The organism is Paenibacillus brasilensis (genome assembly GCF_009363115.1).
Classification (GTDB): Bacteria; Bacillota; Bacilli; order Paenibacillales; family Paenibacillaceae; genus Paenibacillus; species Paenibacillus brasilensis.
On sequence record NZ_CP045298.1, the window covers coordinates 5,173,674 to 5,231,344 of the forward strand.

The 57,671-nt window shown below is 45.2% G+C and carries 51 protein-coding genes, 4 pseudogenes and 1 riboswitch (2 of these 56 cut by a window edge); of the genes and pseudogenes, 12 read left to right on the plus strand and 43 right to left on the minus strand.

The features are described 5' to 3' along the window. The 3 genes from GCU48_RS24470 to GCU48_RS24480 all read right to left on the minus strand — a co-directional run. Nucleotides 1-410, minus strand: the beginning of a protein-coding gene (locus GCU48_RS24470; protein WP_152381755.1) for an aldose 1-epimerase. The gene continues 610 nt to the left of window position 1, outside the view; 410 of the gene's 1,020 nt are visible here — the first part of the coding sequence; the start codon lies at nt 408-410; its stop codon lies beyond the left edge, outside the window. Between the two features lie 137 nt (nt 411-547). Then, nucleotides 548-1,351, minus strand: coding sequence for an MBL fold metallo-hydrolase (locus tag GCU48_RS24475; protein ID WP_152381756.1), 804 nt, complete (start codon nt 1,349-1,351; stop codon nt 548-550). Between the two features lie 125 nt (nt 1,352-1,476). Continuing rightward, nucleotides 1,477-1,773, minus strand: coding sequence for a hypothetical protein (locus tag GCU48_RS24480; RefSeq protein ID WP_152381757.1), 297 nt, complete (start codon nt 1,771-1,773; stop codon nt 1,477-1,479). A gap of 161 nt (nt 1,774-1,934) precedes the next feature. Here GCU48_RS24480 and GCU48_RS24485 point away from each other — a divergent pair, with 161 nt between their 5' ends. Next, nucleotides 1,935-3,167, plus strand: a complete 1,233-nt coding sequence (locus GCU48_RS24485) for an aminopeptidase (protein ID WP_152381758.1) — start codon at nt 1,935-1,937, stop codon at nt 3,165-3,167. Between the two features lie 100 nt (nt 3,168-3,267). Here the strand turns inward: GCU48_RS24485 and GCU48_RS24490 are convergent, their stop codons facing one another. From GCU48_RS24490 to bcaP, 10 genes and pseudogenes are all read right to left on the minus strand, one after another. Next, entirely contained in the window at nt 3,268-4,386 is a 1,119-nt protein-coding gene (locus GCU48_RS24490) for a glycerol dehydrogenase (protein ID WP_152381759.1), read from the minus strand. Nucleotides 4,387-4,420: 34 nt separating this feature from the next. Continuing rightward, the gene (bioB, locus tag GCU48_RS24495; RefSeq protein WP_152381760.1) at nt 4,421-5,428 is read right to left on the minus strand and encodes a biotin synthase BioB; all 1,008 of its coding nucleotides are present in this window, start codon (nt 5,426-5,428) and stop codon (nt 4,421-4,423) included. Nucleotides 5,429-5,631: 203 nt separating this feature from the next. Then, nucleotides 5,632-6,933 (minus strand): hemolysin family protein, encoded by a 1,302-nt coding sequence (locus GCU48_RS24500; protein ID WP_208812044.1) that lies wholly within the window; start codon nt 6,931-6,933, stop codon nt 5,632-5,634. Nucleotides 6,934-7,322: 389 nt separating this feature from the next. Beyond that, entirely contained in the window at nt 7,323-7,778 is a 456-nt protein-coding gene (gene gerQ, locus GCU48_RS24505; RefSeq protein WP_152381762.1) for a spore coat protein GerQ, read from the minus strand. A 52-nt stretch (nt 7,779-7,830) separates the two neighbouring features. Then, on the minus strand, nt 7,831-8,253 hold the full coding sequence (locus GCU48_RS24510) for a cell wall hydrolase (protein ID WP_025716613.1): 423 nt from the start codon (nt 8,251-8,253) through the stop codon (nt 7,831-7,833). 130 nt (nt 8,254-8,383) lie between these two features. Further along, nucleotides 8,384-9,135 (minus strand): annotated as a pseudogene (locus tag GCU48_RS24515) (SDR family NAD(P)-dependent oxidoreductase). A 121-nt stretch (nt 9,136-9,256) separates the two neighbouring features. Then, the gene (locus GCU48_RS24520; RefSeq protein WP_152381763.1) at nt 9,257-9,652 is read right to left on the minus strand and encodes a DUF2500 domain-containing protein; all 396 of its coding nucleotides are present in this window, start codon (nt 9,650-9,652) and stop codon (nt 9,257-9,259) included. Nucleotides 9,653-9,840: 188 nt separating this feature from the next. Beyond that, entirely contained in the window at nt 9,841-10,023 is a 183-nt protein-coding gene (locus tag GCU48_RS24525) for a hypothetical protein (protein WP_081752094.1), read from the minus strand. A 197-nt stretch (nt 10,024-10,220) separates the two neighbouring features. Then, nucleotides 10,221-11,471: a YCF48-related protein gene (locus tag GCU48_RS24530; RefSeq protein ID WP_152381764.1), complete on the minus strand. Its 1,251-nt coding sequence runs from the start codon at nt 11,469-11,471 to the stop codon at nt 10,221-10,223. Between the two features lie 165 nt (nt 11,472-11,636). Then, on the minus strand, nt 11,637-13,028 hold the full coding sequence (gene bcaP, locus GCU48_RS24535; RefSeq protein WP_025716618.1) for a branched-chain amino acid transporter BcaP: 1,392 nt from the start codon (nt 13,026-13,028) through the stop codon (nt 11,637-11,639). Between the two features lie 232 nt (nt 13,029-13,260). Here bcaP and GCU48_RS24540 point away from each other — a divergent pair, with 232 nt between their 5' ends. Beyond that, a complete protein-coding gene (locus GCU48_RS24540) occupies nt 13,261-14,190 on the plus strand; it encodes an L-lactate dehydrogenase (RefSeq protein ID WP_025716619.1) in 930 nt (309 codons plus the stop codon). 120 nt (nt 14,191-14,310) lie between these two features. On the opposite strand, the gene GCU48_RS24545 is transcribed toward GCU48_RS24540, so the two are convergent. Further along, on the minus strand, nt 14,311-15,414 hold the full coding sequence (locus GCU48_RS24545) for a DUF3900 domain-containing protein (protein WP_152381765.1): 1,104 nt from the start codon (nt 15,412-15,414) through the stop codon (nt 14,311-14,313). A 307-nt stretch (nt 15,415-15,721) separates the two neighbouring features. Here GCU48_RS24545 and GCU48_RS24550 point away from each other — a divergent pair, with 307 nt between their 5' ends. Further along, the gene (locus GCU48_RS24550; protein WP_152381766.1) at nt 15,722-16,939 is read left to right on the plus strand and encodes an MFS transporter; all 1,218 of its coding nucleotides are present in this window, start codon (nt 15,722-15,724) and stop codon (nt 16,937-16,939) included. 270 nt (nt 16,940-17,209) lie between these two features. On the opposite strand, the pseudogene GCU48_RS28950 reads toward GCU48_RS24550, so the two are convergent. After that, nucleotides 17,210-17,324: pseudogene (locus GCU48_RS28950) on the minus strand (amidohydrolase family protein); the annotation flags it as partial. 36 nt (nt 17,325-17,360) lie between these two features. Next, on the minus strand, nt 17,361-18,515 hold the full coding sequence (locus tag GCU48_RS24555) for an epoxide hydrolase family protein (protein ID WP_152381767.1): 1,155 nt from the start codon (nt 18,513-18,515) through the stop codon (nt 17,361-17,363). Nucleotides 18,516-18,622: 107 nt separating this feature from the next. Between GCU48_RS24555 and GCU48_RS24560 the strand changes: the two genes are divergently transcribed. Continuing rightward, nucleotides 18,623-19,477, plus strand: a complete 855-nt coding sequence (locus GCU48_RS24560; RefSeq protein ID WP_152381768.1) for a helix-turn-helix domain-containing protein — start codon at nt 18,623-18,625, stop codon at nt 19,475-19,477. A 708-nt stretch (nt 19,478-20,185) separates the two neighbouring features. Next, a complete protein-coding gene (locus GCU48_RS24565) occupies nt 20,186-22,111 on the plus strand; it encodes an endonuclease MutS2 (RefSeq protein WP_152381769.1) in 1,926 nt (641 codons plus the stop codon). Nucleotides 22,112-22,281: 170 nt separating this feature from the next. On the opposite strand, the gene GCU48_RS24570 is transcribed toward GCU48_RS24565, so the two are convergent. The 4 genes from GCU48_RS24570 to GCU48_RS24580 form a co-directional block, all read right to left on the minus strand. Continuing rightward, nucleotides 22,282-22,923 (minus strand): ROK family protein, encoded by a 642-nt coding sequence (locus tag GCU48_RS24570; protein ID WP_244315939.1) that lies wholly within the window; start codon nt 22,921-22,923, stop codon nt 22,282-22,284. A gap of 2 nt (nt 22,924-22,925) precedes the next feature. Then, nucleotides 22,926-23,174, minus strand: coding sequence for a hypothetical protein (locus GCU48_RS28475; RefSeq protein ID WP_244315941.1), 249 nt, complete (start codon nt 23,172-23,174; stop codon nt 22,926-22,928). 753 nt (nt 23,175-23,927) lie between these two features. Continuing rightward, nucleotides 23,928-26,522 carry a phosphoenolpyruvate synthase gene (gene ppsA, locus GCU48_RS24575; protein ID WP_152381770.1) on the minus strand — a complete coding sequence of 865 codons (2,595 nt, stop codon included), beginning with the start codon at nt 26,520-26,522 and terminating at the stop codon, nt 23,928-23,930. Nucleotides 26,523-26,782: 260 nt separating this feature from the next. After that, nucleotides 26,783-27,733: a tyrosine-type recombinase/integrase gene (locus GCU48_RS24580; protein ID WP_152381771.1), complete on the minus strand. Its 951-nt coding sequence runs from the start codon at nt 27,731-27,733 to the stop codon at nt 26,783-26,785. Between the two features lie 297 nt (nt 27,734-28,030). Here GCU48_RS24580 and GCU48_RS24585 point away from each other — a divergent pair, with 297 nt between their 5' ends. Beyond that, a complete protein-coding gene (locus GCU48_RS24585) occupies nt 28,031-28,375 on the plus strand; it encodes a hypothetical protein (RefSeq protein WP_152381772.1) in 345 nt (114 codons plus the stop codon). An 85-nt stretch (nt 28,376-28,460) separates the two neighbouring features. Here GCU48_RS24585 and GCU48_RS29435 read toward each other — a convergent pair whose 3' ends face one another. From GCU48_RS29435 to GCU48_RS24625, 8 genes are all read right to left on the minus strand, one after another. Beyond that, nucleotides 28,461-29,084 (minus strand): iron chelate uptake ABC transporter family permease subunit, encoded by a 624-nt coding sequence (locus GCU48_RS29435; protein WP_370881001.1) that lies wholly within the window; start codon nt 29,082-29,084, stop codon nt 28,461-28,463. A gap of 23 nt (nt 29,085-29,107) precedes the next feature. Then, nucleotides 29,108-29,443, minus strand: a complete 336-nt coding sequence (locus tag GCU48_RS29440; RefSeq protein ID WP_152381773.1) for an ABC transporter substrate-binding protein — start codon at nt 29,441-29,443, stop codon at nt 29,108-29,110. Between the two features lie 231 nt (nt 29,444-29,674). Then, complete coding sequence (rbsB, locus tag GCU48_RS24600) at nt 29,675-30,595, minus strand: ribose ABC transporter substrate-binding protein RbsB (RefSeq protein ID WP_152381774.1); 921 nt, start codon at nt 30,593-30,595, stop codon at nt 29,675-29,677. A 33-nt stretch (nt 30,596-30,628) separates the two neighbouring features. Beyond that, nucleotides 30,629-31,597 carry a ribose ABC transporter permease RbsC gene (rbsC, locus tag GCU48_RS24605; RefSeq protein ID WP_152381775.1) on the minus strand — a complete coding sequence of 323 codons (969 nt, stop codon included), beginning with the start codon at nt 31,595-31,597 and terminating at the stop codon, nt 30,629-30,631. 1 nt (nt 31,598) lies between these two features. Continuing rightward, the gene (locus tag GCU48_RS24610) at nt 31,599-33,080 is read right to left on the minus strand and encodes a sugar ABC transporter ATP-binding protein (RefSeq protein ID WP_152381776.1); all 1,482 of its coding nucleotides are present in this window, start codon (nt 33,078-33,080) and stop codon (nt 31,599-31,601) included. 38 nt (nt 33,081-33,118) lie between these two features. Then, nucleotides 33,119-33,550 (minus strand): D-ribose pyranase, encoded by a 432-nt coding sequence (gene rbsD / locus GCU48_RS24615; protein ID WP_152381777.1) that lies wholly within the window; start codon nt 33,548-33,550, stop codon nt 33,119-33,121. 1 nt (nt 33,551) lies between these two features. Next, complete coding sequence (rbsK, locus tag GCU48_RS24620; RefSeq protein ID WP_152381778.1) at nt 33,552-34,430, minus strand: ribokinase; 879 nt, start codon at nt 34,428-34,430, stop codon at nt 33,552-33,554. Continuing rightward, nucleotides 34,423-35,451 carry a LacI family DNA-binding transcriptional regulator gene (locus GCU48_RS24625; RefSeq protein WP_152381779.1) on the minus strand — a complete coding sequence of 343 codons (1,029 nt, stop codon included), beginning with the start codon at nt 35,449-35,451 and terminating at the stop codon, nt 34,423-34,425. The genes rbsK and GCU48_RS24625 overlap by 8 nt, the downstream gene beginning before the upstream one ends. A 205-nt stretch (nt 35,452-35,656) precedes the next feature. Here GCU48_RS24625 and GCU48_RS24630 point away from each other — a divergent pair, with 205 nt between their 5' ends. Continuing rightward, complete coding sequence (locus tag GCU48_RS24630; RefSeq protein ID WP_152381780.1) at nt 35,657-36,382, plus strand: DsbA family oxidoreductase; 726 nt, start codon at nt 35,657-35,659, stop codon at nt 36,380-36,382. Nucleotides 36,383-36,441: 59 nt separating this feature from the next. Here GCU48_RS24630 and GCU48_RS24635 read toward each other — a convergent pair whose 3' ends face one another. Both GCU48_RS24635 and GCU48_RS24640 read right to left on the minus strand, forming a co-directional pair. Further along, nucleotides 36,442-37,230 carry an SDR family oxidoreductase gene (locus tag GCU48_RS24635; RefSeq protein WP_152381781.1) on the minus strand — a complete coding sequence of 263 codons (789 nt, stop codon included), beginning with the start codon at nt 37,228-37,230 and terminating at the stop codon, nt 36,442-36,444. Between the two features lie 226 nt (nt 37,231-37,456). After that, complete coding sequence (locus tag GCU48_RS24640; protein WP_152381782.1) at nt 37,457-38,395, minus strand: copper amine oxidase N-terminal domain-containing protein; 939 nt, start codon at nt 38,393-38,395, stop codon at nt 37,457-37,459. 251 nt (nt 38,396-38,646) lie between these two features. Between GCU48_RS24640 and GCU48_RS24645 the strand changes: the two genes are divergently transcribed. After that, nucleotides 38,647-39,564 carry an AEC family transporter gene (locus GCU48_RS24645; RefSeq protein WP_152381783.1) on the plus strand — a complete coding sequence of 306 codons (918 nt, stop codon included), beginning with the start codon at nt 38,647-38,649 and terminating at the stop codon, nt 39,562-39,564. A gap of 359 nt (nt 39,565-39,923) precedes the next feature. Here GCU48_RS24645 and GCU48_RS24650 read toward each other — a convergent pair. The 3 genes and pseudogenes from GCU48_RS24650 to GCU48_RS24660 form a co-directional block, all read right to left on the minus strand. Next, a pseudogene (locus tag GCU48_RS24650) lies at nt 39,924-42,994 on the minus strand (X2-like carbohydrate binding domain-containing protein). Between the two features lie 356 nt (nt 42,995-43,350). Further along, nucleotides 43,351-43,530: pseudogene (locus tag GCU48_RS24655) on the minus strand (M20/M25/M40 family metallo-hydrolase); the annotation flags it as partial. A gap of 349 nt (nt 43,531-43,879) precedes the next feature. Next, a complete protein-coding gene (locus GCU48_RS24660; RefSeq protein WP_025719325.1) occupies nt 43,880-44,389 on the minus strand; it encodes a GNAT family N-acetyltransferase in 510 nt (169 codons plus the stop codon). Between the two features lie 114 nt (nt 44,390-44,503). Here GCU48_RS24660 and xerS point away from each other — a divergent pair, with 114 nt between their 5' ends. Then, on the plus strand, nt 44,504-45,604 hold the full coding sequence (xerS, locus tag GCU48_RS24665; RefSeq protein ID WP_025719326.1) for a tyrosine recombinase XerS: 1,101 nt from the start codon (nt 44,504-44,506) through the stop codon (nt 45,602-45,604). A gap of 34 nt (nt 45,605-45,638) precedes the next feature. On the opposite strand, the gene mobB is transcribed toward xerS, so the two are convergent. The 7 genes from mobB to GCU48_RS24700 all read right to left on the minus strand — a co-directional run bounded on the left by mobB (nt 45,639) and on the right by GCU48_RS24700 (nt 51,194). Next, nucleotides 45,639-46,157 carry a molybdopterin-guanine dinucleotide biosynthesis protein B gene (gene mobB / locus GCU48_RS24670; protein ID WP_152381784.1) on the minus strand — a complete coding sequence of 173 codons (519 nt, stop codon included), beginning with the start codon at nt 46,155-46,157 and terminating at the stop codon, nt 45,639-45,641. Beyond that, complete coding sequence (locus GCU48_RS24675) at nt 46,154-47,431, minus strand: molybdopterin molybdotransferase MoeA (RefSeq protein ID WP_152381785.1); 1,278 nt, start codon at nt 47,429-47,431, stop codon at nt 46,154-46,156. The genes mobB and GCU48_RS24675 overlap by 4 nt, the downstream gene beginning before the upstream one ends. Nucleotides 47,432-47,566: 135 nt before the next feature. Further along, a complete protein-coding gene (locus GCU48_RS24680) occupies nt 47,567-48,322 on the minus strand; it encodes a DUF4247 domain-containing protein (RefSeq protein WP_152381786.1) in 756 nt (251 codons plus the stop codon). Between the two features lie 13 nt (nt 48,323-48,335). Further along, entirely contained in the window at nt 48,336-48,842 is a 507-nt protein-coding gene (locus GCU48_RS24685; RefSeq protein WP_152381787.1) for a DUF4178 domain-containing protein, read from the minus strand. Nucleotides 48,843-48,867: 25 nt separating this feature from the next. After that, nucleotides 48,868-49,275 (minus strand): DUF350 domain-containing protein, encoded by a 408-nt coding sequence (locus tag GCU48_RS24690; protein WP_025719331.1) that lies wholly within the window; start codon nt 49,273-49,275, stop codon nt 48,868-48,870. Between the two features lie 140 nt (nt 49,276-49,415). Next, nucleotides 49,416-50,084: a PspA/IM30 family protein gene (locus tag GCU48_RS24695; RefSeq protein WP_010348252.1), complete on the minus strand. Its 669-nt coding sequence runs from the start codon at nt 50,082-50,084 to the stop codon at nt 49,416-49,418. An 87-nt stretch (nt 50,085-50,171) separates the two neighbouring features. Continuing rightward, on the minus strand, nt 50,172-51,194 hold the full coding sequence (locus tag GCU48_RS24700; RefSeq protein WP_152381788.1) for an NADH:flavin oxidoreductase/NADH oxidase: 1,023 nt from the start codon (nt 51,192-51,194) through the stop codon (nt 50,172-50,174). A 311-nt stretch (nt 51,195-51,505) separates the two neighbouring features. Between GCU48_RS24700 and GCU48_RS24705 the strand changes: the two genes are divergently transcribed. Continuing rightward, nucleotides 51,506-52,312, plus strand: coding sequence for a polysaccharide deacetylase family protein (locus tag GCU48_RS24705; RefSeq protein ID WP_152381789.1), 807 nt, complete (start codon nt 51,506-51,508; stop codon nt 52,310-52,312). Nucleotides 52,313-52,484: 172 nt separating this feature from the next. Here GCU48_RS24705 and GCU48_RS24710 read toward each other — a convergent pair whose 3' ends face one another. The 3 genes from GCU48_RS24710 to GCU48_RS24720 form a co-directional block, all read right to left on the minus strand. After that, on the minus strand, nt 52,485-53,153 hold the full coding sequence (locus tag GCU48_RS24710) for a 3D domain-containing protein (RefSeq protein WP_152381790.1): 669 nt from the start codon (nt 53,151-53,153) through the stop codon (nt 52,485-52,487). Nucleotides 53,154-53,160: 7 nt separating this feature from the next. Beyond that, nucleotides 53,161-53,332: riboswitch (cyclic di-AMP (ydaO/yuaA leader) on the minus strand. 267 nt (nt 53,333-53,599) lie between these two features. Continuing rightward, a complete protein-coding gene (locus GCU48_RS24715; protein WP_152381791.1) occupies nt 53,600-54,322 on the minus strand; it encodes an amino acid ABC transporter ATP-binding protein in 723 nt (240 codons plus the stop codon). Further along, a complete protein-coding gene (locus GCU48_RS24720) occupies nt 54,309-55,772 on the minus strand; it encodes an ABC transporter substrate-binding protein/permease (RefSeq protein WP_152381792.1) in 1,464 nt (487 codons plus the stop codon). The genes GCU48_RS24715 and GCU48_RS24720 overlap by 14 nt, the downstream gene beginning before the upstream one ends. Nucleotides 55,773-55,920: 148 nt before the next feature. Here GCU48_RS24720 and GCU48_RS24725 point away from each other — a divergent pair, with 148 nt between their 5' ends. Further along, the gene (locus GCU48_RS24725; RefSeq protein WP_152381793.1) at nt 55,921-57,102 is read left to right on the plus strand and encodes a M20 family metallopeptidase; all 1,182 of its coding nucleotides are present in this window, start codon (nt 55,921-55,923) and stop codon (nt 57,100-57,102) included. Between the two features lie 35 nt (nt 57,103-57,137). Next, nucleotides 57,138-57,671, plus strand: partial view of a glycine-rich domain-containing protein gene (locus GCU48_RS24730; RefSeq protein ID WP_152381794.1) — the 5' portion only. The gene runs 531 nt beyond the window's last position; 534 of the gene's 1,065 nt are visible here — the first part of the coding sequence; it begins with the start codon at nt 57,138-57,140; the stop codon falls past the right edge of the window.

Genomic DNA, 57,671 nt, shown 5'->3' on the forward strand with positions numbered 1-57,671 from the left:
TGCCCTTCCCTTACGCGCTGATTCATTACCACATAGCTGCCCTGCTCACCGGAACCGTAATCCTCTACCTCCCACCGAACGGTGTGTAAAAAGCCGTGCAAATGGTTGTGAGTCGCCTCTTCGTTAATCGGCAACTCATATGTAACACCATTCCATAGGAATTTTCCATCCTCATACCGATTCGGAGGGTATAGGAAAGGAATGCCATAAACAGACGGGCTTTGCTTAAAAGCCTCTATGCTGTCTGCATCCGGCTCACGCAAAAAAGAATATCCCAATTCATTGTCACGAAAAGAAATCAGATTCGCACCGTTTCCCGGCAGGGCTACCGCTTCATATCGCCCAAATTTAAGACGAATCGCGGGTATTCCATAATAAAGATCACCAATTGCAGCATGCTGTTGTGTCATCAATAATCCTCCTTGATGAAATGACGATGGTTAATGAAAGCGTTTTTCTTTTGGCTTGACTATACCATGCTCAGCAAAAAAATTCCACGTCGACACAAAAAAACGACGCCTGACAAGGCATCGTCCTTCTCACACCACTAAACATAGCGCCCCTGTTTGGGGACAGCCATGCGCTCAAAATCTCCAGCCAGTCGATCCAGCTGATCTCTCAGCTCCGTTCCATGCATGTAATGACCGTGCCCTGTAACTGCAATCTTGGGCTTTAATCCGGCCAGCATTTCCACCGACTGCTGAGCAGCCTGCCAATCTGTCGTAAAATATGCAGGCGGCCCGTGTATTTCTTTTTCCTGTAAAATAACGGCCAGCGCCGATTCCTGCTTCACCGTAATAAAAGCGTCACCAGCAACCAGCAACCGTCTATGCTCATGAAAAAGCGATACATGTCCCGGCGTATGTCCAGGCGTGTGCAGCCACTTCCAGCCGGGAGCACCTGGTACACTGCCGTCCTGAGGCAAGGGAGCAATACGATCATCAAGATCTATAGCATCATTGGGGTATAGAAAAGAAATACCCGACAACAAACCTCCACCCACACCGGGATCAGGTTTCTGATAATCCTGCATTCCCGTCAAAAAAGGCAATTCCAGCGGATGTGCATAAACAGGAGCTCCCCAATGCTGTACCAGCTCAATAACGGAGCCTACATGATCAAAATGACCGTGAGTAAGCACAATAGCAACCGGAGGACCAGTAAACCGTTCCTCAGCCTGACGAATAATCGAGTCTGTAAATCCTGTCATCCCCGTATCCACCAGCACCCAGGATCGGCTTCCCGGCTCCCCGATAAAAAATACATTTACAAACAGTGTCCGTAAGCTCAAGAGATCGGGAGCAGCCTCTTCATTTGCCGTCATTCCTTCGGTGAACAGATGATTTGCCAAAGCGTCACCCTCCCATTCACATGGAATTTCCTGTCATTCACAACCTATAGGCTTCCCCCATGTCAGCAGATTATGCGGACACTGCTAAATATAATCCGCTTGTCACGAAAATAGACCTGTTTACATTACTCGGGTAATTTGCTCCAGGCCGCATCCAGCAAATGATCGAACAAATCATCATTTTCTTCAATCCAGCTATCCATCTCCAGCATTTCTTCCTCTACCCGCGACTCCCCCGCAAAATGGAGACTGTAGTCCCATTCCTTGCCCCTTTTACTGTGGAATGTAATTTCATATACGGACTGATGTCCATTTACTCCAAATACAACTTGGCCTAAATAAACACCGTTTTCATCTCGCGTCATTTGTGCCTGTTGAATATGTACTTCCTTTACTTCCCCAGGTGAATTTTGCTCTGTCATTTATTGATCCGCCCTTTCATTTTTTACCAAAATGTGCCAAAACTGATTTGTGAACCTTTTCGTTACATTGTACAATATATAAGCTAAGTGTAGAATTTGCAAAAAAATGTGCAAGCAACCTAAGCCTTTTAAGGCTTTTTCGTGAAATGGAGGAAAGTAACATGTCAGATTTTCAACAAAAATTGCAAAAATATGCCGAATTAGCCGTTCGAGTGGGCGTCAATGTCCAGCCTGGGCAGACCCTGATCGTTCATGCTCCCATTTTGTCCGCCGAACTCGTGCGACTGATTGTTAAGTCAGCCTATACGGTCGGAGCAAAGCTGGTTAAAGTAAAATGGAGCGATGAGACTATTACCCGGTTACAGTATGAACTGGCTCCAGATGAAACTTTTAATATCGCTCCCAAATGGTACGCAGCCGAAATGACAGAAGAGGTCGAAAATGGTGCGGCGGTACTCCATATTATTGCCGAAAATCCAGATTTGCTTCAAGGCATCCTGTCCACTCGAATCACTGCTGCTCAGCGGGTCCGGTCACATGAATTACGTCAATACCGTGAATATCAAATGGCCGACAAATTCAGCTGGTCTCTGGTCGCTTATCCTTCTGTAGAGTGGGCTGCCAAAGTATTCCCGAATCTGCCTGCTTCCGAACAAATAGATAAGCTGTGGGAAGCCATTTTCAGCACTGTGCGTGTGGATTTGGACAATCCGGTAGAAGCGTGGAAAGAGCATTTGAAAACCCTTTCCAGCAAATCCGATATTTTAAACGCCAAACGCTATAAAAAGCTTCATTATTTGGCTCCGGGAACCGATCTTACCATCGAATTGGCCAAGGATCACCTCTGGGTAGCTGCTGAAAGCGTGAACCAACAGGGACATAGCTTTGTAGCCAACATGCCTACCGAAGAAGTATTTACAGCTCCACTCAAAACAGGTGTGAACGGCAAAGTCAGCAGTACCAAGCCACTTAGCTACAGTGGCAATATTATCGACAACTTTACGTTGACCTTTGAAAATGGACGCATTGTCGATGTACAGGCCGAAACAGGCTTGGAGACTCTTCAGCACCTCGTAGAAATGGATGAAGGTTCCCACTACTTGGGCGAGGTTGCTCTCGTGCCTCACAAGTCACCGATCTCTGACAAAAACATTTTGTTCTATAATACGTTGTTTGATGAAAATGCATCCAACCATTTGGCCATTGGTAATGCCTATGCATTTAACCTTAAGGGTGGCAAGGATATGACTGCAGAAGAACTGGTGGCGAACGGTCTGAATTCCAGTCTGACACACGTCGACTTTATGATCGGTTCAGGTGAAATGGACATTAACGGTGTTACAGAGGACGGTACGGAGGAGCCCATCTTCCGCAAAGGAAATTGGGCGATCTAAAATGACAAAAAAGGCTCTCGCCGCTTTACGCGTGGGAGCCTTCTTACTTCCAAAAGACCGCTTGTCAGCGGTCTTTTCATTTACTTTATATCATATAAGGTTAATTCTTATACCCCATTTTGGCCTTATAGGCTTGTGAATATTGATCAGCCGCTAAAATTGCATCAAGCACATCATCGGCTGTGACGGCAAACGGCAGATTGTGAGCCGTTTCGCCTTCTTTCGTAGCTGCCTGAGCTACTCGGTACAAATCCTCACGGGAAGCTTCCTGGAGCTTAACGTCTTCCAGCGTTACGGGTAGATCCAGCTTGAGATAAAAGTCGATATATCGCTCCACCTCGATCAGAGGTCTTTTTTCCAGAGCAAGCTGAACCAAGGTGCCAAAAGCTACCTTCTGACCATGCGTCAGGTGATGAATGTCCCCTTCCAGCACGGTAAAGCCATTGTGAATCGCATGTGCACCCGCCAAGCCGCCGCTTTCAAAACCTAAACCGCTTAATAACGTATTGGCTTCCACCACCGCTTCCAGCGCAGGTGTGACAACTTTGCGTTTTACAGATTCATAAGCCTGCAGTCCATAATCAAAGAGAACCTCCTCGCACTTGGACGCAATGGCTTCGGCTGCCAAGGTTGGCAGACCGCCAGCCATCGTCGTTGCACGAGCCTCGATGACCGCACGGGCTTCAATCCAAGTCGCCATGGCATCCGCAATACCTGAGGAGAGAAAGAGTGGCGGTGCTTGGGAAATGACTTTCGTATCGACCAGGATCAAGCTCGGATTTTTACTAAAAAAGGAATACGTATCAAACGCACCTTCATCCGTGTACAAGACAGATAGCGCACTGGTCGGTGCATCTGTGGAAGCAGTCGTAGGAATAATCACAACCGAAGCACCGAGCAGCTCATTAACGGCTTTGGCAGTATCCAGCGTTTTACCACCACCAACACCGATGACAATGTCAACATCACCGCTTCGTCCCTGATCAGCAATACGGTTCACTTCATTTTTGGACGCTTCTCCTTGAAACTCAACCTTTACCGCAGTTATCCCGACCTGCTCCAGACTTTTTACGACCCGTTCGGCTGCAATGCCCCAAACCAGCTTATCTGCAATAACCAGGGCAGAATGACCTAATGGCTTAACATACTCCCCCGTTTTATTAATCACATTTTTCCCTTGCACATATTTACCTGGACTAATAAATACTTTTTCGCTCATCGTTCATCTCTCCTTCCAAGTTGTACAACTTTTATTATACGGCTGGAAGGGCACACATCTCAATTTCAAACCCGAGATCTTCAATCATTTGATGATCAACTGTGACTTCTTCCCCTTCTGTCGTCAAATAATCCCCTACAAAAATCGAATTAGCTGCATATAAAGAAAGAGGTTGTAGCGAACGCAGATTTAGCTCCCGACCGCCAGCGACACGTATTTCTTTGGATGGGCAGATAAATCTGAACAATGCCAGTACCTTTAGCGCTCTGATCGGAGTTACTCGCTTTGCTCCTTCCAGCGGGGTTCCGGGAATCGGAATCAGAAAGTTAACCGGAATAGAATCAGCAGCAAGTTCCCGCAAGGCATAGGCCATTTCGACGATTTCCTCATTCGTTTCCCCCATACCTATAATAACGCCAGAGCATGGAGACATTCCGTGAGATTGAGCTATTTTAACAGTTTCGATCCGTTGATCATACGTATGTGTGGTGGTAATGGACGGATAATTGTCCTTGCTCGTATTTAAATTGTGGTTATAACGATGTACCCCAGCCTCTGCCAGTCTTTGGGCCTGATCTCCCTTGAGAATTCCCAGGCAAGCGCAAATTTTGAGCGGCATCGTACGGGTAATTTCCTGGACTGCCTCAATCACCTGATCCAGTTCTCGATTCGTTGGGCCTTTGCCGGAAGCGACAATACAATACGTTCCCGCTTTTCGTGCCAACGCTTCACGCGCCCCAGCCAGCAGAGACTCCTTGTCCAGCATACTATACTTGCTGACAGGAGCCGTGGATACAATAGATTGTGAGCAATAACCACAATCCTCCGGGCACAGGCCGCTTTTAGCGTTCATGATCATATTAAGCTTAACCTTTTTGCCGTAAAAGTGATGCCGTATCCGAAAAGCAGCTTGCATAATCGACAATATGTCCCCATCGTCCGCTTCCAATATCGCGGTGCCTTCCTTTAGTGTCAGCCTGCTGCCTTGGATCGCTTTATCTGCCAACGAGTACCAATCTAAACCCTCATTAAATAATTTCACACTTCATACCTCCATCATTTTGATCATGAAAAATAATAAAATACTCAGGATCATTTAATTTCATTCTTTAATTGTCAACTTAATATATTTCATTTAGGTTGACAATAATACGAACATCATATCAATTCATATCCTTTCTGTAAAGAAGACAAAATAAAAAGCGACCCTAAATCATTAAAGGTCGCTTGCAAGGTATTATTCCATTAGGAGACTCCTGCTTCCTCCACGATGATGGGCTGCTTTATGAGCCGAATACGTGAAATTCGCTTGTTTTCAACCTCTTCTACAACGAACATACACTCTTCAAACACGACAGACTGACCTGGCTGTGGAGGAATAACCTCAACATGTGAGTATAGCCAGCCCCCTACCGTATCATAATCCTCATGATCAAGTTCCAGTCCGAAGCGATCGTTCACTTCATCAATTAATAACATACCGTCAATGGAAAATTCCTCGTCATTAATCTGCTCACATCCAGGACGTTCCTGATCAAATTCATCCTGAATTTCACCTACGATTTCTTCCATAATGTCTTCCAGCGTCACCATGCCCGATGTCCCGCCATATTCATCAATCAGAATCGCAATTTGCGTCTTGCTACGCTGCATGCGCTTAAGCAGGTCACTAATTTGCGTAGATTCAGGAACAGCCAGAATCGGTCGAATCATCGTACGGGTATCCAGTGTGTTCGCCCGCAGAAGATCCTTAATGTGGATAAAGCCAATAATATGGTCCTTATCTTCGGCGCAGATTGGATAACGGGTTCTCATGCTTTCCGTCGCAATCGCGAGATTTTCTTCTCTGGACTCATTGCTGTACAAACAGATCATCTCGGTACGCGGAATCATAATTTCCCTGGCGGTCGTATCAGTAAAATCAAATATATTATCAACAAGCGCCAATTCCGTATTGTCAATTAGTCCGCTCTTATTGCTTTCTTTCATCAGAATGCGTATTTCATCTCCCGTATGCGCGGAATCGTCATATTCCGATACCGGTTCCATACGGAATAAACGCAACAGGCTGTTCGCCATGCCATTCAACACCCAGATGAATGGATACATCAGCTTGTAAAACCAAGTCATCAGCATGGCTGAATACAGCGTAATGGTTTCAGATTTACGAATGGCTATCGTTTTGGGCGCCAATTCACCCAACACAATATGCAAAATCGTAATGACAATAAATGCAATGACCACGGCAGTTCCGTGCACATATGCCGCTCCCAATCCAACGGCCGTAAATACAGGTTCGATCAAATGTGCGATGGCCGGCTCTCCGATCCACCCCAGTCCCAACGATGCTAGTGTAATACCCAACTGGCAGGCTGACAGATAAGCATCCAAATTGTGTAGCATATTCGCAGCGTACACGGCCTTTTTATTGCCCGCCTCCACCAATGTTTCAATACGGCTGCCTCTGACCTTGACAATGGCAAATTCCGCGGATACAAAAAAACCATTTAATAATACTAATGCAAAAACAATAATTATGTTAAACATACTCGGTAAAGGGTCACTCAATATGCTCCCCATCAGCCGTCGTTACGGCAGACAGGCGCACCTCCTTCGGATAATTTCATCATAGACAGAACGATAACACATCATAAGCAGCGTCAACTTCCCAACACGTTCACTCCTTTCTGCTTCCAAAAGCATGATTCCGCATGATTGATTAGATCTTTATCAGCTTATATTCAATTATATAACTATACTCTATACAGTCAAACCACGAGCAATGTCAGAAAAATTAGTTTCCCCTGTCATTTAGATCAAAAAGCTTCATTTTTCGCCTCTTACCACAAGGGAAGCAACTATATTTGAGAAAGAATATAAATAAAAGACATCCCCTGCCTTCAGGCAGAGGATGTAGACCAATATATATGAAGGCATCAGCGAACCGGGGATACGCCCGGATTCCCGACGACGCCGGGATATTGATACAGCAAAGGCTCATCAAAAGTAGCATAGTCCAGATTCACCATCAGCAAGACCGTCCGCTTGCCCGTTGCCGGATCACTGATAATAATGTGGTCACGGCCTGCTGCTTCCAGAATGCCTTTGAATATTTTCGCGTTCCATTCGCGGTTATTTTCATACGTCATATAAAAGGTTCCTGTTTTACCCAAGTTCAAGCGTAAAATATTTTCAATGTATGATTGCTCGTATTGCGGAGTCTGGACCTGCATCACTGTACCAGTCGGTGTCATGGCGCCGCCGCTACTTACTTGTGGCGGAAAGCCAGTCATAGGCTGCATGGTTCCAACTGGAGTCATCCCTCTTGGCCATTCGGGATAACCGCTACCTGAAGAATAAGCTGCGGGACGGTATGCTTGCTGTGAAATCATGTAAATTCCTCCTAAAATGGTTTTAATTATTTAAATTCATGTTGAAACACTGCTAATAGACGGCCGGGCAATCCTGTGCAGTCGGGCTAAAGAAGCAATGCGCCTTGTAGCGCCCAGTGTTAGTCTGGTTATACCAGGTATCCGGACATTCCCCGGAAGGTCTGAAAAACCACAATGCATTCGAAGCCGGGCGTATTTTTTCACCATTAATGACACGCCGGGCAAGACGAATGTCACGGTCACGGGCTCTTTGGTAAAAGTACCCCTTTTGCGTAGCTTCAAATCCGCCAGGACTTTGAAAGACCATGTCATTCATGAGGCGAATTCCCTGAAAATCCAGACAGTTGGCCAAAATCCGATTTACTCCAACATTGCCGACCATGAGCATCCCGAGCTCTCCTTCTCCTTCGGCTTCCGCCCGCATAAGCCGGGCGAGTGTCCTTACATCCGCCGAGTTGACGTTAATAACAGCCAATGTATTCCCTCCTTGCTGCTGCTCAATCATATACCTTATCGTATGGTACAAATGCCCAATGGGTGACAGCTCCAATAAAATCAAATAAAGAAAATAGTCTCGATATTGGGGACTACTTTTTCGAACAGTCTTATGGCTCGTAAATCATTTTGCGCGTCATGCCACCGTCTACCACCAGATTCGTACCTGTTACAAAATCATTGCCAGGTTGGGTCAAATACAGACAGGCCCGTGCAAAATCTTGAGGGTTTCCCACACGTTCGAACGGATGCTGCTGATGGTCTTTTGTGCGCAATTGCTTGTAATTCCCAGTTTCAATCCACCCTGGACTGATGCAATTGACCTGAATCCCATCCTTTCCTAGCGATATGGCCATCGCGTGTGTTAGGGAAGCAATGGCACCTTTTGACGCCGCGTAGGCTTCTGTATCCGGCTCCGATATAAAAGCCCGTGTAGAGGTCATATTGACCACCGAACCACCCTCCGGGTTTCGTTTCATCACCTTGGCCGCTTCCCGTGTCGCAATAAAACAACTGCGTACGTTGGTATTCAAAATGTCATCCCATTCTGCTACCGTTAACTCATACGGGGACTTCCATTTGGACACACCTGCGTTGTTGATCAGTGTATGAATAGTACCGTACTCTTCCTCCGTGGTACGAATTAGCGTTACAATATCTTCTTCCTTTCGCACATCACAAGGAATAAAAATGGCCTGATATCCTTCATTACGTGCCGCTGCAGCGGCTGCGGCGCGCCCTCTTCTTCATTATGGTCTGCAAATACGACTCGGGCACCCTCAGCAGCGTAGGTGAAAGCGACCTCTCTCCCGATTCCATGCGCTGCTCCTGTTACAATAACAACTTGTCCTTCAAATGACACGATTCATTCCTCCCTCCAAACTTCTTATATGTACCAAAATGTGTCGTACAAGAAACACTCACAGCCCCCTACACTGTTGCATCGCAGAAGGCCGTAAATGATCAAATGATGTAGGCTGTGGTTACATTTTAACCCGTTCCAAGCTATAGCGATTTAGACGTTGAAATCCGATATATCGTGTCCCCTGAAAGGTAAGCCGTCCTTCATCTCCTTCGGAACATTGACCATACTCTTCTCCGGTTACCTTAAACTCCATCCGGTCGCCGCTCTCCACCTCAAAGGTTACGTAATAGAAAGTATAGGTACGAGTCCCTTGCTCCTCCTGCCGCCTCTGCTGGAGATGTGTCCTTCTGGCCGTAATTCGGGAACCGACTGTCAATACAGGCTGCCTTTTATTTCGGCTCCATTCCATGACTTCCTTGCCCGCAGACAACACGACAATACCTAACACGACTACGAAAAATACGGGCAGTACCGTACCCAGCCAATCGAACATCCATAATGACTCAAATCCCATGCACCGCACTCCTCTCCGCCAAGCATTCCACAGGGAAATCGCCGGGCATCCTCATATGACCTAAGCTTTCCGTAATAGTATATGTAGGTTCCTGCCCAAATTTGATAGCAACCCTTAAGAACGCCAAGAGCCTCCACGGAATAATCCGGGAGGCTCAAAATATGGCGATATCAGAATGGTACATTGATTTACACATGTACAAGCTGGAGATAACGTTGCGTCTCATCCAGAACTTCATAATCTTCGGCTTCAGCGTAACGCTCTGCACACTGCTTGCAGTCCTCTTCAGTCGTACAACCATAGGCATCTTGGCAAGTGTAACAGAATTGAAGGTAGTATTGGGTTAACATATGATCCTGATTCGCTCTCATGATTATCACTCCTATCGTTGTTTACAGGGTTAGTATAACAGCGCTGCAGTTGTTACCTTGTGATTTTTTTCACATATTGTCATATAAAATTTAAATTTTTTAAAAGTAAAACGCCCCACGCATTTTTCCTGAGTCTGCATGTCTATGAGAACCTGCAAAGTTAGAAAAAATGCCTAGGGCAATCACCTTTGGAAAAGTTATAGAATTCTCCAGTTTGCACCGCCGTCAGTCGTTTTCAGCAACAGTGATTTCTTATCATCCAGACGCTCCAAAAGTAGCCAGCCTACCGAAGATGAAGCAAAACGGAGCTTGACCGATCGAGGGTAATCTTTTAGTTTCGAAGGCAGTACCTTGTTGCCTGTAAGACTTGCCCACGTCTTTCCCCCATCCAACGTGCGGCTCATTCCAGTTTGGCTTATAATCCAGCCTTCCTTTTTGTTTAGAAAAGTACGCCCTGGGATAATAGATTTACTTTTGCTGCTCAGACCCAACGACACAGCGTTCCATTGTGTACCTGCATCAGCAGTAAACAGCCCGCTATATTGGGTACCGTTACCCACATAGCAATTGACTGGAATCCAATATGAGGAGCTGCTTCCTTGAAGAGACTGCTGAGCTTCTGCTTGGGCCTGCGGGCAACCCTGCATCCTGTTAACTGCTGGAGTCCAGGTTCTCCCTTGATTCGAGGTTCTATACAGCTTAACACGGCTATCCAGATTGATTGCAACAAAACCTTGATTGCCAGAAGAAAAGCCCATCCCCACGACACTGCCCTGGTCGGGTAGCCCCGAGCCTGATTCACTGGACGTCATGCCGGAACTCTGCGCAACCTTTTTCCAGGTGGCTCCCCCATCCGTAGTGTGATACAGCAACTTTTGCTGATCCTGCTTATTCAGGTTTACATATGCCATAATCCAGCCTGTAGACGGATTCACATATTGAATAGAACTGACATAGTCACCGTTTGGCAGTGCTGACACATCCCAGCTCTGTCCTCCATCGGCCGTTCGGAGAATAACGGTTGCTGTTTTGTCCAAATTCTGACGGACAACCCAACCGTGGCGGGAATCAGTGAAGCTAATGTCTTTACCATATTCAAGCTTATCTTGAAATTGAACATTTTCAGAAGGAGAAATATTATTCCAGGTCTTTCCACCATCATGCGTATAGTAAAGGCGAAGCTCATTACGGGTAACTCCCCAAACCAGGCCTTTATTGTTATCAATCAAATGAAAATCTGCTATTCGTGTCTGTACTACATATTTGGCGTTTGGATCGCCCACCTTTGGAGTTAATGGTGGATTAATCGTGATTGTCTGTCCCTGGTCATCTGGTTCCTCTACCGGGGGGTTGTTCACAGTTTTTGGGGGCTCGGACGAACAGGAAGTCAACAGGATACCAGTCAACAGCATCACTCCCCCCAGAAGCGCACGCCAGCGCAGTTTCATAAATAAATATCCTCCCTCGATGGCATGCGGTAATCCCGTGCCAACAGCTTATCTGAAACAGAATTATAACATAAACGACCTTATGTGACACTTTTCGCGCTTATGACAAAAAAAACCGGATCTGCACATAAGTGCAGAATGCCGGCTTTTTCCATACGAATTCGATCAAGATTTACGATTCAACAAACTTTTGTGATAACCATAAAAGAAATAAATCAACAGCCCGAGCAGGAGCCACACGAGGAATCCGATCCACGTGCTAATATGAAGCTGAAGCATCAGACCGATGCACACGAGAGCACTCAAAATTGGAATCAACGGAACCCATGGCACGACAAATCCTCTTTTTAAATCCGGCCGTTTCTTACGCAGAACGATGACTCCAAGTGATACCACCGCAAAAGCGAACAGAGTTCCAATACTTGTCAGATTAGTCAATGCATGTAACGGAAACAAACCACTGGCCAAAGCGATAATGCTGCCGACCAGCCAGGTGCTTCGGATCGGTGTTTGAGTTTTGGTATTTACTTTGGACAAAAATAGCGGTAAAAGCCCATCACGTGACATAGAGAAAATTAACCGTGTCTGACCATACAGCAGCACCAATAGAACGGTAGTCATCCCTGCAATCGCGCCGACTGAAATCAATCCAGCGACAAAATCCTGGTGAATAAAGCGTAAGGCAAATGCAACAGGATCACTTATTCCGAGTTGCGTGTAAGGCACCATTCCTGTTAATACGATGGAAACCGCTATATATAGCACCGTACAAATCGCTAACGAAGAAATAATGCCGATTGGCATAGTACGCTGCGGATTGCGTACCTCTTCGGCTGCGGTTGAGATGGCATCGAAGCCCAGATACGCAAAAAATACGATGGCTGCTGCACTTAGAACACCGGAAAATCCATAAGGCAAAAATGGCGTCCAGTTGGCAGGTTTAACATAAAAGATGCCGATCCCGATAAATAGGAGTACAACTCCGACTTTGACACAAACCATTATAAAATTAAATCGAACGGTCTCCCTCGCCCCGAGACTCAGCAATAGCGTAATTAACATAATAATGCACACGGCAGGCAGATCAATAATGGTCCCCTTGGTCGAATCGTAGGCTGCGGTTAGAGCTAGAGGCAGATGTATATCGAACCCTGCTAATAGACCTTGAAAATACGCAGACCAGCCACTGCTCACAGAGGCGGCCGCCACTCCGTATTCCAGAATCAAGTCCCAGCCTAGCACCCAGGCCAGAATCTCTCCAAATACAATATAACTATATGCATAAGCACTGCCCGCTGCGGGAACTGTAGATGAAAGCTCCGCATAGCACAAGGCTGCCAGCACACAGGCAATCCCTGCAATTACAAATGAAAGCATCAATCCGGGACCTGCATTTTCTGCTGCTGCTTTGCCAGTAATAACAAATATCCCGGTACCGATGATACAACCTACACCTAGCATCGTAAGGTCAAAGGCGCTCATCGTTCTCTTTAAGCGTCCTGTCGATCCGCTTTCCTCATGCGGGAGTAGTCCTGTTTTTTTTCGAAATAAGTCCATATCATAATCCTCTTTCCCTAATTTCATACGTCAATATCGTTGCTGCAACGCTTTAGTGCATGTTCCCAGCATTCGATTAATTATTAGCGAGTCCAGCTTTGAAGTCAAGGAGAAATGTCATATTTTTTTGCAGTGAGGTACACATATGCGTTACACTAAGTTGGAAAGCTAAATTTTAAATGATTATTCTAAAATGAAAAGGTATACAACCCGAGAAGGAGATGAGGATTTTATGAGCTTAAAACCTTACAAACGAAGCAGAGTAGCCATTGTCGGCATGGGAGCGGTCGGTACAACGACCGGTTATACTCTACTACTGCGCCAACGCATGTCAGAACTTGTCTTTATTGATGTTAACGTCAAAAAGGCGAAGGGGGAAATGCTCGATATGAATCATGGGCTTCCTTTTCTCGGTGGTGTCAAAGTGTGGGCCGGTGATTATGAAGATTGCCGTGATGCGGACATCATTATTGTTACAGCGGGTGCTTCACAAAAGCCGGGAGAAACGCGTATTGATCTGCTCAAGCGTAATGCTGAAATTTTTGAGAGCATTATTGATAATATCGTTAAGGTGAACACACACGGTATATTGCTGATTGCAACCAATCCGGTAGACATTCTCTCCTATATCTCCTGGAAACGCAGCGGTTGGCCTTCAAGCAGGGTCATCGGCTCAGGTACGCTATTGGACAGTGCGCGCTTCCGTTATTTAATCGGTAAGCAAAAAGGCATAGATCCACGCAGTATCCACGCTCATATTATTGGTGAACATGGTGACTCTGAGCTGCCTGTATGGAGTACAGCCAATGTTGCGGGAACTCCACTGGAGCTGGAAGAAGACACGAAAAATGAAATTTTCGAAAGTACCAAAAATGCAGCCTATGAAATTATAGATGCCAAAGGCGCAACGTCTTACGCGATCGGGCTGGCTCTGGATCGCATCGTAGCTGCCATCCTCGGCGACGAAGGTTCTGTACTTAATGTGTCCACCTTGCTGGAAGATTATAACGGAGTATCCGACGTATATTTGGGTGTCCCAAGTATCGTAGATCACAACGGGGTACGCGAAATTTTGGATCTTCCACTTAATGATGAGGAACGTGCAAAACTGCTCCAATCGGCGGACAAGTTAAAAGATCAAATCAGTAAAGTGCACTTGTAAATCAGGCAAAATAAAAGCTAAACAAAAACTGGCCTCCGCAGCGGAAATATCCGTTTTGAGAGGCCCGTTTTTTGATCATTTTATATAAGAGTTCAATTGGTATCACACACGGTAATCGAATTACCAAGGCGGAGTATCACCATCTGCTGCCTCAGCTTCTTGGCGGCGTTTGTCTTTCAATCGCTCAGCCACCGTTTCAAATGATTCAGGTTGAAGCAGCTCTATCGGTGAAAACCCCTTTTCAAACGTAAATGCATCACCTTCAATAATCAGCGCATATCTGTCATGCAGCTTCGTGATATGCAGCTTGGCCCCAAAGTCGGACAGCAGTCCGCGCACAACCGTATCATCCAGCTTAAAGCGAACTTCAATTTCTGGTTTCAGCTCAACAATGTGCTGTGCAGCCTCTGCGACCTGCAGAGGTTCCCATTTTCCTTGCAAATCCCGCTTTTCACTGGCCGCCCAAAGCTCCAGTTCACGTTCTTCCTGCTGTCTTTCCTCATTAGAAGCATCTGGCCATTTGGTTTCCACATAGTTCTGAACGAAGCCCATGACATGCTCATTGACGATTTCCGGCATGGATTGCTCATAGGTCACAAATTTCAGAAAATCCTCAAAATAGCGGGCATGTGAGGACTGGTGAATTTTAAGCTCCCATTCATCGTGCATGCCCTCCTCCAGCATGTAAGGATACATGATGGATTTCATATTACGCGCTGAAATGGCCATTTCGACTTCACTAACCAGGCTGCTTTCCGTGATCCGGGCAATTTTGGGTTCAAAGTCGCATTTGAGCACAAAAATAAACGGATCATCCGAGTGTGTATTTAAGGTAGCCTGTACAACGATCAACGCTCCACCGCGTACCGCGCTTGTATCCAGATACATTCGCACCAGATCGTCGCAGGCATTTTTAAAATCATCCTTATTCTCTGCCGCCCGCAGCCGAGCGAACATATTGAAATTCGGATTACTGCTCAGATCATGCTCTGGCTCAACGATAAAGCGACCGATTTTGGTTGGAGCCTGCTCAGTGCTTGGGTTTTTCTCGACCTTCCGTTTACTGATACGGGCAAATTCCCCATCGAGAAATTTTTTAACATCGCTTTCGTCATAATCATAGTCATCCATCGTAGCGTAATGCTTGTAGGACTTACCGCCTTGTCCTTCCTTTCCATCTACCTGGATTACAAAAAAAGATAAAAAGTCCACTTGAAAGTTCATTTACGTTCCATACGCTCCTTTTCAGGCATGTACGCGTAATTATATCACTATGGATTTAAAAGGTACATCCGATTCACATCCTGATCGTTAAGATACACGTAAGTTTACATAATATTTATTATGTATTTTATTGAAAATAATTTCTGTATCATACTGATCTTCTTAATTCAAAAAAAAACAGTTGACTAAATAGTAGCTAATTCATTATATTATCTATTGTTGCATAGACAAAAATACATTTTGTTTATATAAACAAAAAAATAAGTCTGGGTGAATTACGCCTAAATCAGAAAGGGAGAGTTTATTGTTGTTAAAAAATCCATATATAAGGACCATTATCGCCTCCAATGCGCTGCTCAATTTGGGCATCTGGGTGCGGAACTTTGCCATATTGTTGTATGTAACAGATCTGACTCATAATGATCCCATATACGTGTCACTCATCTCGGTTGCTGAATTTGCGCCTATCTTTCTGTTTGCCATCATTGGAGGTACGTTTGCGGACCGTTGGCGGCCTAAACGGACCATGGTTAGTTGCGATCTGCTGTCGGCTGCGTCTATTTTTATCGTGTTGCTGGCAATGTGGCACGGATCATGGCAGGTGCTTTTGCTGTCTACATTCTTTTCGGCCATTCTATCTCAATTTTCTCAGCCGTCTGCGATGAAGATATTTAAGCAGCATGTAGCACCAGAACAGCTTCAGGGAGTGATGGCCCTTTTTCAGTCTCTTATGGCGTTATTTATGGTTATCGGCCCCGTTATCGGTACATTTATTTATCAACACTTTGGAATTTTCGTTTCATTGTCTATAACAGGAATATTGTTTCTCATCTCGGCGCTTGTTCTAACTCGTATTCCACAAGATGAACAAGCGCTTGGGATAGATGATCAACCAACTCATTTCATTCAAGAGCTTAAAGAAGGGATACGTTATGTATGGAATAACCGTACACTTCGCACGCTTGGGGGAACATTTACTGTAATTGGGCTGGCGGTCGGGCTTATTCAACCATTAATGGTTTTTGTCGCCATCGAGAACCTTGGACAAAACAAGGAATTTCTGCAATGGCCGTTAATGGCGAACGGAGCGGCTATGCTGGTGGGAGGCGGCCTGATTATGGGGGTTGCCAAAAAAGTACAGCCACAATTACTGCTGGTAACCGGACTTTTGGTAAGCACACTGGCAACCTTTGGAGTCGGATGGTCGCACAATATTATGCTGACAATGGCATTACAAGTATTCAGTGGCCTATTTTATCCTTGCATCCATATCGGTATCAACACGATGATGATGAAAAATGCCGAAGCTGCTTTTATCGGCCGCGTCGGTGGCGCCCTCTCTCCCTTGTTCTCCGGGATGATGGTCGTCGGTATGAGTATCGGCGGAACACTCAAACGCGAATCCTCCCTGAACACCGTATATACCGTGAGCGCCGGCTTGTTTTTAGTCGGAGCGATGCTGTTGTTACCATTGCTTCGTAACAGGCAGCCTGTACAAACTGTCATAGCCGATGATTCTGAATAACAGCACAAGAAAGCGCCTCTGGAGATATGATCTGCCATTGAAGTGCACCCCTTAGAATAGACATTGGAATAAACCCCTGGTTTGCACTGATCCCCGACCTCGAACAGTCTCACTACTTCAACAATTGATTGGAATGGCTCCCGTAAATCCTAGCCAAAGGTACGGGAGCATTTTTCTTTTTTTAAAATAGCCTCCCTCCCATTATTGTACAGAAATAATAAGGCTATACTATAGTTCTTCGTTAGCTATCAGTGTGCATATTAAAATTATTTAAAAATGCCATTTAATAGCATTCAAAAAAAAAGATTTTATCCGTAGCTTTTTCATCAAACAAACGCTGAATCCATTCGATGTTCGCGTACTCAAAAGGTCTCTTCGCTTTTGAATAATTATTCTAAGGTATCTGCTCCATCAGAAACACTCACTTTTCCACTCTATAAGGCTTGTAGAAGGCACGAATTTCTTGGGCTAAAAGCTCTGGCTCTTCCATGGCCGTAAAATGCCCACCGCGAGCCATGTTAGTCCAGCGAGTTATATTTAAATTGCGTACTGCCCAGTCTTTTGGTGGTAATACTATATCTGCTGGGAATAATGCAACCCCAGTTGGTACTTTTATATAGCCTAATGGCGGCAGAGAATGTGAATTTTCGTAATACATCCGTGTTGACGACCCAATTGTGTTAGTAAGCCAATAAACCATGATATGCGTAATGAGTTCATCTTCGCTAAATCTTTGACAAAGGTCACCTCCACAATCACTCCAAGCTCGGAATTTCTCAATAATCCAACCGGCTAAGCCTACTGGTGAATCAGAAAGTCCATACGCAAGAGTCTGTGGACGTGTCGATTGTATCGACATATACCCTCCTTCTAGAGAAATCCATTCTAATGCTCTTTTCTTGTATTGAAGTTCTTCCTCTGAAAGTTTTACCTGCTCATGGGACGTAAGGAGATCTCTTATGATACCAATATCTGTTAGGTGAATCCCGAATAAAAGTTCAGGATGATTTGATGCCAGATATCTTGTAACTCCGGAACCTATATCCCCACCTGCTGCAGCAAACTTACCGTATCCTAATTCTTTTGTCATTAATTTAGCCCACATCTCGGAAACCTGATAATTGTTGACACCAGGATGGTCAGGAGAGCTAGAGAACCCGAAACCAGGTAATGAAGGGACAATGACATCGAAAGAATCCTTAGGATCACCTCCATAGCTAGCTGGATCTGTAAGAAGAGGAATAATTTTCTGATATCTAAGGTAACTATCTGGCCATCCGTGGGTTAGAATAATGGGTATGGGATTGGGACCCTTGCCGCACTCATGAACAAAGTGCACATCAATTCCATTGATGTTGCAGCAAAACTGGGAAAAACGGTTTAACTGAGATTCATGTTCGCGCCAATCATACTGTTCCCGCCAATACGAAACAAGGGATTTTAAATAAGTTAAATCAGCACCTCGATCCCAGCCTGAGTTTTCCAATTGATCCGGCCAGCGGATGTGCTGTAATCTTCTCTTTAAATCAACAAGGACTTCATCTGCAATGTGAATATGAAAACGTTCAACAGACATTATATTTCTCCTCCTTTTTTGTGCACATCTTAATGATATCCCTTGAACTTCTGTGGTACTATGCTAAAAACGAAGCATCTAACTATACTATTTGATAGGTGACCATTATGCCGCAGACCGACCGTTACAAAAAACGTTCAGTGAACATTGAATTTTTCGCCGTGGAGGACTTTAGTAACCTTCCTTATCCTCAACGTTTTACAATTATCTTAATTACTTCAGGAACCTTGAAAGGGATATTCAACGAGTTTCCCATAACTATTGTCGCTCCGGGTGTCCTTTGCTTGACTGAATATGATGTTATCCAAGTCAACGAGAAGGTTAGCGTAGCGGCGCAATCCTTTTGTTATGATTCCCAATTTCTCAACACCATAGCACTGTCCGAAACGCAAGGTTATTTTCCAACTAGTCCGAGAATACAAACAGGTCTTTCGCTGTTTCAACGTGATCCTCTCTTTTTAAGCGTCCCCCATGTAACCGAAAAAGCATATCCGAGTTTATTTGAATGGTTTTTTATACTTGGTATGGAAGTTCAGGCGCAAAGCGATTCAAACTGGGTATGCAGAATAAAAAAGTATCTTATACAAATTTTGGGGTTACTTGAGGATTTATGCCTGACCAGTGAACGGTCTCCTGTGGATTTAGCAATAGAATATATACAAACGAACTACTCAAGGAAGATTTCTTTGGAGGATTTGACGAATTGTGTCCATTTGAACCGTGTAACTCTCAATAAATTATTTAAAGAGAGATGCGGAAATACGGCAATAGGTTACATGCTTGAATATCGTTTGAAAGTTGCATGTGATCTTCTTACGCATACAGGTATGAAGCTGAATGAAATAGCGCACGCTACGGGATTCGAGTACGACACATACTTTATCAAGCAGTTTAAAGCTAAAAAAGGGATATCACCTACAAAATATAGGAATATCTCTCGTAAGTTTTCTAATGCTCAATAAAGGACTGAACAGATTAATATCTACGATGGATTCGCAGTATATACGAGTTCCATTCATCATTACAATTTTAATGATTATTATTCTCAATTAAAAGATAATAACTGCCCAGTTTTCATTAAGTTAACGTAATATATATTACGTATATTTTATTTCTTTGTTCTCATGATCACTTTTGTATCGAATTGAAGAAGTCGGCCTTGACTTCAATACCTGTCTGATCGTATAGTATGGATATATCTTCAATTAAGGGAGAGATTTTAATGTCGGTGAACGTTCTTAACTAAGCAATTGCATATTCAGGGAAGACCATCAGGCACCTTGTACCCTTCGGGGATAGGTTTGTTTGCTGCTGTTTTTTTACCCTGGTATTAGTTAAGAACATGCGGATATCATAAATCGCCTTAGGGATTATTTACATTTAGGCCTTATTCCGTGCTGTGTTCAGCGCGGTTTTTTGTTTTCAGGTTTTGTAACTTTCCTTTTATCCTTCCTTTATTCATAAGACGAATAGCTTACAAATGGGCTAATGCGTGAATAAATCGGAGGCTTGAATTTGGAATTACAACAGCTGAATTCCAGGCTTATTTGTCGATAATTTCCCTCTTTCCTTATGGGCGGAGAATGAACGATTTGTTCATTCTCCGCCCTTTTTTCTTTTGCAGCAAGGTTCCAAAAATCCTGAACAAACAACCAAAGGAGAGATTTCTCATGAATGAAACCACGATGCAGCGTTTGGAATACGACCGAATCAAAACAAGAGTCTCCGAATGCGCCTTTTCTTACCTTGGTAAGCAGCATGCCGCTTCCATGCTTCCCATTACAGATATTCGTACAATCAGGACTCGCCTAAATGAAACAAACGAAGCCTTGCAGTTAATACGCCACGGAGCAAGCGTCCCCATCCCATCGCTGGTAGGGATGGAATACATCCTCCACTTGTTGGGAACCGGCTATTTGTTCAGCGAGCGCGATTTTTCTCACATGGCTCAGTTTATAAGAAGTTGCAGCCAACTCATAAAATACATGAATTCCAAGGCAGATGTCGCTCCAACTGTCAGTGCCTATGCTTCCTCCATGTATGGTATGGAACCTCTTCTGTCCGAAATCGACAAATGTATTTATTCGGGACGAGTGACGGATATGGCCAGTAAAGAGCTGGCAAAAATCCGCAAAAAAATAACGGTTACTGAAGAACGCATAAAGAGGAAACTTGATTCTCTTATCAGCCGCCATCAATCCATCATGCAGGAAAATATGGTTAGTCAGCGCGGCGGCCGTTATGTGCTTCCAATCAAAAAAGAATTCCGTAAACAAGTAAAGGGCAGCGTCCTTGATGAATCAGGAAGCGGTCAAACGGTTTATGTTGAACCTGCTGAAATTGTTAGCCTGCAATTTGATCAGAGCGCGAACATGGCGGAAGAATCAAAAGAAGAAATGAAAGTGCTGGGAGAACTTACAGCCCTCGCCGAATCATACACTCGGGAGTTTAATATCAACACAGAAACGGTAGGTGTCCTGGATTTTTTATTGGCCAAGGCTAAATATGCCATGACTCTGGATGCTGTGCCTGTCGAGCTTAACCATGACGGGATAATAGATATCCATGGTGCTCGTCACCCGTTGATGGCGAATACCATGGTTCCGCTTGATTTTTCCATCGGCCAAGGCTATTCCTCGCTCATTATTACCGGTCCGAATACAGGCGGAAAAACGATGGCTCTCAAAAGCGTCGGCCTGTTAACACTAATGGTACAATCCGGATTGCTCGTACCTGTTTTGGAAGGCAGCCGAATGGCTGTATTTGAGGAAATTGAGGTAGACATCGGGGACGGTCAAAGCATTGAACATGCGTTGAGCACCTTTTCAGCACATATTCGCAACATGATCGGCATTTTGGAAACGGCGGGCAGCTCCACTCTGATTCTGATCGATGAAATGGCATCCGGTACCGATCCGGGAGAAGGCGTAGGACTCTCTATCGCGCTATTGGAGGAATTCCACCGTCGCCAGGCAACAGTTATAGCTACAACACACTTTAGCGAAATCAAGCATTTTGCCGAAAATACACCGGGATTCCAAAATGCTCGTATGGAGTTTGATACTGAAACACTGCAGCCCTTGTACCGCCTTCGAATCGGCGAGGCTGGAGAAAGCTACGCATACGCAATTGCCTTGAAGCTGGGGATGTGGAATCGTATTATCGAGCGCTCTCAAGCCATTTCTGAAGGCAGAACGTCCCAGAATACACAGGAACCGTTTATTATGCCCCCTGCTCTTGATAAGGAAAAGCCAGTTGCTGCAAGTAAACCTTTCCCTAAAAAAGAGACTTTAAACCCTTCAGCCGCGCCATTTGCCCTTGGTGATAGTGTGTATGTAGGCTACCTGAATCGCACTGGAATTGTCTATAAAACAGAGGATGAACGGGGGAATGTAGGGATTTTGATCCAAGGACAAAAGCTGACCATAAATAAAAAAAGGCTCGTCCTTCACATCGCTGCTACTGAATTGTATCCTGCTGACTACGATCTGGACATTGTTTTAGAGACCAAAGAAAACCGCAAAAAACGGAAGCTTCTGGGACGCAAGCATGTTCAAGGATTGATTATTGAATCTCCTCCGGAAAATGAAATGTAAATACACTTGCAACTTTAATCAGCAAGCGGACACTTCGATAAGAGTAATCCACTTGCTGATTTTACTTGTTGTCATTTGCTTCCATTATGAGGACTCATAAATCCAAAACATTTAAATAACGTAATATTTATTATGTAAACTACTTGATGTCAAACAAGCTTAGATGCCAATCATTCAAGATGAAACGATTGCTTATAGTTATATACAGCACCCAGCAAATTTGCTTCATTGCCTAATTTGCTTCGTTCAATATTTGCATCCACAACATTTAAGAACGAACGCATATATAGTTTCTCTAGCTCTTTCCTTATGGTAATGACTAGCAAAGGATTTGCAGATATGCCTCCCCCAATGACAAACTTTTCAGGGTCAAGAATCGCCTGCAAATTAATGATTTGTGTTGCAATGTTCCTACAGTATTCTTGAAAAATCTTTTGGAACGTGTGATCACCTTCTTCAATGAACTGGAATACCTTTTCACCTGTCATAGAATCTGCAGGAAGTCCTTTGGCTTTCGCAACAGTTTTAGTTAAAACAAAACTACTCCCTTGCATACCAAGCAGATAATCAACATTGTCTGCATGTTCGTTATTAGTTCTAATGAAAGAAAACTCCCCGGCCGATAAATGATGGCCTTTCAGCAATTTCCCTTGAGAGATGATTCCACCGCCCATCCCTGTTCCAACTACCAGAACAACACCATCGGTGACCCCTTGTAATGAACCACGCCATACTTCTCCGAGAGCAGCGCACTTTCCATCATTTTCAATCGCTACGGGTAAATGAAGCGTTTTCTCAAAAACTGCGATCATATTTATATCATTAAAGAGCCTCCATGCACCATATGATCGCTGGCCGAATTCACAATACCTGGCATACTGACGGCTACACCTTCACATTCATCTATAAACTCATTATGAATTTGCTTCAAAGCTACAAGCAGGTCCTCAAGTGAGTCTAAGGGTGTCGCAACTTTACCTTTATTCATAAATTCACCTTGAAAATACAAACTGGATTTTATAAAAGAGCCACCAATATCAAAAACCAGTATTTTATTTTTCATGCTACGTATATTCCTTTCATAGTGGAGTTTGGAGTGCTTCTTTCAATAACACTAATTAATTTTAATTGTTTTGTAACTCCATCATTTTCTTTATCGTTAATAAGACATCGAAAGTGTTACTTATTCAAAAAAGTACCACCCCAAATCACTGAGCATAATAAAATCAGTGAGATCATAAGAGTGCCCCTCGCTTTCTCTTTTAAGTTATACATTAACTTTAATTGATGAAACGCGTTCCAAGTCAAGGTGTTATTTATCATTTATTTAAAGACAACAATGGGACGTTCTGACTCTTATGAAAAAGAACTCTTTTCAATCTCAGAACATGAATTTAATGCCAAGCCTCTCCCGGAGAAATGGTCTAAAAAGGAAATACTTGGGCATCTGTGTGACTCCGCCTCGAATAACCATCTAAGATTTATAATCATTAAGCATTCAACGTCCCCAGTAAAAATTGAATCATGTGCACAAAATGATTGGGTTGCTGCCAATCAGTATCAGGACGCGTTCTCTCACATGGATGTCATACATCTTTGGAAGCTTTTGAATAAGCAAATCATACATGTGTTGAACTCCTGTACTTCATGACTAAGCGTTAGATAAAGGATAAACGTTCACGATATATATTAATAATCCAAAATCAATGTACCAATTGCAGCCCGTTTGTTAAAGGGTAACCGTCCTTTTATCCATGACAGATTTCATTTAGTGCCGTCCATTATGACAGAGGTTCTTACTTGACGTATTCAGCCATTACAATATTTCAATATACCCTTCTGTTCCATTCACGCGAATTCGTTGCCCGTCTTTGATCAGTCTGGTGGCATTTTCCACTCCGACAACTGCCGGCAAGCCATATTCACGCGCGATAACCGCTCCATGGGTCATCAGTCCGCCAACCTCGGTGACTAGACCTTTAATGGATACAAATAATGGTGTCCAGCCAGGGTCAGTAAAGGAGGTGACTAATATATCTCCATCTTCCAGATCGGCATTTTCCATGTTTAAGATGACACGTGCCCGTCCCTCTATAACTCCAGAAGAAACAGGCAGACCTACAATAGCTTCGGCTGGGAGATTTTCTCGTTTGTACTCACCTGTAATGATTTCACCATCAGACGTGATAACGCGTGGTGGAGTTAGTTTTTCAAAAAAATTGTAATCGTCTTTTCGTTTGCTAATGATCTGGTAATCCAGTTTATTTGTGCGTACGACTTCGTGAAATTCCTCAAAAGTGAGATAGTACACGTCTTCTTTGTCATGGATAACGCCCGCTTGTGCAAGTTGTTCGGCTTCTTTCAGTAGAGCCTGCCTATACACGAAGTAGCGATTAATATAGCCGTATTTTGGATATTCCCGATAACCGATGAAATTCCGGATGAGGTCGATCATTCGTTTGGCTTCTTTGGCTTTTTGTTCACCGTCCGGCAATTGCTTCAATCGATCTAATAACTCTTGTTCTTTTGCCAAAGCTTCCTGTCGCCCTTGCTCAAATTTCCGATTGCTTGCATTAGGCTCAAGGTTTTTGACGTTACCCAGAATCAACGGGACAAGTGTAATCGGTTTTTCGCTCCAACGAGTTCGAGTAATATCGATTTCTCCGGCACATCGCATTCCGTACTTGTTGAGATAAACATTGATCGCGTCCCTGGTTTCCTGTCCGCCATCAAACTTAAGCAGTTCATCCAGAAAGTTATCTTCTTTTGCATGCTGCAAATAATCAATTACTTCCGGATAAGGGCGAATCACATCTGCGACATCCAATAGCCCCAGACCCATTTCCGAAGTAATATTGTGGGGTACAGATTGAGAAAGCGTATCTGCTGCGTTCTTTTCACCCAACCACTCGTTCATTTTCTCATTGATCCATGATGAAGCATTCATAGCAGCCATAAACACAGCCGTACTTTGTGGTTCAAATAAAATCTTCTTTAATTCCTGGATATCTTCCAGAATAAAATCAAACAAATCCGATCCTGATTTCGTTTGGATATTTTGTTTTAACTCTTCTATCGATGTTTGACTACGCTTAATCAAATCAGAAACGATTGTCGGATCGTTTTCGAATTGTGCCGGCGTATCTGTATTACTTCTGCTGGGAACCGGTGCTGTTTGATCATTTGGTAAAAATTTTATAAAATCTCGCTCTGTTATGGTCATGAGTGCGCCTTGCGTGAGCGGATCGGATCCCAGGGTACTTAAAAAAGTTTCCCTTCTGACAGGTGAAGCCAGTATAGGTGCAACATCAACAAACAACCTCCCACCGGCTTTACGCATAGGTGCAGGAGTAATTAACAGGTAAAAAGACAACCCCAATGGTTTTATGGGATCTGTCATCATTTGTTGATGACCAACAGATAGATAGACGTGATTTTCTTGATCATTCGCTTCGGGGATCGGGTATAAAGTAGTAATTGGCCGACTCTGGACAATATAAAATTTATCATGGGCCAAACACCATTCGATATCTTGTGGGCAACCAAAATATGCTTCGATCTGTCTTCCGATGCGTGCCAGTTGTAAAATTTGTTGATCCGTAAGTGTTTGAGTCTTTTGCTGATTAGGATCGATCTGCCGAGTCTCTGTTCCGCCTTCTTTTAGTCCATAGATAGCCAATTTCTTAGTTGCTATCCTCTTATCGACGATCTCCCCTTCCTGTACTTTATAACTATCAGCAGATACCAAGCCAGAGACCAGCGCTTCTCCAAGTCCAAAACTGGCATCAATTGATAGCAGCTTTCGGTTGGAAGTAATCGGATCAGCGGTAAATAAAATCCCTGAAGCCTGTGGGAAAACCATCCTTTGAACGATAACAGACAAATAAACTTGACTGTGGTCAAATCCATTTTGCATACGGTAGATTACCGCGCGATCCGTAAATAGGGAAGCCCAACATTTGCTGATATGTTGCAAGATTGCTTCTTTGCCGATAATATTTAAATAGGTGTCTTGCTGACCAGCAAAAGAGGCATGTGGTAAATCTTCAGCAGTCGCACTAGAACGCACTGCATAAGCATGTTCTTCACCAAACTGGGAAAGATAGTGAGTAACTGCTTTTACAACATCGGAAGGAATTTCTACTTCCATAATGATTTGTCGAATCTTCCTGCTGATTTCACCAATTTGATCTCGATCTTCTGCTTTTAGCATGGTTAGTCGGTCCAACAAAGCATGAACCGTTTCGTTTTGTTCGATGGCTTTTTGATATCCCACTGTTGTAACACAAAATCCTTCTGGTACTTCTATTCCTTGAATTTTTGATAATCTCCCTAAATTTAACCCTTTTCCGCCAACGAGCAAAAGCTGCGTTTTTTCAATTTCCTGAAAACCGAGAACCAAAGAACTCATTCAATATCTCTCCTAACCATTAAATTGAGAAAAAACATTTGACAAGAGTTTACTGGCATGATACAATCAAAATGTAAGATGTGTTACTTATGAAATTTTAAATTGATGCAGTAGTAAACCGATTATATCATTGTGTCTGTTCATGTGCAATATAAAAGAACCTGGTAAAACTGTCCAGGTTCTTTTTTTGATCTTCCACTACCTCGAATGGCTATGTCAGTATGTGCTTCATCACATGCACTCATGGTATATACTTACAACTATGCTGTTGGTATCTGAATATCCAGCTTATCCATCGCCTTTTCCTTCTCCCGATCCGTGACATGCGTATATACAGTCGTCGTCTGAATGGATGAGTGCCCTAACAACTCCTGCACCGTACGTAGATCGGCCCCCTTACGCAAAAGCATTGTCGCAAACGTATGCCGCAGTTTATGGCTGGAGTAGGCTACCCGACCCTGTGCACCTTTATCCTGTTGGAATCGCTCGAACGTTTCTGTTGCGATCTGCTGGATAGAGCGCACTGCCAGTCGGCGGCCTTTTTGCGATACGAACATAGCATCCTCCTTCCCTCTCCACGGCGTTAATCTTTCCTCCAATGCACGGTCTAAAATATCACATACAGCCTCCGGCACTGGAAGCGTACGCCACTTCCGTCCTTTTCCGAACACATCCAAAGTACGTCGTTCCCGGCTATAATCAGAGATATTCAATGAGTGAACCTCCCCTACCCGCAATCCCATATATACCATGAGCAGAAAAATAGCCATATTCCGATTAGCATATTTTCCTTCCACTGCAAGTAAAAATGGCCTGATTTCATTTTCATCCAGGTATACGGGCATTCGATTTTTTACTGTCTTTGCTTTTTTAATTCCCGATGCCGGATTTGTACTGCATAATTCAAACTCCTGCAGTGCTTTGAAAAAGCTGCTCACCGCTGCATGCTTGCGATTCCGGGTACTATCCCCAGCTCCTCCCTCCCGAGCTTTGGACAGATAGGACATAACGTGAATCTTTTTCACCTGATCGAGTGGTTTATCCCGCAACGTGCGTAAAAACTGCTTTACATCCCCCATATAATTTTTTTGCGTATGTATTGTATATCCCGCATCCTTCATCCAAATCAAAAAGGCTTCCAACTCCTCAGCATAAACTTCATCCGTTTCATCTACCGTGACCGACTCCATATGACGCAGCTCTTTTCTCACACCAGTGGCCTCCTTTTCCATTCATATTCTGAAATATGCTGTAAAACGTTCAATTTTGTCTGCTTTTTATCGACAATTCAATCGACATCTTATGCAACTAGGAGATGTAAAGTCGTTTTAAACCTAAACTGCGTATAATTTATATTATACGCAGTTATTTTGGGCACTTTTTAAGTATAAATAAAACCCTATAGCCTTGTCTAGCGCTCCATTCAAAACTCTTTTTCATCAAATAAAAAAAATAACCTAAGCGTCTGTTATCACCAGCATTAGGAAGCATATCTAAGAACCCATGGGGTGAGTAGCCGTTGGCACGACAAGGGTGATGAGATAAAGCATTTTGCTGTCTTGCTCCGTTTTCCCTTGATCATCCAGCACGATATACTTAAAGAAGTCGAAAGCCAAGCTTATTTACAGCCTATGCTCATTCCAATGATATGGGTTTATCATGACAAAGGGAGTGTTCATCTATTTATGAGTACCGAAATGCTGGAACGTCGAAGTGAAATTCTAAAACGTAACATCCATCAGTTGCTGGTTCAGGAAAATCAACACGGCGTGACACGTCAAGAAAATTACACGTTGCACAAAATGATCAGAGAGCTGCATCAAACCTCTCATGCCTTGAACACTTCCCGTTGAGATGCAAGACTACTAAGGCACAAATGGAAAATAACCTTCAACTCCACTTTTCTTAGTGGTGTTGAAGGTTATTTGTTTCACAATGCTATCCCTTGGAGCGGCCCCGCAAATATAGGAAGTAGGGCGCACCAATAATGGCCACGATCAAGCCTGTCGGAATTTCTTTCTGCAAAGGTAAGGAGCGTGTGATCGTATCTGCTACGAGCACCAAGAGCGCTCCGGCTAAAGCACACGTTACCAGCAGCATTTTATGCTTTGGCCCTACCAGCTTTCTCGCCAAATGCGGAGCAACCAAACCAACAAAACCGATACCACCGCTAACTGACACACTGGAACTGGCCAGTCCAACTGCAGCAGCCAGGAGAAGGATACGCTCCCTTTCGATAGGGGTACCTAACCCGGATGCAGTCTGATCTCTCAGGTTAAGCACATTCATTACATTTGTCATGTAAATTGTAACTGTTTCATTTTTCTTAAATTTCCCAGCCAGCTTCTTTCGTCCTTCTTCAGCCTTTTTGTCGAGGCTAGCGATCCACTGCTCGGCTTCCTTATCCTTACCCAGCACGGCTGCAACATCTCGCAGTTGCTTAAATACATCCCCGTTTCCAAAAGAAACGACCACAGTTGGAGCAATCTTTTCCAGCTGCTCTTTTACTTCCGGTGTGGTATCTTCTGTTGCTATGATCAGGTCCGGTTGTAGCTCCAGCACCTTTTCAACATTGGTTGGGCTCCCTATATCAGCAATGCCGTCAATTTTCCTTTTAAATACTCACCTTCTAACAGATGAGAACCAACGCCTACTGGTTTGACACCCAGAGCCAGCATAGCATCCAAATATTGTGTCGTGACTACTCGCTGCGGATTTACAGGAATACTCATCTTATTGCCAGCAGCATCTGTATATTCACGCATAGCAACCGTTTTCGATTGCTCGGAAGAATCATTAGTACCTGTCTCTTTGTTCGTCTGAGTGTTGTTACCTGCGTTCCCGCATGCGCCCAAGGCTAGCGTCAAAAGTACGATCAGACAAATCGTAACTCCCAATTTCGATCTGTTATTTTGCTGCACGATATACCCTCCTTAAATATATAATGATAGTGATTCTCATTATCACATAACTGTTATTCTATCTTTTACCGACTCTTCTTACAATATAAATTTTAGAGTCCAGCCTGACACAATTGAAAAGGTGATCACTTCATGAAAAACAAGCGCAAATCCGGTTCTTACACATAAAAAGGACTGATGCGCATGTTTGCATCAGTCCGAAGCCTTAATTATGTTGAGCATACACCCGTTTTATTTCGATTGATCCACTAACTCCAGCTTGGCGGGAATTGATTTTTTCACGGTTTTCCCTTGGAGCACATCCTTGGCTGCCTGAACAGCCAATTGTCCAATTAGCTCGGGTTGCTGAGCTACTGTGGCTGTCAGCTTGCCCTCCTTAATAGATTTAAGAGCATCCTCGTTACCGTCAAAGCCGATGACAGGAATCTTCTTACCTGAACTTTGGATTGCTTCGATCGCCCCTAGCGCCATTTCATCATTATGGGCAAATACGGCTTGAACATCCGGGTTGCCTTGCAGCAGATTTTCCATTACATTCAAGCCTTTCGTCCGGTCAAAATCGGCCGACTGCTTGGCAATAACCTTCAATTCCTTGTCCGCTACTTCGTGGAAGCCTTTCCCCCGTTCACGTGTAGCCGATGCGCCTGGTACGCCTTCCAGCTCAATGACCTTGGCACCTTTCCCGACTTGATCAATCACGTATCTAGCTGCCATCCGTCCTCCCTCAACATTGTCGGAGGCAACGAGCGCTTTCACATCTCCTTTGTCAGCAGAACGATCCAGCGTAATAACAGGAATGTTCAAAGCATTTGCAGATTGTACCACGGTAGAGATTGCCGACGAATCTGTCGGATTAATGAGCAAGGCGTTTACGCCCTGCTGAATCAGATCGTCCACGTCATTGCTTTGTTTTGCTGAATCATTTTGTGCATCGACGACAATAACCTGCAATCCTTGTTTTTTAGCTTCTGCGACGACTCCGTCTTTGAGAGATACAAAGAATGGATTATTCAGCGTTGAGATCGACAAGCCGATTTTAATGTCCTTTAAGCTAGCCGCCGCTTTCGGTTTCGCCCATTCGGGCGGTTCCAGAGAACAGCCTGTCATAAGCAGGAGCAGCAAGGCTGTCACGAGTAATGTAAGCTTTTTCATAGTTGTGGTCTCCTTTTATGCAGATTTGGTGTATTATGCGGATTTCTTACGGTCAATCAATACAGCAATGGCGATTACGATCCCTTTTACCACCATTTGATAAAAGGAGTTTACCCCTAGCAAATTCAAGCCATTATTTAACGTACCGATAATAAGCACACCAATCAACGTACCTACGATGCGCCCCCGTCCTCCTGACAGGCTTGTTCCACCCAAAACGACGGCTGCAATGGCATCCAGTTCATAAGAAGTACCTGCTGTCGGTTGCGCCGAGTTCAAACGTGAGGTCAGAATAGCACCCGCCAAAGCGGACAGCATTCCAGCGAGAGAGTAAATCCAAATTTTTACGCGCGGTACTTTAATACCAGATACGATGGAGGCTTTCTCATTTCCCCCGATGGCGTACGTTTTACGTCCAAACGGCGTTTTATGCAAAATGATCCAGAGGACTACAAAAGTAATAAGCATCGTAATCGCTGGAACTGGAATACCAAACTGATAGCCACGACCAAACAATTGAAATACCAGACTGTCTCCGAGTCCTGTAATGGGATTCCCGTCTGTATAGACCAGTGTCAATCCTCTGAAAATGGTCATGGTTGCAAGTGTAGCGATGAACGGAGCCATTTTACCCTTAGTGATCATCAAGCCATTGACCATCCCCATCACACCACCCAATGCACAGCCAATGATAATTGCCAGAATGGGATCAAACCCGGCCAGCATCATATTGGCGACAAATGCGCTGGACAGTGCTAATATGGAGCCGACTGACAAATCAATTCCACCTGTGAGAATAACGAAGGTCATACCAAATGCAATCAGCGCATTAATGGACACCTGGCGTAACAAATTCAAAATATTAAGCGGTTCCAAAAAGCTGGGATTCAACACAGAGACGATGATCACCAAAATAATCAGTCCCAACAACGGACCAAGCTTTTGCGTGATTTGTGACATCGCAAAGCCTTTGCTGCCTTTTGCTTCATTCATAGTTGTCATATTACTGTCCTCCTGTAGCTAGCGTCATAATGTTTTCTTGTGTGGCCTCTTCCCTGCTTAGCTCCCCGCTGATCTTTCCCTCATGCACCACGACAATACGGTCGCTCATGCCGAGTACCTCGGGGAGCTCTGAGGATACCATGATAATGGCAACTCCGCGTTCAGTCAGCTCGTTCATCAACTGGTAAATTTCCCGTTTGGCTCCCACATCCACACCTCGCGTTGGTTCATCGAGGATGAGAACGTTGGGTCCAATGCCTACCCATTTGGCGATAACTACCTTTTGCTGATTCCCACCTGACAGGCTGCGGACAGGCGTTTCGCCCGATTGGGTTTTAATTTGTAAACGCTTAATTAATGTGTTAACAAAATCCAGTTCTTTTTTGCCTGAGATCAATCCTTTTGATGTAAAGCTGAACAGATTAGGCAGCACCATGTTTTCCCGGATCGAAAAATCCAGCACCAAGCCCTCATCTTTACGGTCTTCTGTAATAAAGCCAATTCCCAGCTTCACAGCGTCATCCGGCTTGCGGATAGACACCTTTTTTCCACGTACATGTATCTCGCCACTGTCCAAAGCATCCAGTCCAAAAAGTGCCCGCATGATCTCGGTCCGTCCCGAGCCCATCAAACCTGAGAAACCTACAATTTCACCCGATCTTACCGAAAAATTCACATTTTCAAATAGACCTTTATGCGACGCGTTTTTAACCTCCAGTACCACTTCCCCTAAAGCAGGTATTCTTGTCGGGTAACGTTCGGTCAGTTCTCTTCCGACCATTTTACGTACAACCTCATCAAAATTTGTGTCGGGAATGACTTGGGTATCCACTGTTTTACCGTCACGCATGACGGTAATCCGGTCGCAGATCGCAAATATTTCCTCCATCCGGTGTGATATATACACAATCGAAACGCCTTCCTTTTTCAAGGAAGTAATAACCTCGAACAGCTTTTGAATTTCCCGTTCGGTTAACGCAGCCGTAGGCTCATCCATCACGATCACTTTTGCATCCGTCATCAATGCTTTGGCTATTTCAATCATTTGCTGTTGACCTACGGAGCAGTCGCCTGCCTCACCATTCAAAGGAAGATTTACCGCAAGCTTAGCGAATTGCTCGTTTGCTAACGCTTTCATTTTAGTGCTGTCCAGTAATCCCCACTTGGATGTCATTTCCTTGCCAATAAACAAATTTTCCAGCACCGTCATTTCCGGCCACACATTCAATTCCTGGTGAATAAAAGCAATTCCCTTTTGCTCGGCCTCCTTAGGGCTCGCAAAGTACGTTTCCTGACCGTCGATCACGATCGTTCCATCATCACGCCGATGCAATCCGATTAAAATATTCATCAGCGTTGATTTACCTGCGCCATTTTCACCCATGAGGGCATGTACTTCTCCTTCACGGAGATCAAAATCTACACCACTCAGCACCTGATTGGTTCCAAAGGCTTTGTAAATTCCCTTCATTTGAATCTGCATGCTGCACCCTCCTTCTTATTCAAAAAATAACTTTTTCATCAAAAGTAAACCCCAGCCTGCAAAATACAATTGGCATACGGCTTGGCTTCACCTGTACGAATGACCGCCTTGGCATGCCGGGTCAACTCCTTGAATTGTTCATGCGAACAAAACTCAATGACGCCAGCCTGCTCTGTAACCTGCGAATTTCCCGGCTTCTCCCCTGCAAAGGTGCGTGTAATATACTGTAGTGCCTGTTCATTTCCTTGTTTGATTTCTTCAGCCAACATCACCTTTTCGATCACCATATCTGCAGCGATGACATCTACTACGTCCTGAAAGGAGGGAACCCCTAGTTTAAGGGCCAAATCAATTTTGGTAACGCCTTCAGGAACAGGTAGACCGGCATCGGCCACGACAATATAGTCCATGTGGCCGAGATCCGACAGTACTTTCGATATATGACTGTTCAGGATTCCATGTTTTTTCATATTATAATTGCTCCTCCACTTCACGGCGGGTCGGCATGCCACCCTGGGCCCCAAATTTGGTAACGGACAATGAGGCAGCACGATTAGCGAACTTCACACTATCTGCCAGCGATTTCCCATCAGCCAGCGCCACAGCAAATGCAGCGTTAAATGTATCTCCAGCACCAGTTGTATCCACAGCTTCTACTTTATAAGTAGGAACCACAACCTCCTGTTCACCGTCGAAGAACCGCACGCCATTACTGCCCTCCGTAACAAACAGCTTGTGCGGATATTTGCGCAAGGCCTCTTGAAGACTCATATTCTTGAACATGATAGCAGCTTCATGCTCATTCGGCGTAATGTATGTCGCATTCTCAATCACGCTTTTTTCCACTTCACGAGCCGGAGCAGGATTGAGCAAGAACGGTATTTGGTACTTTGCACAAATTTCGCTTACATAAACAACCGTTTCCGCCGGTATTTCCTGTTGAATCAACACGATATCAGAGCTTCGGATGGCATCGAGCGCTTCTTCCACATAGGCGGGTGTCACTTCATTATTCGCTGCTTTTACCACGACAATACTGTTATCGCCCTCAGCCAGCACAATATGTGCTGTGCCGCTTTCCATATGTGTAACCGGTTTCACATAGCCGATACGAACATGATTTTCTTCAAAGTTGCGTAAAATCTGTTGTCCAAAATGGTCATCCCCTACACGTCCAATCATCGTGACATCTGCTCCGAGCCGGGCTGCGGCTACCGCCTGATTGGCGCCTTTGCCTCCAGGCACGGTTGTAAAGCTTTCGCCCAATACAGTTTCCCCTGCACCGGGGCGCTTGGTTGAAGTAACTACAAGATCCATTGAACTGCTTCCGATAACCGAAATTTTAGCCATGATAATCCACCTTTCTTGTCGTTTCCCGTTCAATAAATTTGACGGGCAACTGTATGCTTGAATGAGTAAGTATCTTCGAATGAAGATTCGGTGTGCTTGACTTCGTTGCTTGCGATTGCTCAATCAGTTGAATCAGCAGACCTGCTGCTTCCCAGCCCATTTCATAGGCAGGCTGACGGATCGTTGACAAAGGCGGGAATAACAAGCTGCTTAATGGTATATCATCAAACCCGATAATTTGAACATCATCCGGGATTTTCTTTCCTAATCGATGTGCCTCATGTATTACCGCTGTAGCTACAATATCGTTACTGGCAATAACTCCATCCGTATCCGGGTGCTTTCTGAACAGCTCTTTGGCCCATGACTCCGCATCTTTAAACGAAAAGGACGTTGTTTCGACGACATGATAAGTAATGTTCGATTGCTGAAGCTCTTCAACCGCCCCGCGAAAACGATCCTGCGCTGGACGAATATGTGTGGGGCCCTGCAAGACTGTAATTTGTTTGCTGCCACGGGCAACCATTTCCTGAGCTGCCAATCGACCGCCATAGGCTCCATCCGCATATACGGAGAGGCTGTCACTGGAAGTCCGATCGAGAAAAACGACAGGAATTTTCAGCTTGGCATAGCAGTCGGCGTCTGGATCATTGGTAGATGAAATGACTCCAACAACATTATTTTGCGTAAACGTGTCCATGTAGTCCAGTTCTTTTTGGCGATCTTCATCGCTGTTGCCAAAAATAATTCGAAAATCATTTTCCTGCATTCGATCCTCCACCCCGCGAGCCAGCAAGGGAAAGTAAGGATTCGTAATGTCCGGCAAAAGCAGACCAATTAATCTGGATTTCTTTTTATACAAAGAACGAGCGACCTCGTTGGGTTTGTAATTCAGCTGCTTGACAGCCGCCTCAACCTTCCGGCGTGTGTCCTCATGCACATATCCTGTTTCATTAATAACTCTGGATACGGTCGCTACCGAAACACCTGCATAGCTGGCGACCTGTTTAATTGTTGTCATAATGTAGTTTCAACTCCAATGTGTAACCGGTTACAGATATAAAATATCACAGCATTTATTTTTTTACAAGCATTATTTATTTGCACATTAAACGCAGTGGGCTTATAATCCATATTGTAACCGAATAAGTTTCATCTTTGATACACATTGTAAAAGTGAGCTGACCCATTTCCGCTTACTCAATAAAACATGGAGGCTTTTCCTTATGAATATTGAAGTTTGGTCTGATTTTATGTGCCCGTTCTGTTATATCGGCAAACGCCGTTTGGAACAAGTGCTACAGCAATTTCCACACCGTGATGAGGTGAAGTTGACGTTTAAGAGCTTTGAGCTAAATCCTGATGCTGTAAAAGATAGTGGTAAAACGATTAATGAAGAGCTGTCTGCTAAATATGGCGTCAGTCTGCAAGAAGCACAAGCGATGAATGACCGGATGAATGAAAATGCACGCTCTGCAGGTTTGGAATACAACATTCACGCGATGGTGCCGACCAATTCTCTTGATGCTCACCGTTTGACACATTGGGCTCAAACACAGGGCAAAATGCTGGAGCTAAGCGAACGTTTATTCCAAGCTGTCTTTATAGAAGGCCAGCATACCGGCGACCATGAAGTGCTGGCGGCATTGGCTGCCGAGGTTGGTTTGGATCAGAAAGAAGCCGCTGTTATATTGGCCAGTGACCGCTTTACGGACGAAGTTAGAGCCGATGAATCCGAAGGCGCTGAGTTGGGCGTTCGGGGTGTACCGTTCTTTGTGTTTGATCGGAAATTTGCAGTTTCGGGCGCTCAGCCGGATGAAGTGTTCCATGATGCTCTGCAAAAAGCATGGGACGAACGCTCTCCGTTTACCATGGTAAGCGCAAGCTCCTCCGAACATGATGCTGGCGGTGTTTGTACTGACGACGGTTGTGAAATTCCTCGCCAGAAATAAAGCTTCAAAAAAAGCGTGCCTAACAGCCGATGAACTTCGCTGCTGGCACGCTTCTTTATTTATAACGATTTAATCATTCCGCCGTCAACAAGAATGGTACTCCCTGTCAAATAGGATGAAGCTGTCGACGCCAGAAAAGCAACGACTTTACCAAACTCCTCGGGCTCCCCATATCGTCCCAGCGGAATGCCCTCTTCTGCTTTTTGGCGAACCTGATCCGCTGTCTGCCGGGTTTTCTCTGCCCGAAGCTCGTCCAGGCTGCGAACGCGATCCGTTGCAATTCTCCCCGGTGCTACAGTATGTACCAGAATATTGTAAGGAGCTAATTCCATAGACAATGTCTTCGCCAGTCCAGCAACTCCAGTACGCAGCGTATTCGAGATAATCAGGCCAGGAATCGGCTGCTTCACCGAAGAAGAGGCAATATTTAAAATTCTGCCGCTTTGCTGTTTTTTCATATATGGCAGAGCCTCGCGAATCAACCGGATATGACTAAGTAAATTTTGCTCAAAGGCCTGCAGCCAAACTTCATCCGTAAAGTCATCAAAGGTTCCCGCAGGAGGCCCGCCCGCATTGTTAACCAAAATATCGACGGTACCATACAATTCCACTGTGCGCTGGATGGCTTTAGAAATATGATCTGGTTTCGTTACATCACAAACTACATATTCAACACGTCCACTCGCCGTTGCCTGTAATTCTGCCTGTGTCTGCTGAAGCTCTGCTTCGTTCCGTCCCGAAATCATGACATTCGCTCCTTCACGCGCCAGCTCCCGTGCGCTTGCCTTGCCAAGCCCTTTACTGGAGCCTGCGACAAAGGCAGCCTTTCCCGCTAAACCTAAATCCATCTATACCACTCCCTTTTTCTGTCATCTCTATTTAATTGTACACATGCCGGGCAAGTAATGCGAGTATCCTTTCCTTACGAGCACCAAAATGCTATGATGCCGAACTACTTTCTCACGTAGTGGGAATGACGAAATCAATTCTTGATTCCAAGGTCAAATGGAAAAGGCTCTGACGATTTAGTCAAGAGCCTTTTCGCTTTTACAAAAACTTGTTGTTCACAGCACATTAAGGTGTTGATGTAGGCGTTGATAATGTTGGCTGCTCGTATACAACCACGGACTGGCTCTCAGGCTCCCATTTCACATTTGTCCCTAAGGCCTCACCGATTACCCTTACAGGCACCATTGTCGTCCCGTCCACGATGGATGCCGGCTGCTCGATTGAATACGGCTGATCATTAATATATGCTTTGGCACTGTTAACAAATAATTTGACGGATACGCCGTTACGAGTTACAGTAACCGCCTTTTCCTTTGGATCCCAGGAGACCTTCGCATCCAGGGCTTCGGAGGCTGTTCTAAACGGAACAAGTGTGGTACCATTGCGATTAATCGGTTTGATATCGTATTCTTCACCGTTCACAAACAGCTTCATACCCGACTTCCGTCCAGCCTTCTTCGCGAATTCGCCCAGCTTTTTGTAGCTGTCCAGATTGGACACATCAGCTAGTACCGCCTCCTCCTGCATGTAAACGGCATCCGTTACATTTCCGTTTTCAGCCAGCAAATCTGCTGCAGCAACCTGCTCCTGTGTCAATCGGTCCGGGTATTTTGTAAGCAGCAGGTTCGCAATAACTGCGCCTGCCGGTTTGTCCTTCTTATTTTCTACCGCATTAAGCAGACCCTTGTATCCGTTGTGTCCCTTGTGACCGTTATGGCCTTTAGACTCCCCGTATGTGTCATACGTTACTGCAGTTACTGTAGCAAGTGCAGTTTCACCCTTTTTGCCAGCTGTTTCGTCCTTCCGTTTCCTGAATTGATCATTGTCTGAATCATGCGGTTTGATTGCCTTTTCCGTACTCTTTTCATTCTCGTCTTTAAAGGACATCTTTGCTTCCCGTTTTCTCTCTTGATCATTTCCGCGTCCTGGCTTGGCCGCAGCGGTTCCCGCTGTCAATCCCAAGACCAATATACACGCTAATAAGGCTGTCCAAGTGTTTCTCATGATGCGATTCCTCCTTATAGTAAGACCGGGCTCAAATGTCCCTAGGTGTATTAACGGCTTCTATAAGCTGATTTTTTATCTATTCTTTAACTCATGTGTGAAACACCGTTAGAGCTGCAGTTCTGATTGCAAATCCACTATAAAATTTTTTATTATACGTCTAACCTAATTCCGAAGTATAATGAATCATACACATGCATTTTTATGAGTTAGCCTTTATATTCGCATCATAGAAAGAAGATGAAACAGACATGTTCGGCACCATTCTTTTGGAAGTTGTTTTACCTATTTTTGTACTCATTGGCTTGGGGTGTATCATGCAATATTATTTTCGACTGGATTTGTACACCTTAGCTAAAATCAATTTTTACTATATCACCCCTGCGGTAGTGTTTACAGGCCTCTATAACTCAGAAATATCCTTAATGCTAATGGGTGAGGTTTCGCTTTTTTATGCCTTATACATAGCTATTCTGTACGTGATCAGTACAACCATCGCCCGATCTTTGAAATATAACCCCGGGATGCGGGGTGCCTTTACAAACAGCGTTATGCTGGATAATTCGGGGAATTATGGTCTGCCGATTAACCAATTGGTATTCAAAGGTGATCCACTTGCCATTTCCGTTCAAGCTCTGATTATGACCTTTCAAAGCTTTGTTACGTTTACATACGGTACTTTTGTTGTACAAAATGGCAAGGCCAATACGCGAAAGATTTTAATTAATTTTTTAAAAATGCCTGTGCCATACGCGCTTGCGCTGGGCTTGCTGCTGAATGTGTTGCATAGTCCATTGCCCCATTTATTAACTGAGCCCTTGAATTATATCAGCCAGTCGATGGTAGCCGTTGCTCTGCTAACTTTAGGCGCGCAAATTGTGCAATACCCCTTTCGCTTGCGTCGTACAGCCGTGTACATCAGTATGGTATTGCGCCTGATCGCAGGTCCCATAGTCGGGTTCCTGCTTGTATCACTGCTTGGCCTTAAAGGAATTCCGGCTCAGGCGCTGCTCATTGCATCCGGTATGCCTACCGGTGTTAATACAAGTATTCTGGCGGAAGAATATAAAAATGAACCTGATTTTGCCGCACAAACGGTACTACTTTCTACAATTGTAAATGTTATTACGATGACACTGTTAATTTCAGTATCCCGGCATATGGTTTGATAAGATTGTCCATTATAAATGGAGTCGAAAACGCTTCTGCCTAAATGGTAGGAGCATTTTTTCGCAGGGAATCAAAACATATGTTCGGTATGTTTGTCTTTTTCCTGGTCGAAGTGGTTGGTATGTTATAGAGGGATAGTAGGCGAGAAAAAACTGTTTATCTATTTTGAATTTTTCATATAGTGAAATATTTATAAAAATATGCTATTGAAGCGGATTGGTTGCTGCTTTACCTTATCTTTGGTCCGTTTTCTGACGGATTGAGAGTTGTCGATACCACTAAAATAAAGCCAGCTCACTCTTTTAAAAGTGGCTGGCATGTAACGCTCCGATTTCCTTCAATTTTGGGGCTTACGGTTTTAAGGCTCGATCCCCCATTGCTTGCTTCCAGACAAGTAAGCGGTTACCTTAGTGGAATCTTTTAAGCTGTTCGCTGTGGGATCAAATGAATAGTCATCGTTTTGTGTGTAATTGCTCCAATTCATTTTGGATATCCGGGTTTGCACTCCACACTTTGACCGGGCTGTAAAGAACCCGCAGCAGGCTTAAAACCAATTTGTGCGTAAGAATCTGCCCCTGGCTTCGTATTGGATAGCGTTTTAAAGCTGGCAATCACGTTCTCTGTTCCAACACTTGACCAATCCGTAAAGAAATTTTGGCCTTTATCCCCGTCAATGGTGTAGTAATATCGTAGTGTTACGTCTGCAAGGGAAATGGATGAGGTTCCGGTATTGGTTATTTTAAACTTGGAACTGATCGTATTACTTGTTGCAGATATATTTCCATTAAAGACTTGTACCTTCAGAACACCCTCCTCAGTTCCCGGTTCACCGGGCTTATCTCCTTTTACCGTAATTGTGAATACTGCATCGTCGCCTGTACTAAAGTGGAAGTTCAGCGCTGTCTCTCCTTTTGGCAGTTTGGATAAATACTGATTGGTCAGAACGACCGTCTCCCCGCTAAGTGTATAATCCTCACCTTTTTTCAACACCAAGCTTCCCTGCTGGATGGCTTCCAGCGTATTACCGTTAAGTGTAAGTTTGACGGCAATATCGGTATTGTTACTATCCATTCCATAGGTTGCAGCTATCGGTGTAATGCTTGCTTGTCCGGTAGATGGCTGGTCACCGCCTACTCTATCCGCTACCAAAATGCCACAGCCATTCGTTCCCAGATAAGCACGTCCATAAATTCGCGGATCACCAATAATTGTAGTTACACGAGCATATTTGTGCTTGTCATCATTAATACGCACCCAATTTGTCCCTGCATCGTCTGAACGGTAAAATCCGCGTGTACCGTCAATTTTACCAACAATAAATACCGCTTCATTCGCGTGGTTGGGCGCTGCTTTACCAAAGCCTATGGAATCTGCCTCCTGTACATTAGAGAGCTTGGTGAATGTAACACCGGAATCCTTGGAATGCCATAAGCCGTATGGGCCTCCGTCCTCGGAACCTCCAGCGAACCACACCTCTCCTTCTGTTCCTCGTACAGCATCAATGTCCGCATTACCTTCTGTTGGCAAGCCAGTTGCCGCCGATGCGATAAATGATGCACCTCCATTGGTGCTCACATATATTTTTCCAGAAGCAAATGCGTAATATTTGTTAGGATTCACCCGATCAGAGGCGATTTTCGCATTTGCGGGAATGCCCGTGCTTGCTGTCCATGAGTTGCCCCCCGTTTTGGAGTAGAATACACCCTTATCCGATGTACTCCAGAGCAAGCCATTGCCGTCAGCCGCAACCGCGATGCTGCCCCCTCCTGCTGTACCAGACGGCTCACTGTTAGCTTTATACCAATTTGCTCCGCCATCATTGGAAAATCCGATGGATTTGGCATTTGGATCTTTTTTGTAATCCGCTTTGCCCACCCGTGCCATAAAAGCAGGATTCAGCTCGGCATAATCAATGCTTTCGCTGCTTGTAAAGGTCGGATTATCCAGCATTTTAGCTGGAGCCTTGAACAAGTCATCGTGTCTAAAACCGGAAACATCACCTACTGCGCTCACCAAAGGAGCATCGGCTGGAGGACTCACCAGATCCAGGATTGCCGCTTCCTCTATTCCCTTAGCGGCTACCGAAATGTCAAGCTTGCCGCCTTTATCCCAGTTGGTCAGATTTTTAGAGCCGTAGATCGTAGCTCCCGTGCCGTACAGCATATGGTCTGAATTAAATGGATCAATCTCCAGATCACCGATCATCCAGCCCAGTTTCGGAGATACCTCGGGTGGGGCAGGATTGGCATTAAAGGTTAGCCAAGGCGCAGCTGTTATATCCAAATTGTATTTTAGCTTACGAGTCGGATATCCATCGAATTCCCAAATCGGACTCCAGGTTGCTCCGCTGTCGGTACTGCGATAAATTATTGCATCAGGCCACCAGGAATTCAGCGTAGCCACCATAAGCGTACCTGGCTTCTGTGTATCCAATGTCAATCCGCCATAACCGAAATAATTGTCCGCGCTGCTACTGGCAACGGGGCTAATGTTGCTCCATTGCCCACTTGCTGTATTCAGTTTCCACACTTCGCCCTTTGTCCCATCGTATGGCCCTACTCCATCGCTATACGAGATGTACAGATTACCATCCGACGATAACACCCCATGATGCGGCAAATAGCCCATTGGTTGTCCTGCGATAGCAGACTAGGTTGTCCCACCATCTGCACTTCGATAGACACTCTGCTTTTTATCCGCAACACCTGCATAGATCGTCTGTGTTGCTTTACTGTCAGAGCCCGTCTTTTTGTCAAAAGTAATCCAGGCCAAGCCGACAATATCACTCGTATACTCATTTGAAGGGTCCTGCACATACGTTCCCGGATTCGGGAAGCTGCTCACCTTGCTCCAGGTTGCCCCATAATCCGAGCTTTTCCATAATCCATTACCACTACGTGCTCCAAAGAACAGTATATTATTCTTGTTCGGATCAATGACCAGACGTTCACCCATCGAGCGCCCCGGCATGTTGCCTCCTACCTTAAAAGGAAGCTTCGTCGTCTGCCACGTATTGCCCCGGTCGGTAGAACGCATAATTTGCCCGTTTTGTTTATCCCATGAATTCGTATACGTACCTGTAGCTATATATACACGATTTGGATCAACAGGATCGGTGGCCAGTGCATCCACACCATTTTTGTTCCAATCCTCCCAGCCCACAGAATCCGTCAACGGAATCCAACTTTCATTGGCAGCATCCCAGCGGTAAGCCCCCCCGATATCTGTCCGGGCATTGATCAGATTCTTTTCCTTTTCATTAAAAATGATACCAGGTACAAAACCGCCGCCTCCACCCGTAACGACACTTTTCCAAGTGTAATCGTCACTTGGAGCCGCGTGGGTCGGCGCTATCATCCCCGTCCAGGAAGCACTCGCTACGACTAGCGCCAAACATGCATTTCTCAACCTGCTTTTTGCTTTACTCAATGAATTCAACCTCCTTCTTCATTTTCATTTGAATATGCAGGCCATACCAGATGAAAGAAGCTCTCACCTCCAATCATTTGTCGATAAAATATGTCGCGACTTCCATTTATGTTAGCGCTTTCATTTGTGCCTTGCTCAATAGATTCGTCATCTTTTTCCCAGTTCCTTGTGTAAAAAATCAAGATAATGTAATATTAACACCTGCAGCACAGCCTCCACTAAGGATGTAAGCCTCCTTCTGACCGTTATTACTCCTTACTTAACATTATTATGAATTTTTCATATAGTGAATTAATTACTTTATTTCTCCTTCTCTTTAGCTGTCAAAATACTTTGATATATAGCAAAAAACCGCGCAATGCGCGGGCCACTCCCAGAAGGGCAGCCGTATGACCATCATGTCCGCATACATGCATAACACCGGAGACTGTTGATTTATAAGGCGTATCCTTTTCATCCTGAATGGGAAGCGCATCAAAATCGGCACGAAATGCAATCGTTCTACCCGGCTGACTCCCCTCTAAAATGCCAAGTACTGACTCCACCATTGCCCGAGCATGCCGATAATACCAGCACCAGTGAGAGAGTTAGAGCTACCATCTTTGTATATCGACTTGTTCGTTTCACCTGTAAAACACGCTCCAATCTTAGGGTGAATGTTATAAATGCATTGCATTTTTGAGGCCGATGTTCCATTGTCGATAATTCCAATAAGTTATATATAAATTATACAAATAACTGTATACCTGCGTTTTTATAGTGTCAATGCAGGTTCTAATTGGAATGATCTATGGATGGATAGAAGACTTGAATTGACAACAAAAAAGAGTCGACTTGATCATCTCCTCGACTCTTTTTTGTTAATAATATACTATCATGAATTTTTCATGTATTGAAAAACTGACTTATATTCCCCCGTACCGGATGTGTCTGTTCCCTGTACTCCCCGTTTGTATAACGATCTATCACCTTGCGCCAGAAGGATTGTGCCGGTCTATTCGTGCTCATCTGGGTCACCTTCCAACGCCCGGCGAAGCGTCCAAACAGCTCATGAGCTGCCCAAGTTCCAACACCATTATGCCGATAAGGACGAAGCACAAAGAACTCAGCCATATAGTAGTCAGCCTCCCGATTGTTGGACATTCGGTCAACCAGCGCGAAGCCCACAGGGATGTCCTGTCTCCATATTAAAAAAGGCAGCTTCTGTTCACCGCTTGTCCAATATTGATACAAATCCGGATAAGCCGGGAATGTACCCTTCTCAGTAACATCAATTCGAAGATAGGCTGTAAAATCATATAAATAAAATTGCATGAGCTGAACAATAATGTCCTTCTGCGACTCTGGTACACTTTTTATGGATAGCTTAAGTTCGGATTTGATATTATACCCCATACTTTCACCCCTCTTGGCAGTTCCATGCGTTCTTTACTTTGATTACATCCCGTCCAGTGCTGCTCAAAATATGTTAAAATACATATACATTATGACCGGACGAGGTGGAACCCAATGAATATTCAAAAGATCATCGACCGGCGCAAACTGGATGAAAAAATGCCGGAGCTACCATGGTACGTACAGCAATTTATGGATTACAAGCTACCTGACCTATCCCCCTCAACATTGCTGGAATATGTACGGGATTATGAAGCATTTTTTTCATGGCTTCGCTCAGAAGGCTTGTCTGCCGGAGAAACGAACGCCCAAGTTACGCTGGAAGAATTGGAGACGCTTCATATGGACAGTATTACGGGTTTTCGTTTGTTCCTGTCCACTAAGCGTGAAGGCTCCAACTCCCGCATTACAATTTCACGCAAGCTATCATCTCTCCGTTCCCTCTTTCATTATTTAAGCCAGATCGCTGAGGATGAAAATTTTTATCCGTTGCTCAAACGCAACATTATGGCCAAGGTCGAAATCAAGCGCATACATAAACCCAAGGATACAGCCGCCAAGCTCAAGGGAAAAATATTGGAAGAGGAAGAGCTGCTTGAATTTATCGGCTATATTTATGAAGGCTATGGACACGATCTGGCCGGTAACAAGCAGGCACTTTACTCCTATGAGCTGAACAAGGAACGGGATGCCTGTATTGCCAGTCTCATCCTGAACTCGGGTCTGCGCGTGTCCGAAATTGTCAATCTGAACATAGACGATCTGGATCTAAACAATAAATTACTATATGTGTACCGCAAAGGCAATAACGATGAAACGTTTAAAACACCAGTGTATTTCCGCGAGCAATCCAAAGATGATCTCGTACTCTATTTGTCCTTGAGACATACCCGTTATCGCGCTCCGAAAAAAGAAAAAGCTCTCTTTATCGCCCGTCCCAACGGCAGCACGGAGGGCAAACGGATGACCAAAAGAGCGATTCAGGCAATGATCATCAAGTACGCCAAACGGTTCGGCAAGCCTTACCTGACCGTTCACAAGCTTCGCCATTCGTTTGCCACCGACTATTATTTGCAAAATGACATCTACAAAACCAAGGAACAGCTTGGGCACGCTTCGACAGAAACGACTGAAGTCTATGCCCATCTGACCGACAAAACCATGTCTAAAGCGATTGAGCGGCGGTTGGAGCCCCAGACTGAATCATCCGATTGATGTCTCAGCTCCGTTCATCCGGCACATCATCACTTTACTGCTGCATCTGACCGATCAGCCAGCGACCTGCCTGGTCGTTGGCATCGGCAGCAAATATTTGTATCGTTTGATCCGAATAGTGATCTTGAGCCCATTCCATTAGATGCTTCCAAACCGCTACTCCCTGAACATTTGACAGCGTAGCGGCAAGATGGGCATCTGTTGATTCACGTAGCATGACGAGTTTTGGGTAATGTTCCTGTTTAAAGCCTTCAAGCAATACACAGTCATATGCCTGAAAATGCCGGATCAGTCCGCTGACAGGTCGACTCTGCTCTTCTAATATGGCTGTTCTTCCAGCAGAAATAATAGCCACGCCTTCGGCGCCTGCTTGCCTGTGCTTGTATGTATCTGTCCCCTCATGATCCATCTCAAACTCATGTCCATCATGCTTGACCACCGCCACGCGTAATCCAGAATCCCGCAAATAACGAATCAATCCTCCGAGGAAGGTCGTTTTCCCCGTATTTTTGTAACCGACGATCTGACACACATACGGCTGCTTCGTATTCACTTGATCTTTCCGCCTTGAAGTACCAGTACACGCACCTCTTCCCCTGCACGCAAGCCATCTGTTGTTGGAGGAAGCACGATCAGACAGTCGCTGTCCTTAATCGTCACCATGACACTGGATTCATCCGCTCGCGCAGGAATGGCATACACTTGACCGTCGCGTATTTCCAGTGAGCTGCGCACAAATCGGGTAAAATTGTTCACCTTCGTATAATCTGCCCCCAGCAATACCGTCCAGGTTTGTAAATACGGCTGTTCCGAAGACAGCATCATTTGAATGGTAGGCCGCACAAACAGCTCACAGCCTACAAAGCATGCACCGGGATTGCCCGATAGCGCAAATAACAGCTTGCCGTCAATTACAGCGGCTGTTGTCACACTGCCCGGACGCATCGTGACCTTGTTGAACAGCATATCTACATCCTCCTGCCGCACCAGGTCACCCATAATATCATAATCCCCTACCGATACGCCGCCGCTCGTAACGACGATATCATAGGCTGCGATTGCTTCACGTACAGAAGCACGCGCAACATCCAGCTCATCATGAATGGCTTGCAGGATGAAGGGCTCTCCTCCTGCCTCCCTAATTTGAGAGGCCAGCATATATGTATTACTGTTTCGTATTTTTCCCGGTTGTAGCGATTCATCCACCGCAAGCAATTCCGATCCTGTCGAAAAAACGGCCACCCGTGGCTTCCTGTAAACAGGAACCCGATGTACACCAAAGGTAGCCAGAACCGAGATATGTCCCGCTCCCAGGCAGGTTCCTTTACTGAGCAAGAGCTGACCTTCCTGAATCTCATGACCGATCTGTGTTACATTTTTGCCGATCTCCATACGCTTCTTCAAGCCGACGTATGTCTGTCCCTCCTCCTCACGCAGCTGTGTTGCCTCCAGCATGACAACGGTGTCGGCTCCCTCCGGTAATTGCGCTCCCGTCATAATGCGGGCCGCCAATCCCGTTTCTACCCGCTTGTCCGATACGGTGCCGCATGGAATTTCGTCCACTACGCGCAGCCAGATTTCCTGGCCAGATGAACAAACCTCGGTGTCCGAACCAAGGATCGCATAACCGTCCATACCAGAGCGACGAAAACGGGGATACGGATGTGGTGCAGTCAAATTCATCGCTAAATAACGTCCATGTGCCTGCTCCAGCCCTACTTCCTCCCGTTCTCCCTGTTTGACATGGTTAGCTATTATTCTCTGTGCCTCATCCACCTGAACCGCTTTACGCTGGAATTTTCCCGCGTTTAATGTTGTCTGATTCATAACCTCACTCCGTTCTTCTAAAGTTCCCTCTTTCTGTTATAACCCTAAAACCGTTTTCTGGCAAATAGGCTTCCTGATATTAAACAAAAAAACAGCCCGGGATCTTATTCCCGAGCTGTTTGCGTAAAATGACAATCATCGTCGACTTCGTCGGCTGATTTTGCCTGAGCCACTACGTGTTTTAGGCTTGCTGTAGGACTTACGCGGTGAACCAAATATGCCGGAACCGCTGCTGCCCTGATCACGTGAAATCGAGCCTCTGCTTGGTGAACTGCTGCTGGAGCCTCTGTCGAACAAGCTTCCGCCTGATCCGACAGTGGAGTCTGATCCCTTCCCTCGACGAGTAACCGAGCCTTTTCGTTCCACTGTAATTGGGGGAATGGCTTTCTTTTCCTGCACTGTAGGGGCTCGGTATTGCCCCTGAGAAGGCCGATATACATCCCTGCTTGAATAGCCACGGTAAGAACCTGATCCACGCAACGAGTCAAAGAGAGCATCCAGCACAGTTGCGGTTAAGTATCCTTTTAGAAAGCTGGAGCTGTAATTTTGTTCGACATACTGTTTACTGTCGACTTCAATTAGCGTATCTTCCTTCTTGGCTGGGTCTTGCTGCAAATGGTACCATTCATCGTTATATACCAGAAACATCCGCTCATTGCTCTGGGGCGACATTTGCTCCGGTGTACGCTGCTCTTTCAATTCCTCTGCTACTTCTGGAACCGTTTTGCCAGCGGCCCGGTACACGTATGAGGTTGAGTTTCCGCTACCGCTTACCGATTCCAGCGGGTACGTATCTTTCACATTTGGCGCACCGCAGCCGCTTAGCACGGATACAAACAGGCTCAGCGCCACAATGACCTTTAATGCATACTGCCAGGTGCGTTTGCTCATGTGTAACCCTCTCCTAGCTTGCCCGAATAACCTTGACGTCTCCAGTAATCACTTCTTCACCTTCATAAAGCATAAAGCGACCATCCTGCCACTCTACCCGCAACAGATGATAGTCATCCGACTGGTATTGCCAAACATGCTGTTCTCCACCCTGTCGAAAAGGCGCACGCCCCATAACCGTAACATGCCCAAAATATTGCTCCTCCAAATGATACGTTGTATCATCTAATTCCAAAATAGTCGGCACTTCCTCCGGGTTGTCCAGCCGGCCATCGATCGCCTGATATAGTCCAAATTGGAGTGTTTCCCGTTCCTCAATATGAAGATAGCTGACTTGATTACCATCCTGCAGCGTCAAAACAACGGCATTTCGGGCACGATTATGTACTCGGCCCACCACTTCATAGGTGACAAGCGACACTTCACAGATATCACCCGGATTTAACTGAAGCATACTCTTCTCCGCTTTTGGCGGCTCAGGCTTGGCAAATAGATTTGAAATTCGTTTCCATACACCCATGATAACTTTCCCTGCCTTTCCTAGCCTAGAAGCATGCTGTAATAATCAAGGCGCCAACCAGATGCAGCGTCCCTGAAAACAGCCCGAAACCAATTTTGCCTTCCTGTGTGCCTTTATCCAGATCAAACTGCGCCCAGTACCGCAACAACAGACGTACGATAATTTCCAAAATAAACAGGATGACAAAGGCGATTACAGAGTACACAAGCGCCTCTAGCAAATTGTTAGCTGTAGCGATGGAACCTGACAAAATATACCCCTGTGCAATCAGCTTCATAATCAATCGTACCGTTACTGCCATATTACCGGCTTTCACTTCGGCAAAATCCTTATATTTTGTAAATAAAGAGTCGACATACATCAATACGAACAGCAAAACGGCGCCCGCGCCAGTCCATACAAGCATCGCTTTCATCGTTTCTAAAAAATGCATTTCATCCCATCCTCCACATCTTCTTGACTTTCATTTATATTGATTTTTGATTTATGCCTCGCCTCAGGCAGGGAAAAGCGAAGGAGAAAAGGTTTCTCCTTCGCTTCTAACAATTACGCTGATGGCAATGCTCACACTTCTTATTTATTTTCGTATTGCTTCAACAAAGCAGCAAGCTCGTCGTCCACGGCGCTCTTCTTATCCAGCTCCTTGAACTCCTCATCCAGGGACTTTTCCTTGGAGGACATTTCGTTGCTCGCTTCAGCACGTGCTTCCGCCTGCAGCATTTTTTCTTCCATACGCTTCAACCCGGCAGTTGCCGTATCTGAGCTAAAACCGTTCATTGCTTTGTTAATTTCAGTTTGCGCTTTAGCTGCGTTATAACGGGCAACCAGTGTCTCGCGCTTGTTCTTCATTTCTGTCAGCTGTCTGCGCATTTCATCCAGCTTGCCGCGCAGGTTATCGGCGGCGGCTTTGTTCTGCTCGTAACCAGCCTTGAACTCGTTCATTTTTTGCTCGGCAGATTTCTTTTCTTCCAACGCGCGACGGGCCAGATCCACATTTTGTGCTTTCGCTGCGGTATGAGCCTGCTCTTCACGTTTTTTTACCAAGGCTGCTTGCTCTTCGTATTGCTGCTTGAATCTCTTTTCAATAGCAATTTGAGCGGCTACCGCTTTCTCTGCATCTTCCAGATCCTCTTGCATATCACGAATGTATTGATCGGTCATTTTGACTGGATCTTCTGCCTTGTCGATAATAGCGTTAATATTGGACATCGTAAGATCTCTTAATCGTTTGAAAATAGACATGTGAAGTTCCTCCTAGAGTTGAATGCTTAAATTTTAAGCTCTGTACACATGTTTACGCAAGGTTTGCAATGACGGTTTCAAAAAAATCTAAAAACCGCGCAGGTAAGGCTCCGGAATATCTGCCTGTACTTTCAACTCCCTTGATGCATGCAGTGCCCAATAGGGATCACGCAGCATGGCACGGCCTATGGCTACCAAATCCGCTTCTTTCTGCCGAACAACCCGGCTGGCATCCTCATAATCATCCAGTAAGCCGACAGCAATTACGGGCACATTGAGCTTTTCCCGGATGTGATGAGCCAAATCCACCTGATAGCCAGCACGCGCAGACGGACCTCCGCCCGAACCAATCGGCCCCTCGCCACCAGAAGAAATATGAAAAATATCTACACCTGCATCACGATAGCGTTCCCCTATGCCTGATATGTATTCCACATCATAACCGTCCTCGACATATTCTTTGGCAGATATCCGCATGATCATAGGCATATCAGCAGGAATAACCTCTTTAACAGCACATACAACCTCCACACCGAACAAAGACAAATCCTGCCCATACTCATCTTCTCTGGTATTGGTTAAAGGGGAATGAAATTGATGGATCAGGTAGCCGTGAGCGCCATGAATCTCTATCGTGTCAAAGCCGGCTTCTACTGCGCGACGTGCACCTTCTTTGTAAGCTTGAACCAGTTCCCTGGCTTCAACTGTCGTCAAGGCATGCGGCACTTTAAAGCGTTCACTAAAGGGAATCGAGGACGGAGCCACAGGCTGCTCAGCATCCTCTGCCTTACGACCAGCATGGCCCAATTGAATTCCAATTTTGGCACCGTATTTGTGAGCTTCCTCCACAATTTTACGATATACAGGAATATGATCGTCACTCCAAATGCCCAAATCACGATCCGTAATGCGACCATCCGGATGAACCGCTGTCATTTCCACAATAATGAGTCCCGTACCCCCTACCGCTCGGCTAACGTAATGGACATGATGCCAATCCGTCGGCTTCCCGTCCTTGGCCTCCACACTGTATTGGCACATCGGGGGCATTACAATTCGATTTTTTAAGGCCAGCCCCTTTAACTGATAAGGAGTAAACAAGTCGGTCACTTTTATCCATCCTTCCTTCAATTCCATGTCTGTACAATTATGCGTTGCATCCCCATTATACACCAGTTGTCACGGTATACCGAATCCGTTATCGGGCTAAAACCTGCGAAAATACATTGTTTTCTGTCTGGTTTAAGCAAATATGTACGTTTAGAACGTCAACTTCATTCATATCCGTTTGACCGTATACTAGCATCCCATTGCATTATGAGCATGCTCCGATCAGCGGCATAATTTTAATAGGGCAGGTACATAATAGCTGAGAGCACCACTAGGTACCACGTACCACTGGACGGAAAGGGGGAATACATATGCCGTACAGAGGAGTGTTACCCAGTATGGCACTGTTACTAGCTTTTTCGAGTTTTCCTGTTCACGCGGATGCGCCTTCCATCACCGGAGCGCCCCATCCCAAGGAAGCGGCTGTTACTTCTTCTGTACATCAAAGTACAGAACAGACTGCTCCTACCTTAGGCATGCTGCGAAAAAAACATGCGGATATTTTTAAAATGTGCGGCCCGCATACCCGCCAAATTGCCTTAACCTTTGATGATGTACCCGATTCGAGGTATACACCGCAGGTTTTGGATGTTTTGCACGCGAACGGCATCAAAGCCACCTTTTTTATCGTAGGTCACCGCGCGGAGAAGCATCCGGGCATCATTCGACGTATTGTCCGTGAGGGTCATGCCATAGGGAACCATTCTTATACCCATCCGGATTTCAGGAAGGCTACACCAGAACGCTTTCGCAATCAGATTACGAAAACAGAACGCATTTTACAAGCCAGCGCCGGTTTTCGTCCGAAATTGATTCGACCGCCTTATGGCGAAATTACAGAGCCTCAAATCCAGTGGGCGCGTCGCCATGGCTACATGATTGTCAATTGGAATGTAGACTCCCTCGACTGGAAGGGACTAAGTAAAACGCAAATCCAGCGCAATGTGATTCCTGCTACCGGGCCCGGCTCCATAATTTTAATGCACGCAGGCGGAGGTCAAAGTTCCAACCTGCAAGGCACAGTCCGGGCCCTTCCGGGTCTAATTCAGTCCCTAAAGACCAAGGGCTACAAATTCGTTACAGTTCCCCGGCTGCTCCACACATCGGAACGAAAATAAAGGGGCGTTTAAAAGCTAATACCAAACTAGATTAACAGAAAAAAGCTGTCTTTCCAGCAGATGTGCTCTGCTCGTCAAGACAGCTTTTTTCTGTGCGGACCTGTTTTAAATTTTGGCCCATTTTATTAAAATGTATCATGCATGCATATGGTTTACATAATATATATTATGTTCATTTATCAATAACGTATAATTTCACATTTTGAAAGCCAAAGTCGTTCACAAATGATTTGTTGCCAGGAATAAAGATATCAATTCGCTTGCCTGTAATGGCACTTCCCTGATCGCGGGCAACGGCCACAAATGAATGATCCGGCAGGCCGGGGTGAGAATACCCTGTAACCAACACCTTCGTTCCCATCGGAATTACATTCGGGTCTACCGCAATCGTACCTAGCTTAAGCGGATTGCCATAGTAGTCTACCGCCCCCCACTTACCATTTTCATCAGCTGCGGCAGAATACGCTGTAGCTTTAACGTCAACTACTTTACTGTAATTAAATGTTTTGCCCCATGCTTCAATCGTTTGCCCCTCATTCGCAGGTGCTGTCCCCTTAAGAAGCTGTGGCTCCGAATCTGAAGCAGCCTTCACACTTGTTTCTCCAGGCACCTTAATTTGCAACCCTGCATATATGTTGCTAGGGGCAATATTCGGGTTCGCCTTCGTTAGCTCGTCTACCGATACTCCATAACGTTGAGCAAGCAAAAAGAAGGTATCGCCCTCTTTGGCAGTATGAAGCGAAGCGGCATCCGCTACCCCGGCTGTTTGTGCCAGTCCTGCAATAGCAGCAGCAAGCACCGCAAATTTCATGGCTTGTCCAATATGTTTCAGTTGTTTCAAAAGATATGTACCTCCTCTGTTATGCCTGCGAAGTTAGCTGTCGGATTCGGACTCAGAAGAAGCCCTATGCTTGCGCAATTCACCCCTAGGCAGCTTCCAATCTGATCGTCTTAAGACGAATCGGAATGACTGCCGTTGTTACGTCCCCCGCACTTCCATGGTTTTGGTCCAAGCATTCAGCGTAGATCTAAGCCTTATGCTGTCCCGGCAAGTTTTGGCTTATTGCATAATATCACAATTCTGTAACCTTATCTGCATGAAAATGTTGGGAACCTTGAATATCATACTATAATCATTACAATTTTGTCATCATGAAATCGCTATCTGTTACGAAAACATGGTGAAATAGTGACAAAAAAAGAAAGACCCTCCGGCCAGACATGAGACTTTGGTCAAGAACCCATGGACTATGGAGGGCTTACTTTATAACTTATACAATCAATTCGTTACAGTACTTTGGCAAGAAAATCTCGGGTACGGTCATGGCTTGGAGTACCAAAAACCTGTTCAGGTGTACCTTGCTCCACGATTTGGCCCTTATCCATAAAAATGATCCGATCCCCTACCTCACGTGCAAAACCCATTTCATGCGTGACGATCACCATTGTCATGCCTCTCTCAGCGAGCTTCTTCATTACATCCAGCACCTCTCCGACCATTTCAGGGTCCAAGGCAGAAGTCGGCTCATCGAACAGCATCACATGCGGCTGCATCGCCAAGGCGCGTGCAATCGCAATCCGTTGCTTTTGACCGCCGGATAACTGGTTCGGATAGGTATTCTTTTTATCCTCAAGCCCAACGGTACGCAAAAGCTCTAACGCAATTTTTTCAGCTTCTTTGCCTGACTGCCCTTTAACCTGTGTTGGTGCGAGTGTCAGGTTCTGTAGTACTGTTTTATGCGGGAACAAATTAAAATGCTGAAACACCATGCCCATTTTCTCACGAGTCGCATTAATATTATGACCACGAGCCGTTATCGGCTCGCCCTCAAACAAAATCTCCCCATTTGTCGGCTGCTCCAGCAGATTAATGCAACGCAAAAACGTGCTTTTCCCCGAACCACTGGGACCGATGATAACGACAACTTCCCCTTTGGCAATATCTATATCAATACCTGTTAAAATTTCATTCTTGCCGAACGATTTACGCAGTTGTTTAACGGTGATCACTGGCTCTCAACTTCCTTTCCCATAAACCCAGCAGCTTGGACAAGCTGAATGTCATTACAAAATAAATAGCAGCCGCGATGACGAACGGACTTAATCCTTCATAGGTAATGTTCTTAATAACCTGGGCCTGATACATAATATCCACCATACCAATGGTAGAAATAATGGATGATTCTTTAATAATGGTAATAAATTCATTACCTATTGCAGGTAAAATAGACTTAAAGGCTTGCGGTAAAATGACATGACGCATAGCCTTGCCTCGTCCCATACCCAATGAACGGGCAGCTTCCATCTGACCACGATCCACACCCTGGATACCTGCACGGAAAATTTCAGCCAGATATGCCGAGCTATTCAGTGACAATGTCAGTATTCCGGATTGAAGTGGTGTAAAATTGACGCCCAGCGTCAGAGCAACCCCGTAGTGGATGATCATGAGCTGCACCAGCATAGGTGTACCCCGCAGTACCTCTACGTAAGTCGTACCCAACCATTCAATAATACGTACACCGCTCATCCGCAGCAAGGATATAATCAAACCAATGATAAATCCGAACAGTACTCCGAGTGCAGACAGCAACAGCGTGTAGCCGATACCCGTGACGTATAAGCTGCGGAATTTCCAAAATATATCAAAAACATTGTGGGAAGAAACCTGACGATCGGCAGACAATGCACTAGCCTCCGTCGAAAACTTCTCAATGGAGCCGTCTGCTTTCAAACGGGCCAGCGTTTTATTTACAGAGGCTAGCAGTTCCGTATTCCCCTTGCGAATACCTACGGCTGTCTCTGCCCCCTTATCCTCAGGCACCGCCTTGGCGAGAGTTACAGTGCCGTCCAGTGTGTATCCTTTAGCAACTGTATCTTCAATCACGACAGCGTTGATACGCTGTGTCCGAAGCTGAAGCACCAGGTCGGATATTTTATCCAGCGAAGTTACAGTCGCATTGGGCACTCTTTGAGCAATTTCTTCCTGGATACTGCCCTTTTGCGCGCCGAGCTTCTCGCCTTTCAGAGTAGCCATTGTCGGATATTTGTCCTTATCCTCCGGACGTACCATAATGACTTGCTTGGAGTGATAATACACATCTGAAAAATCAATGCTCTTTCTGCGTTCATCCGTTGGTGTCATACCGGACAGTACCAAGTCTACGCGACCACTTTGCAGAGCAGGCAGCAAAGAGTCAAAACTCATGTCCTCAGGGACCATCTCCGCACCCAAATCCTTGGCGATTTCCTTGGCGATATCCACGTCAAATCCCACAATGGTATCCTTGCCGTTAACGACTTTATGAAACTCATACGGCGGAAAGTCGGCACTCATGCCCACTACAAGTTTTTTCTGTGGCTTTGCTTCCGTTCCGTATGCGGTGAGCATGGGAAGACCAGCCAACAGCAAGATAACCGCCGTCATAACCAGGGCGGTAAAACGATATAGCTTTTTCAATCTTTTTTTCTCTCCTTAAATTCTTTATAATAAATAAGATTGTGTCATTATAAATGAATATGCATGATTATGCAATGAATGTTATATTACAATTTCAGCATACCTTACGCAGTACCTACATTACAGCCTATATAAAGGGGTTTTTTACATGGATTTTAAACAGAGCATTCAGCAAACTATTGAGCAGCATGCCGGGCGCTTTAAGGACATTTCGTTATATATTGGCGCGAATCCTGAGCTTGGTAACGAGGAATTTCTGGCCGCTGCCCGTTTAAAAGAAGAACTCGCCTATCACGGATTTGAGGTTCAGGCCCCTGTGCTGGGTATAGAAACAGCCTTTATTGCGACTTATAAAGCAGCAAAGCCCGGACCGGTCGTCGCTTTTCTGGCGGAATATGACGCCCTTAAAGGCCTCGGACACGCCTGCGGACACCATTTGATCTGTATGATGAGTACCGGAGCTGCCGTTGGACTCAAATCGGTCATTGATGAGATTGGCGGGGAAGTACGGGTATATGGTACACCTGCCGAAGAAACAAGCGGGGCAAAGGTTCCGATGGCGGCTGCCGGATTACTTGATGATTGCGATATAGCGCTTATGACACATCCTTATGACCACTATGAGAAATCAGGCAAATCGCTGGCCATGGACGCTGTACAGTTCGAATTTTTTGGTCAATCTGCTCACGCGGCCGCCAGTCCGCATGAAGGTATCAATGCTCTGGACGCTGTAATTCAAACGTTCAACGGCATCAATGCGTTTCGCCAACAGGTGAAAAGTACAGTGCGTATCCATGGCATTATTAATCATGGTGGGCAGGCAGCCAACATCATTCCTGATTACGCCTCTGCTCAGTTTTATGTGCGGGCCGCTACACGTCAAGAACTGGACCCGCTGACTCGCCGAGTTATTCAAATTGCCGAAGGAGCGGCTCTACAAGCCGGATGTCGCCTCGAGACCTCCAATTATGAGACTTCTTATGACGAAATGGTGACTAACCGAGCGCTTTCCGATACCTTTACTGCCAATTTAATCGCAGCCGGCATTGCGCAGAAGGACATAACGGAAGGCGAAGATCACGGCTCCATGGATATTGGAAATGTGTCGCTGCATTGTCCTGCCATTCATCCCTACATTCAAGTTATTGACGAGAAGCACGCCTTGCATACGCCTGAATTCCGCGATTTGGCGATGCAGGACCGGGCTATGGAAGGAATGCTGCTGGCGGCGAGAACCTTGGCATGGACTGCCTGTGATGTCATCACAAATCCTGAATTGCTGGCACAAATTAAAGAAGAATTCGCTCTGCTGAAAAACAGAGTTTCTTAATTTAATCCGCTTTCTTTCCAGAAAGGAGCAGTCATATGGATCCAATGAGCAGCTTTTGGGTGTTGTTTTTTGTCATTATTCTTATTTTTTGGATTTTATTTGGTGCTAAAAATCGAAAAAAACGGGGTAACCGAAAAGTGCGCCGGCGGAATGCATTTTTCCGCAGCGCCCCTTCTCCTTCGTCCCTTTCAGATGAGCGTTATCGAGAGATTACGGAGCTGAAACAGCTATTGGAACGCTCCATTCCAGTCTCTTATGCTCATAGCGTTAGGCGACGTATGATGGAAGCCCACCCTGAGCTGACGGAGCAAGAATATGATTGGCGCTGGAATGAGCTCCAGCGATATTTTATGCTGTGCGCGATTATGAATCGAGTGCCGATGTTTAGTCATGATGTGGATGAACTATGGCATGAAATGCTGATGTTTACTCGCGAATACCAGCAATTCTCAGAGGCCTTTTTTGGTCGTATGCTCCATCATGCACCCCATTCCGGGGGCTCACAGCCTATGCCAGAAGAGCGGGCATGGTTTGACTGGTTGTACGTGGAATGTTTTGGCTGGAACCGC

Excerpts from the sequence above, each read along its gene's own strand:
- GCU48_RS24560 (WP_152381768.1), top strand. The coding sequence starts at position 18,623 with ATGCCGCAGACCGACCGTTACAAAAAACGTTCAGTGAACATTGAATTT.
- GCU48_RS24630 (WP_152381780.1), top strand. The coding sequence starts at position 35,657 with ATGAATATTGAAGTTTGGTCTGATTTTATGTGCCCGTTCTGTTATATC.
- GCU48_RS24625 (WP_152381779.1), bottom strand. The coding sequence starts at position 35,451 with ATGACAACAATTAAACAGGTCGCCAGCTATGCAGGTGTTTCGGTAGCG.
- rbsK (WP_152381778.1), bottom strand. The coding sequence starts at position 34,430 with ATGGCTAAAATTTCGGTTATCGGAAGCAGTTCAATGGATCTTGTAGTT.
- GCU48_RS24675 (WP_152381785.1), bottom strand. The coding sequence starts at position 47,431 with ATGAATCAGACAACATTAAACGCGGGAAAATTCCAGCGTAAAGCGGTT.
- GCU48_RS24705 (WP_152381789.1), top strand. The coding sequence starts at position 51,506 with ATGCCGTACAGAGGAGTGTTACCCAGTATGGCACTGTTACTAGCTTTT.
- GCU48_RS24725 (WP_152381793.1), top strand. The coding sequence starts at position 55,921 with ATGGATTTTAAACAGAGCATTCAGCAAACTATTGAGCAGCATGCCGGG.
- GCU48_RS24520 (WP_152381763.1), bottom strand. The coding sequence starts at position 9,652 with ATGGGATTTGAGTCATTATGGATGTTCGATTGGCTGGGTACGGTACTG.
- gerQ (WP_152381762.1), bottom strand. The coding sequence starts at position 7,778 with ATGATTTCACAGCAAGCATACCGTCCCGCAGCTTATTCTTCAGGTAGC.
- GCU48_RS24555 (WP_152381767.1), bottom strand. The coding sequence starts at position 18,515 with ATGTCTGTTGAACGTTTTCATATTCACATTGCAGATGAAGTCCTTGTT.
- GCU48_RS24480 (WP_152381757.1), bottom strand. The coding sequence starts at position 1,773 with ATGACAGAGCAAAATTCACCTGGGGAAGTAAAGGAAGTACATATTCAA.
- GCU48_RS28475 (WP_244315941.1), bottom strand. The coding sequence starts at position 23,174 with ATGAAAAATAAAATACTGGTTTTTGATATTGGTGGCTCTTTTATAAAA.
- GCU48_RS24570 (WP_244315939.1), bottom strand. The coding sequence starts at position 22,923 with ATGATCGCAGTTTTTGAGAAAACGCTTCATTTACCCGTAGCGATTGAA.
- GCU48_RS24485 (WP_152381758.1), top strand. The coding sequence starts at position 1,935 with ATGTCAGATTTTCAACAAAAATTGCAAAAATATGCCGAATTAGCCGTT.
- GCU48_RS24525 (WP_081752094.1), bottom strand. The coding sequence starts at position 10,023 with ATGAGAGCGAATCAGGATCATATGTTAACCCAATACTACCTTCAATTC.
- GCU48_RS24610 (WP_152381776.1), bottom strand. The coding sequence starts at position 33,080 with ATGCAGATTCAAATGAAGGGAATTTACAAAGCCTTTGGAACCAATCAG.
- GCU48_RS24660 (WP_025719325.1), bottom strand. The coding sequence starts at position 44,389 with ATGGGGTATAATATCAAATCCGAACTTAAGCTATCCATAAAAAGTGTA.
- GCU48_RS24490 (WP_152381759.1), bottom strand. The coding sequence starts at position 4,386 with ATGAGCGAAAAAGTATTTATTAGTCCAGGTAAATATGTGCAAGGGAAA.
- GCU48_RS24635 (WP_152381781.1), bottom strand. The coding sequence starts at position 37,230 with ATGGATTTAGGTTTAGCGGGAAAGGCTGCCTTTGTCGCAGGCTCCAGT.
- rbsD (WP_152381777.1), bottom strand. The coding sequence starts at position 33,550 with ATGAAAAAACATGGAATCCTGAACAGTCATATATCGAAAGTACTGTCG.
- GCU48_RS24565 (WP_152381769.1), top strand. The coding sequence starts at position 20,186 with ATGAATGAAACCACGATGCAGCGTTTGGAATACGACCGAATCAAAACA.
- ppsA (WP_152381770.1), bottom strand. The coding sequence starts at position 26,522 with ATGAGTTCTTTGGTTCTCGGTTTTCAGGAAATTGAAAAAACGCAGCTT.
- GCU48_RS24500 (WP_208812044.1), bottom strand. The coding sequence starts at position 6,933 with ATGTTTAACATAATTATTGTTTTTGCATTAGTATTATTAAATGGTTTT.
- GCU48_RS24695 (WP_010348252.1), bottom strand. The coding sequence starts at position 50,084 with ATGTCTATTTTCAAACGATTAAGAGATCTTACGATGTCCAATATTAAC.
- GCU48_RS24685 (WP_152381787.1), bottom strand. The coding sequence starts at position 48,842 with ATGGGTGTATGGAAACGAATTTCAAATCTATTTGCCAAGCCTGAGCCG.
- rbsC (WP_152381775.1), bottom strand. The coding sequence starts at position 31,597 with ATGACAACTATGAATGAAGCAAAAGGCAGCAAAGGCTTTGCGATGTCA.
- GCU48_RS24540 (WP_025716619.1), top strand. The coding sequence starts at position 13,261 with ATGAGCTTAAAACCTTACAAACGAAGCAGAGTAGCCATTGTCGGCATG.
- GCU48_RS24530 (WP_152381764.1), bottom strand. The coding sequence starts at position 11,471 with ATGAAACTGCGCTGGCGTGCGCTTCTGGGGGGAGTGATGCTGTTGACT.
- GCU48_RS24690 (WP_025719331.1), bottom strand. The coding sequence starts at position 49,275 with ATGCATTTTTTAGAAACGATGAAAGCGATGCTTGTATGGACTGGCGCG.
- xerS (WP_025719326.1), top strand. The coding sequence starts at position 44,504 with ATGAATATTCAAAAGATCATCGACCGGCGCAAACTGGATGAAAAAATG.
- GCU48_RS24645 (WP_152381783.1), top strand. The coding sequence starts at position 38,647 with ATGTTCGGCACCATTCTTTTGGAAGTTGTTTTACCTATTTTTGTACTC.
- bcaP (WP_025716618.1), bottom strand. The coding sequence starts at position 13,028 with ATGGACTTATTTCGAAAAAAAACAGGACTACTCCCGCATGAGGAAAGC.
- GCU48_RS24680 (WP_152381786.1), bottom strand. The coding sequence starts at position 48,322 with ATGAGCAAACGCACCTGGCAGTATGCATTAAAGGTCATTGTGGCGCTG.
- rbsB (WP_152381774.1), bottom strand. The coding sequence starts at position 30,595 with ATGAAAAAGCTTACATTACTCGTGACAGCCTTGCTGCTCCTGCTTATG.
- GCU48_RS24640 (WP_152381782.1), bottom strand. The coding sequence starts at position 38,395 with ATGAGAAACACTTGGACAGCCTTATTAGCGTGTATATTGGTCTTGGGA.
- GCU48_RS24545 (WP_152381765.1), bottom strand. The coding sequence starts at position 15,414 with ATGAACTTTCAAGTGGACTTTTTATCTTTTTTTGTAATCCAGGTAGAT.